This is a genomic window from Rhizobium vallis (assembly GCF_003985155.1).
Taxonomy (GTDB): Bacteria; Pseudomonadota; Alphaproteobacteria; order Rhizobiales; family Rhizobiaceae; genus Rhizobium; species Rhizobium vallis.
The window spans coordinates 121,701-176,244 of sequence record NZ_ML133696.1 but is presented as its reverse complement, the minus strand read 5'-3'; the positions used below and the strand labels follow the sequence as shown (position 1 = coordinate 176,244).

61 protein-coding genes and 1 pseudogene are annotated in these 54,544 nt (G+C 61.4%); 34 read left to right on the top strand and 28 right to left on the bottom strand.

Annotated features, from left to right (window positions below; all coding sequences use genetic code 11):
- Positions 1–115: 115 nt before the first annotated feature.
- Together EFQ99_RS26775 and EFQ99_RS26770 are read left to right on the top strand one after the other, a co-directional pair.
- Positions 116–1,987, top strand: a complete 1,872-nt coding sequence (locus tag EFQ99_RS26775; RefSeq protein WP_126924230.1) for a sensor histidine kinase — start codon at positions 116–118, stop codon at positions 1,985–1,987.
- 4 nt (positions 1,988–1,991) lie between these two features.
- Positions 1,992–3,338 (top strand): sigma-54-dependent transcriptional regulator, encoded by a 1,347-nt coding sequence (locus EFQ99_RS26770; protein ID WP_126924229.1) that lies wholly within the window; start codon positions 1,992–1,994, stop codon positions 3,336–3,338.
- Between the two features lie 23 nt (positions 3,339–3,361).
- Here the strand turns inward: EFQ99_RS26770 and EFQ99_RS26765 are convergent, their stop codons facing one another.
- Entirely contained in the window at positions 3,362–3,829 is a 468-nt protein-coding gene (locus EFQ99_RS26765) for an Lrp/AsnC family transcriptional regulator (RefSeq protein WP_008530885.1), read from the bottom strand.
- 231 nt (positions 3,830–4,060) lie between these two features.
- Between EFQ99_RS26765 and trxB the strand changes: the two genes are divergently transcribed.
- Together trxB and EFQ99_RS26755 are read left to right on the top strand one after the other, a co-directional pair.
- Positions 4,061–5,035 carry a thioredoxin-disulfide reductase gene (gene trxB, locus EFQ99_RS26760; protein WP_126924228.1) on the top strand — a complete coding sequence of 325 codons (975 nt, stop codon included), beginning with the start codon at positions 4,061–4,063 and terminating at the stop codon, positions 5,033–5,035.
- A gap of 22 nt (positions 5,036–5,057) precedes the next feature.
- Positions 5,058–5,954: a LysR family transcriptional regulator VtlR gene (locus tag EFQ99_RS26755; RefSeq protein ID WP_004671024.1), complete on the top strand. Its 897-nt coding sequence runs from the start codon at positions 5,058–5,060 to the stop codon at positions 5,952–5,954.
- Between the two features lie 26 nt (positions 5,955–5,980).
- On the opposite strand, the gene EFQ99_RS26750 is transcribed toward EFQ99_RS26755, so the two are convergent.
- Positions 5,981–6,352: a hypothetical protein gene (locus tag EFQ99_RS26750; protein WP_126924227.1), complete on the bottom strand. Its 372-nt coding sequence runs from the start codon at positions 6,350–6,352 to the stop codon at positions 5,981–5,983.
- A gap of 154 nt (positions 6,353–6,506) precedes the next feature.
- Here EFQ99_RS26750 and EFQ99_RS26745 point away from each other — a divergent pair, with 154 nt between their 5' ends.
- The 4 genes from EFQ99_RS26745 to EFQ99_RS26730 all read left to right on the top strand — a co-directional run bounded on the left by EFQ99_RS26745 (position 6,507) and on the right by EFQ99_RS26730 (position 9,991).
- Positions 6,507–6,800, top strand: a complete 294-nt coding sequence (locus tag EFQ99_RS26745) for an ArsR/SmtB family transcription factor (RefSeq protein WP_126924226.1) — start codon at positions 6,507–6,509, stop codon at positions 6,798–6,800.
- 1 nt (position 6,801) lies between these two features.
- Positions 6,802–7,968, top strand: a complete 1,167-nt coding sequence (locus tag EFQ99_RS26740; protein ID WP_126924225.1) for an MFS transporter — start codon at positions 6,802–6,804, stop codon at positions 7,966–7,968.
- A gap of 25 nt (positions 7,969–7,993) precedes the next feature.
- Positions 7,994–9,118 carry an alkene reductase gene (locus tag EFQ99_RS26735; protein ID WP_126924224.1) on the top strand — a complete coding sequence of 375 codons (1,125 nt, stop codon included), beginning with the start codon at positions 7,994–7,996 and terminating at the stop codon, positions 9,116–9,118.
- A gap of 72 nt (positions 9,119–9,190) precedes the next feature.
- The gene (locus tag EFQ99_RS26730) at positions 9,191–9,991 is read left to right on the top strand and encodes an aminoglycoside phosphotransferase family protein (RefSeq protein ID WP_126924223.1); all 801 of its coding nucleotides are present in this window, start codon (positions 9,191–9,193) and stop codon (positions 9,989–9,991) included.
- Here the strand turns inward: EFQ99_RS26730 and EFQ99_RS26725 are convergent.
- On the bottom strand, positions 9,988–11,007 hold the full coding sequence (locus tag EFQ99_RS26725; protein WP_126924222.1) for an NAD-dependent epimerase/dehydratase family protein: 1,020 nt from the start codon (positions 11,005–11,007) through the stop codon (positions 9,988–9,990). The two genes, EFQ99_RS26730 and EFQ99_RS26725, sit on opposite strands and share 4 nt — an antisense overlap.
- Positions 11,008–11,098: 91 nt before the next feature.
- Between EFQ99_RS26725 and EFQ99_RS26720 the strand changes: the two genes are divergently transcribed.
- Complete coding sequence (locus tag EFQ99_RS26720; protein ID WP_126924221.1) at positions 11,099–11,995, top strand: LysR family transcriptional regulator; 897 nt, start codon at positions 11,099–11,101, stop codon at positions 11,993–11,995.
- Between the two features lie 61 nt (positions 11,996–12,056).
- A complete protein-coding gene (locus tag EFQ99_RS26715) occupies positions 12,057–12,572 on the top strand; it encodes a GrpB family protein (protein WP_126924220.1) in 516 nt (171 codons plus the stop codon).
- A gap of 106 nt (positions 12,573–12,678) precedes the next feature.
- Here EFQ99_RS26715 and EFQ99_RS26710 read toward each other — a convergent pair whose 3' ends face one another.
- The gene (locus EFQ99_RS26710) at positions 12,679–12,960 is read right to left on the bottom strand and encodes a DUF2188 domain-containing protein (protein WP_126924219.1); all 282 of its coding nucleotides are present in this window, start codon (positions 12,958–12,960) and stop codon (positions 12,679–12,681) included.
- Between the two features lie 231 nt (positions 12,961–13,191).
- On the opposite strand from EFQ99_RS26710, the gene EFQ99_RS26705 reads away from it, so the two are divergent.
- The gene (locus EFQ99_RS26705) at positions 13,192–14,289 is read left to right on the top strand and encodes a calcium:cation antiporter (RefSeq protein ID WP_126924218.1); all 1,098 of its coding nucleotides are present in this window, start codon (positions 13,192–13,194) and stop codon (positions 14,287–14,289) included.
- Between the two features lie 42 nt (positions 14,290–14,331).
- Here the strand turns inward: EFQ99_RS26705 and EFQ99_RS26700 are convergent, their stop codons facing one another.
- The 6 genes from EFQ99_RS26700 to EFQ99_RS26675 form a co-directional block, all read right to left on the bottom strand.
- The gene (locus EFQ99_RS26700; protein WP_126924217.1) at positions 14,332–15,021 is read right to left on the bottom strand and encodes a glycosyltransferase family protein; all 690 of its coding nucleotides are present in this window, start codon (positions 15,019–15,021) and stop codon (positions 14,332–14,334) included.
- 104 nt (positions 15,022–15,125) lie between these two features.
- Complete coding sequence (locus EFQ99_RS26695) at positions 15,126–15,995, bottom strand: 3-deoxy-manno-octulosonate cytidylyltransferase (RefSeq protein ID WP_126924216.1); 870 nt, start codon at positions 15,993–15,995, stop codon at positions 15,126–15,128.
- A 47-nt stretch (positions 15,996–16,042) separates the two neighbouring features.
- Positions 16,043–16,990 (bottom strand): glycosyltransferase family 8 protein, encoded by a 948-nt coding sequence (locus EFQ99_RS26690; protein WP_281024295.1) that lies wholly within the window; start codon positions 16,988–16,990, stop codon positions 16,043–16,045.
- A 139-nt stretch (positions 16,991–17,129) separates the two neighbouring features.
- Positions 17,130–17,516, bottom strand: coding sequence for a type II toxin-antitoxin system VapC family toxin (locus EFQ99_RS26685; protein ID WP_126924214.1), 387 nt, complete (start codon positions 17,514–17,516; stop codon positions 17,130–17,132).
- Positions 17,513–17,779: a type II toxin-antitoxin system Phd/YefM family antitoxin gene (locus tag EFQ99_RS26680; RefSeq protein WP_126924213.1), complete on the bottom strand. Its 267-nt coding sequence runs from the start codon at positions 17,777–17,779 to the stop codon at positions 17,513–17,515. Before EFQ99_RS26680 ends, EFQ99_RS26685 begins: the two co-directional genes overlap by 4 nt.
- Positions 17,780–17,880: 101 nt before the next feature.
- Entirely contained in the window at positions 17,881–19,083 is a 1,203-nt protein-coding gene (locus tag EFQ99_RS26675) for a pyridoxal phosphate-dependent aminotransferase (protein ID WP_126924212.1), read from the bottom strand.
- Between the two features lie 374 nt (positions 19,084–19,457).
- Between EFQ99_RS26675 and EFQ99_RS36325 the strand changes: the two genes are divergently transcribed.
- The 3 genes from EFQ99_RS36325 to EFQ99_RS26655 are packed head-to-tail and all read left to right on the top strand — an operon-like array spanning position 19,458 to position 21,890.
- Entirely contained in the window at positions 19,458–19,916 is a 459-nt protein-coding gene (locus EFQ99_RS36325; protein ID WP_425376290.1) for a hypothetical protein, read from the top strand.
- Entirely contained in the window at positions 19,916–20,689 is a 774-nt protein-coding gene (locus EFQ99_RS26660) for a class GN sortase (RefSeq protein ID WP_126924211.1), read from the top strand. The genes EFQ99_RS36325 and EFQ99_RS26660 overlap by 1 nt, the downstream gene beginning before the upstream one ends.
- A 58-nt stretch (positions 20,690–20,747) precedes the next feature.
- The gene (locus EFQ99_RS26655; protein ID WP_126924210.1) at positions 20,748–21,890 is read left to right on the top strand and encodes a PQQ-dependent sugar dehydrogenase; all 1,143 of its coding nucleotides are present in this window, start codon (positions 20,748–20,750) and stop codon (positions 21,888–21,890) included.
- 4 nt (positions 21,891–21,894) lie between these two features.
- Here EFQ99_RS26655 and EFQ99_RS26650 read toward each other — a convergent pair whose 3' ends face one another.
- Positions 21,895–22,359, bottom strand: a complete 465-nt coding sequence (locus EFQ99_RS26650; RefSeq protein ID WP_126924283.1) for a DUF3052 domain-containing protein — start codon at positions 22,357–22,359, stop codon at positions 21,895–21,897.
- 100 nt (positions 22,360–22,459) lie between these two features.
- Between EFQ99_RS26650 and EFQ99_RS26645 the strand changes: the two genes are divergently transcribed.
- The 3 genes from EFQ99_RS26645 (at position 22,460) to EFQ99_RS26635 (ending at position 24,690) form a co-directional block, all read left to right on the top strand.
- Positions 22,460–23,350: a DMT family transporter gene (locus tag EFQ99_RS26645; protein WP_126924209.1), complete on the top strand. Its 891-nt coding sequence runs from the start codon at positions 22,460–22,462 to the stop codon at positions 23,348–23,350.
- Between the two features lie 486 nt (positions 23,351–23,836).
- Positions 23,837–24,052: a cold-shock protein gene (locus EFQ99_RS26640; RefSeq protein WP_003561293.1), complete on the top strand. Its 216-nt coding sequence runs from the start codon at positions 23,837–23,839 to the stop codon at positions 24,050–24,052.
- A 146-nt stretch (positions 24,053–24,198) separates the two neighbouring features.
- A complete protein-coding gene (locus EFQ99_RS26635) occupies positions 24,199–24,690 on the top strand; it encodes a BA14K family protein (protein WP_126924208.1) in 492 nt (163 codons plus the stop codon).
- A 60-nt stretch (positions 24,691–24,750) separates the two neighbouring features.
- On the opposite strand, the gene EFQ99_RS26630 is transcribed toward EFQ99_RS26635, so the two are convergent.
- Positions 24,751–25,626, bottom strand: a complete 876-nt coding sequence (locus tag EFQ99_RS26630; protein ID WP_126924207.1) for an oxidoreductase — start codon at positions 25,624–25,626, stop codon at positions 24,751–24,753.
- 35 nt (positions 25,627–25,661) lie between these two features.
- Between EFQ99_RS26630 and EFQ99_RS26625 the strand changes: the two genes are divergently transcribed.
- Positions 25,662–26,117, top strand: a complete 456-nt coding sequence (locus EFQ99_RS26625) for a winged helix-turn-helix transcriptional regulator (protein WP_126924206.1) — start codon at positions 25,662–25,664, stop codon at positions 26,115–26,117.
- A 1-nt stretch (position 26,118) separates the two neighbouring features.
- Here EFQ99_RS26625 and EFQ99_RS26620 read toward each other — a convergent pair whose 3' ends face one another.
- The 3 genes from EFQ99_RS26620 to EFQ99_RS26610 are packed head-to-tail and all read right to left on the bottom strand — an operon-like array spanning position 26,119 to position 28,712.
- The gene (locus EFQ99_RS26620) at positions 26,119–27,495 is read right to left on the bottom strand and encodes an ATP-binding protein (protein WP_126924205.1); all 1,377 of its coding nucleotides are present in this window, start codon (positions 27,493–27,495) and stop codon (positions 26,119–26,121) included.
- Between the two features lie 23 nt (positions 27,496–27,518).
- Positions 27,519–28,220: a response regulator gene (locus EFQ99_RS26615; protein WP_126924204.1), complete on the bottom strand. Its 702-nt coding sequence runs from the start codon at positions 28,218–28,220 to the stop codon at positions 27,519–27,521.
- Positions 28,221–28,712 carry a MarR family winged helix-turn-helix transcriptional regulator gene (locus EFQ99_RS26610; protein ID WP_126924203.1) on the bottom strand — a complete coding sequence of 164 codons (492 nt, stop codon included), beginning with the start codon at positions 28,710–28,712 and terminating at the stop codon, positions 28,221–28,223. It lies immediately after the preceding gene.
- Between the two features lie 223 nt (positions 28,713–28,935).
- On the opposite strand from EFQ99_RS26610, the gene EFQ99_RS26605 reads away from it, so the two are divergent.
- The gene (locus EFQ99_RS26605) at positions 28,936–29,202 is read left to right on the top strand and encodes a hypothetical protein (protein WP_126924202.1); all 267 of its coding nucleotides are present in this window, start codon (positions 28,936–28,938) and stop codon (positions 29,200–29,202) included.
- Positions 29,178–29,312: pseudogene (locus tag EFQ99_RS35375) on the top strand (branched-chain amino acid aminotransferase); the annotation flags it as partial. The gene EFQ99_RS26605 and the pseudogene EFQ99_RS35375, both read left to right, overlap by 25 nt.
- Positions 29,313–29,461: 149 nt before the next feature.
- On the opposite strand, the gene EFQ99_RS26600 reads toward EFQ99_RS35375, so the two are convergent.
- Positions 29,462–29,731 (bottom strand): hypothetical protein, encoded by a 270-nt coding sequence (locus EFQ99_RS26600; protein WP_126924201.1) that lies wholly within the window; start codon positions 29,729–29,731, stop codon positions 29,462–29,464.
- A gap of 185 nt (positions 29,732–29,916) precedes the next feature.
- The gene (locus EFQ99_RS26595; protein ID WP_126924200.1) at positions 29,917–30,534 is read right to left on the bottom strand and encodes a DUF1236 domain-containing protein; all 618 of its coding nucleotides are present in this window, start codon (positions 30,532–30,534) and stop codon (positions 29,917–29,919) included.
- Positions 30,535–30,821: 287 nt separating this feature from the next.
- On the opposite strand from EFQ99_RS26595, the gene EFQ99_RS26590 reads away from it, so the two are divergent.
- On the top strand, positions 30,822–31,475 hold the full coding sequence (locus EFQ99_RS26590) for an MBL fold metallo-hydrolase (protein ID WP_126924199.1): 654 nt from the start codon (positions 30,822–30,824) through the stop codon (positions 31,473–31,475).
- Between the two features lie 57 nt (positions 31,476–31,532).
- Here EFQ99_RS26590 and EFQ99_RS26585 read toward each other — a convergent pair whose 3' ends face one another.
- The 4 genes from EFQ99_RS26585 to EFQ99_RS26570 all read right to left on the bottom strand — a co-directional run bounded on the left by EFQ99_RS26585 (position 31,533) and on the right by EFQ99_RS26570 (position 33,919).
- Positions 31,533–31,874, bottom strand: coding sequence for a tRNA-binding protein (locus EFQ99_RS26585; protein ID WP_126924198.1), 342 nt, complete (start codon positions 31,872–31,874; stop codon positions 31,533–31,535).
- A gap of 11 nt (positions 31,875–31,885) precedes the next feature.
- A complete protein-coding gene (proC, locus tag EFQ99_RS26580) occupies positions 31,886–32,713 on the bottom strand; it encodes a pyrroline-5-carboxylate reductase (RefSeq protein WP_126924197.1) in 828 nt (275 codons plus the stop codon).
- A 1-nt stretch (position 32,714) separates the two neighbouring features.
- Positions 32,715–33,215: a type III secretion system chaperone family protein gene (locus EFQ99_RS26575; protein ID WP_126924196.1), complete on the bottom strand. Its 501-nt coding sequence runs from the start codon at positions 33,213–33,215 to the stop codon at positions 32,715–32,717.
- 443 nt (positions 33,216–33,658) lie between these two features.
- Positions 33,659–33,919 (bottom strand): accessory factor UbiK family protein, encoded by a 261-nt coding sequence (locus tag EFQ99_RS26570; RefSeq protein ID WP_010065892.1) that lies wholly within the window; start codon positions 33,917–33,919, stop codon positions 33,659–33,661.
- Between the two features lie 201 nt (positions 33,920–34,120).
- Here EFQ99_RS26570 and lgt point away from each other — a divergent pair, with 201 nt between their 5' ends.
- The 6 genes from lgt (at position 34,121) to EFQ99_RS26540 (ending at position 40,193) form a co-directional block, all read left to right on the top strand.
- On the top strand, positions 34,121–34,969 hold the full coding sequence (gene lgt, locus EFQ99_RS26565; RefSeq protein ID WP_126924195.1) for a prolipoprotein diacylglyceryl transferase: 849 nt from the start codon (positions 34,121–34,123) through the stop codon (positions 34,967–34,969).
- An 18-nt stretch (positions 34,970–34,987) separates the two neighbouring features.
- Positions 34,988–36,088, top strand: coding sequence for a class I SAM-dependent methyltransferase (locus EFQ99_RS26560; protein WP_126924194.1), 1,101 nt, complete (start codon positions 34,988–34,990; stop codon positions 36,086–36,088).
- Between the two features lie 112 nt (positions 36,089–36,200).
- Complete coding sequence (gene pgeF, locus EFQ99_RS26555; RefSeq protein ID WP_126924193.1) at positions 36,201–36,995, top strand: peptidoglycan editing factor PgeF; 795 nt, start codon at positions 36,201–36,203, stop codon at positions 36,993–36,995.
- 5 nt (positions 36,996–37,000) lie between these two features.
- Positions 37,001–38,152, top strand: coding sequence for a M24 family metallopeptidase (locus EFQ99_RS26550; protein ID WP_126924192.1), 1,152 nt, complete (start codon positions 37,001–37,003; stop codon positions 38,150–38,152).
- A gap of 200 nt (positions 38,153–38,352) precedes the next feature.
- A complete protein-coding gene (locus EFQ99_RS26545; RefSeq protein ID WP_126924191.1) occupies positions 38,353–39,168 on the top strand; it encodes a hypothetical protein in 816 nt (271 codons plus the stop codon).
- A gap of 92 nt (positions 39,169–39,260) precedes the next feature.
- Entirely contained in the window at positions 39,261–40,193 is a 933-nt protein-coding gene (locus EFQ99_RS26540; protein ID WP_126924190.1) for a ribose-phosphate pyrophosphokinase, read from the top strand.
- A gap of 157 nt (positions 40,194–40,350) precedes the next feature.
- Here EFQ99_RS26540 and EFQ99_RS26535 read toward each other — a convergent pair whose 3' ends face one another.
- Positions 40,351–41,379 carry an aldo/keto reductase gene (locus EFQ99_RS26535; protein ID WP_126924189.1) on the bottom strand — a complete coding sequence of 343 codons (1,029 nt, stop codon included), beginning with the start codon at positions 41,377–41,379 and terminating at the stop codon, positions 40,351–40,353.
- Positions 41,380–41,496: 117 nt separating this feature from the next.
- Here EFQ99_RS26535 and EFQ99_RS26530 point away from each other — a divergent pair, with 117 nt between their 5' ends.
- Complete coding sequence (locus EFQ99_RS26530; protein WP_126924188.1) at positions 41,497–42,402, top strand: LysR family transcriptional regulator; 906 nt, start codon at positions 41,497–41,499, stop codon at positions 42,400–42,402.
- Between the two features lie 57 nt (positions 42,403–42,459).
- Here the strand turns inward: EFQ99_RS26530 and EFQ99_RS26525 are convergent, their stop codons facing one another.
- Complete coding sequence (locus EFQ99_RS26525) at positions 42,460–43,920, bottom strand: hypothetical protein (protein ID WP_126924187.1); 1,461 nt, start codon at positions 43,918–43,920, stop codon at positions 42,460–42,462.
- Positions 43,921–44,037: 117 nt separating this feature from the next.
- Positions 44,038–45,498 (bottom strand): hypothetical protein, encoded by a 1,461-nt coding sequence (locus EFQ99_RS26520; protein ID WP_126924186.1) that lies wholly within the window; start codon positions 45,496–45,498, stop codon positions 44,038–44,040.
- Positions 45,499–45,794: 296 nt separating this feature from the next.
- Between EFQ99_RS26520 and EFQ99_RS26515 the strand changes: the two genes are divergently transcribed.
- From EFQ99_RS26515 to EFQ99_RS26495, 5 genes are all read left to right on the top strand, one after another.
- Positions 45,795–46,403 (top strand): 50S ribosomal protein L25/general stress protein Ctc, encoded by a 609-nt coding sequence (locus tag EFQ99_RS26515; protein ID WP_126924185.1) that lies wholly within the window; start codon positions 45,795–45,797, stop codon positions 46,401–46,403.
- A gap of 183 nt (positions 46,404–46,586) precedes the next feature.
- Positions 46,587–48,938 (top strand): EAL domain-containing protein, encoded by a 2,352-nt coding sequence (locus EFQ99_RS26510; RefSeq protein ID WP_126924184.1) that lies wholly within the window; start codon positions 46,587–46,589, stop codon positions 48,936–48,938.
- A 24-nt stretch (positions 48,939–48,962) separates the two neighbouring features.
- Positions 48,963–49,676, top strand: coding sequence for a substrate-binding periplasmic protein (locus EFQ99_RS26505; RefSeq protein WP_126924282.1), 714 nt, complete (start codon positions 48,963–48,965; stop codon positions 49,674–49,676).
- Between the two features lie 196 nt (positions 49,677–49,872).
- On the top strand, positions 49,873–50,604 hold the full coding sequence (pth, locus tag EFQ99_RS26500; protein ID WP_126924183.1) for an aminoacyl-tRNA hydrolase: 732 nt from the start codon (positions 49,873–49,875) through the stop codon (positions 50,602–50,604).
- Positions 50,605–50,608: 4 nt separating this feature from the next.
- A complete protein-coding gene (locus EFQ99_RS26495) occupies positions 50,609–51,061 on the top strand; it encodes a GNAT family N-acetyltransferase (protein WP_126924182.1) in 453 nt (150 codons plus the stop codon).
- Positions 51,062–51,071: 10 nt separating this feature from the next.
- Here the strand turns inward: EFQ99_RS26495 and clpS are convergent, their stop codons facing one another.
- The 3 genes from clpS to EFQ99_RS26480 all read right to left on the bottom strand — a co-directional run bounded on the left by clpS (position 51,072) and on the right by EFQ99_RS26480 (position 52,133).
- Entirely contained in the window at positions 51,072–51,383 is a 312-nt protein-coding gene (gene clpS, locus EFQ99_RS26490) for an ATP-dependent Clp protease adapter ClpS (RefSeq protein WP_126924181.1), read from the bottom strand.
- Between the two features lie 94 nt (positions 51,384–51,477).
- On the bottom strand, positions 51,478–51,879 hold the full coding sequence (locus EFQ99_RS26485; RefSeq protein ID WP_245441590.1) for a type II toxin-antitoxin system VapC family toxin: 402 nt from the start codon (positions 51,877–51,879) through the stop codon (positions 51,478–51,480).
- On the bottom strand, positions 51,876–52,133 hold the full coding sequence (locus EFQ99_RS26480) for an AbrB/MazE/SpoVT family DNA-binding domain-containing protein (RefSeq protein WP_126924179.1): 258 nt from the start codon (positions 52,131–52,133) through the stop codon (positions 51,876–51,878). The genes EFQ99_RS26485 and EFQ99_RS26480 overlap by 4 nt, the downstream gene beginning before the upstream one ends.
- Positions 52,134–52,269: 136 nt before the next feature.
- Between EFQ99_RS26480 and ychF the strand changes: the two genes are divergently transcribed.
- Entirely contained in the window at positions 52,270–53,373 is a 1,104-nt protein-coding gene (ychF, locus tag EFQ99_RS26475) for a redox-regulated ATPase YchF (protein ID WP_126924178.1), read from the top strand.
- A gap of 18 nt (positions 53,374–53,391) precedes the next feature.
- Here ychF and EFQ99_RS26470 read toward each other — a convergent pair whose 3' ends face one another.
- Positions 53,392–54,465, bottom strand: coding sequence for a hypothetical protein (locus tag EFQ99_RS26470; protein ID WP_126924177.1), 1,074 nt, complete (start codon positions 54,463–54,465; stop codon positions 53,392–53,394).
- Positions 54,466–54,544: the final 79 nt, after the last annotated feature.

Sequence of the window (54,544 nt, the reverse complement as noted above, 5' to 3'; positions counted from 1 at the left end):
TTCGTGAAGCCATCATAAATAACTGATTTTGTTGATTAATAATTTCTAAGCCCGTCAACGCTTCTTTAAGAAATGCGGAAATCCGCACAAATCCATTTGCATCCAGTGCCGAAAAATGCACAAATTCCGCATGTCTTTGTCCGTGTCGTCGCTGTGGCCCGCCCTGCCCCTGCACCATCGCATCCGTCGGATGTGGTGGGCCTATGCGGTCGTCGCGCTCCTTGCCGTCACCGCAAGCCTCTGGGCAAGCGGCGAGATCGGCCGGTACCGGGCGGAGGCCGCTCTCGAGGAGCAGGCGCATATGGATGCAAGGCTTAACGCGGCCTTGCTGCGCACCGTCCTTGAAAAATACCGAGCCCTTCCCTTCGTGCTGTCACAGGACAACGCGCTCGCCGCAGCACTGGAGACAAGCGATGCCGGCGCCTTCGAGCGGCTCAGCCAGAAACTGGAAATGCTGGCGGCAGGCACGAAGGCCGCCGTCATCTATGTCATCGACAAGGACGGCATGGCCGTTTCGGCCAGCAACTGGCGCGAGCCGACCAGCTTCGTCGGCAATGACTATCGCTTCCGGGAATATTTTCAGGGCGCCGTCGCCCAAGGACAGGCCGAGCATTTCGCCCTGGGCACCGTCAGCAAGAAACCCGGTCTTTATATCTCGGAGCGGATATCCGGCAGCAACGGCCTGCTCGGTGTCGTCGTGGTCAAGGTGGAATTCGACGATGTCGAGGCGGATTGGAACGCCACAGACGCCCCCTCCTACGTCGTCGACGACCGGGGCATCGTCCTCATCACCAGCATTCCGTCGTGGCGGTTCATGACGATCGGCCGGATCGCCGGGGATCGGTTGACCGCGATCCGCGAAAGCCTGCAGTTCGGCGATGCGCCGCTTCAGCCCCTGCCGCTCGATACCGTCCGCAATCTTGGCGACAGGCTCGATGTCGTCGAGATCGTCATGCCGGGCGGCGCCGGGAAGACCAGGTTTCTCGATGTCGGCACGCCGGTTCCCGAGACGGCCTGGCATTTGCAGCATCTGGTGGCGCTCGGCCCCTCCGTCGATGCCGGAATTCGCGAAGCCCGCATGCTGGCGCTCCTCACCCTCTTGCCGCTGCTTGCCGGCGCTGCCTTCCTGCTGCGCCGGCGCCAGGCGGTCACCCTCAGGATATCAAGGGAGCAGCAGGCGCGGGAGGAGCTGGAACGGCGGGTAGTCGAGCGGACGCTCGATCTCAGCCAGGCGCGCGACCGGCTGCAGGCCGAAATCATCGGCCACAGGAGCACGGAACAGAAGCTGCAGGCGGTGCAGCAGGATCTCGTGCAGGCGAACCGCCTGGCGATCCTCGGCCAGGTGGCCGCCGGCGTCGCCCACGAGATCAACCAGCCGGTCGCAACCATCCGTGCCTATGCGGACAACGCCCGCACCTTCCTCGATCGTGGCCAAACCGCGCCCGCCGGCGAAAATCTCGAGGACATCGCGGCGCTGACGGAGCGCATCGGCGCGATCACCGAGGAACTGAAGACCTTTGCCCGCAAGGGCCGCGGCAGTGCCGAGCCGACCGGTTTAAAGGACGTCATCGAAGGGGCCGTGATGCTGCTCCGCAGCCGCTTTGCCGGGCGCATGGATACGCTCGACATCGACCTGCCGCCCGCCGACCTGCAGGTCATGGGAAACAGGATCCGCCTCGAACAGGTGCTCATCAACCTGCTTCAGAACGCGCTGGAAGCGATTGCCCCGAAGGCCGATCTCGGCCGCGTCGAAGTCAGGACCTCGGTCGATGCGGAGACGGTGACGCTGACGGTTGCCGACAACGGCCCCGGCATTTCGCCTGAAATCCGCAAAGGCCTGTTCACGCCGTTCAACACTTCGAAGGAAAAGGGTCTTGGCCTCGGGCTCGTCATCTCCAAGGATATCGTCGGCGATTACGGCGGCCGAATGGAGGTCGACAGCGACGACAAGGGAACCCGGTTCATCGTTCACCTGAGGAGGGCTTGAGATCATGGACACATTAAGCCCCGTCGCGCTGATCGACGACGACAAGGATTTGCGCCGCGCCACCGCCCAGACGCTCGAACTCGCCGGCTTTTCCGTTTCGGCCTATGACGGTGCGAAAGCCGCGCTGGCGGATCTGCCGGCGGATTTTGCCGGCCCGATCGTCACCGACATCCGTATGCCGGAAATCGACGGGCTGCAAATGTTCGCCACGCTCAAGGGCATGGATGCAGACCTGCCGGTGATATTGATGACCGGCCACGGCGATATTCCGATGGCCGTCCAGGCCATCCAGGATGGCGCCTATGATTTCATCGCCAAGCCCTTTCCGGCCGACCGGCTCGTCCAAAGCGTGCGCCGCGCCAGCGAAAAACGGCGGCTCGTCCTGGAAAATCGCATGCTGCGCAGGGCTGCCGAAAACGCGCAGGAAACCTTGCCCCTGATCGGCCAGACGCCCGTCATGGAAAACTTGAGAAACATTCTTCGCCACATCGCCGATACCGATGTGGACGTGCTTGTCGCCGGCGAAACCGGCAGCGGCAAGGAAGTCGTCGCCCAGATCCTGCATCAGTGGAGCCGCCGCCGGAAGGGCAATTTCGTGGCGCTGAACTGCGGGGCGCTCCCCGAAACCGTCATCGAAAGCGAGCTCTTCGGCCACGAGGCCGGCGCCTTTACCGGCGCCCAGAAGCGCCGCACCGGCCGCATCGAACACGCAAGCGGCGGCACGCTTTTCCTCGACGAGATCGAAAGCATGCCTCTGGCTACGCAGGTCAAGATGCTGCGTGTGCTGGAGATGCGCGAAATCACCCCGCTCGGCACCAACGAGGTGCGCCCGGTCGATCTGCGCGTCGTCGCGGCTGCCAAGATCGACCTCGGAGATCCCGATGTGCGCGGCGATTTTCGCGAGGATCTCTATTACCGGCTGAACGTCGTGACGATCTCTATTCCGCCGCTGAGAGAACGCCGCGAGGATATTCCGCTGCTGTTTTCCCATTTCGCTGCGCGCGCCGCCGAGCGCTTCCGCCGCGATGTCCCGCAGCTTTCAGAAAATGTTCGCCGCCATCTTGCCGCCCATGCGTGGCCGGGCAATGTCCGCGAGCTTTCCCATTATGCCGAACGCGTGGTGCTCGGCGTTGAAGGCGGGGGAACGGCAGCAATTCCTCAACCGGCGACGGGCGGCACGCTTCCCGAACGGCTGGAACGCTATGAGGCGGAAATCATCCGTGACGCGCTCTCGGCCAATGACGGCGACGTGCGCCGCACCATCGAAGCGCTCGGCATTCCCAGAAAGACCTTCTACGACAAGCTCCAGCGCCACGGCATCAACCGCGGCGGCTATGCCTCGCGCAAGTAGCGGCGATCAAGGCTCGAAGTCGTTTAGACTTCCACCAGGCCCAGCTTCTTCACCTGCCGGATCGTCAGCATGGTGCGCACGGTATCCACGTGCTCGTTCGCCGTCAGCACTTCGATGACGAAATCCTGGAAGCTGGTGAGGTTTTCCGCCACGCAATGCAGCAGAAAATCGCTGTCGCCCGAGACCATCCAGGCCTGGCGCACCAGCGGCCATTCGGTGGTGGCGGCGGCAAAAGACTTGAGGTTGCCTTCCGACTGGTGCTTGAGGCCGACCATGCAGAAGGCGACGAGGTCGAAGCCGAGTTTCGGGCTGTTCAGCATCGCGTGATAGCCCTCGATGACCCCGGCTTCCTCGAGCTTGCGCACTCGGCGCAGGCAGGGCGGCGCCGAGATGCCGACGCGGTCGGCGAGCTCGACGTTGGTCATGCGGCCGTCGGCCTGCAGCTCCCGGAGGATCTTTATGTCGATGACGTCGAGTTCCGTGCGCCCCACATCATGGCCTTTCTTTAATTCCCCGCGGCGAGCTTCTATATAAAGCGGCGGAATACGCAAGAAAGTTTCACTGTGATGACGGATTCTTGCACAACAGGGCGATTTGCCTTGTTGGTAATGCAAGGCTGCCCTTGAATAATAGCATTGGACGTTCATAAATGGCGCATGGACCGCGAAACGGCCGCAATCGCCACCTAGCCGCCGCTCTCCTGCCAGTCGAAAGGAAATGACATGCCTGCCCGCCACACGAAGGTGCTCATCATCGGTTCCGGACCCGCCGGCTATACCGCCGCGGTCTATGCCGCGCGCGCCATGCTGAAGCCGGTTCTGATCGCCGGTCTCGAACAGGGCGGCCAGCTGATGATTACCACCGACGTCGAGAATTATCCGGGCTTTGCCGATCCGATCCAGGGTCCCTGGCTGATGGAGCAGATGCTGCAGCAGGCAAAACATGTCGGCGCCGAGATCGTCAACGACCTCGTGACCGAAGTCGATATGAACCAGCGCCCCTTCGTCGCCCGCACCGACAGCGGCCAGGTCTGGACCGCGGATACGCTGATCATCGCCACCGGCGCCAAGGCCAAGTGGCTGGGCATCGAGAGCGAGCAGCATTTCCAGGGCTTCGGCGTTTCGGCTTGCGCCACCTGCGACGGTTTCTTCTATCGCAAGAAGGACGTGATCGTGGTCGGCGGCGGCAACAGCGCCGTCGAAGAAGCGCTCTATCTCTCCAATATCGCCAAATCGGTCACGTTGGTGCACCGCCGCGACTCCTTCCGCGCAGAGAAGATCCTGCAGGAACGCCTGTTCGCGAAGGAAAACGTCAAGGTGCTGTGGAACACCGAAGTGGCCGAAATAACCGGCGCACCGGCCAAGCCCCCGATGCCGCCATCCGTATCCGGCGCGCGTCTGCGCGACGTCAGAACCGGCACGATCACCGAGATGCCGATCGACGGCGTCTTCGTCGCCATCGGCCACGCCCCGGCGACCGAACTCTTCAAGGGCAAGCTGAAGCTGAAGGACAATGGCTATCTCTGGACGGCGCCGGATTCGACCGCGACCAGCCTGGAGGGTGTCTATGCCGCAGGCGACGTGACCGACGATACGTTCCGCCAGGCGATTACTGCCGCCGGCCTGGGGTGCATGGCGGCGCTTGAAGCCGAGCGTTATCTGACGGGCCACATGCCCGTCGCCGTGGCAGCGGAGTAAGATCGGCATGAGGGGTGGGGGAATGCCATTGGATTGGGACAAGCTGCGTATTTTTCACGCAGCTGCCGAGGCGGGTTCGTTCACGCATGCGGCGGACAAACTGCATCTGTCCCAATCCGCCATCAGCCGCCAGGTGAGCGCGCTGGAGCAGGATGTCGGCACCAAGCTCTTCCACCGCCATGCGCGCGGCCTGATTCTGACGGAACAGGGCGAGCTGCTTTACCGCACCGCCCATGACGTGCTCTTGAAGCTCGAAACCGTGAAGATGCAGCTGACGGAAACGACGGAGACGCCGTCCGGCAAGCTGCGCGTCACGACGACTGTCGGCCTCGGCCAGGGTTGGCTGACCGACAAGATCCAGGAATTCCTCCAGCTCTATCCCGATGTGCAGATCCAGTTGATCCTCGACAACGAGGAAGTGGATGTGAACATGCGCCACGCCGACTGCGCAATCCGCCTGCGCCAGCCGCAGCAGTCCGACCTCATTCAGCGCAAGCTCTTCACCGTGCACATGCACGTCTACGCCGCCCCCTCCTACATCAACCGCCATGGCGAGCCGCAGAAGATCGAGGATCTCGACAATCATCGCATCATCACGTTCGGTGAGCCGGCCCCGAGCTACCTGCTCGATGTCAACTGGCTGGAGGTCGCCGGTCGCTCGTCCGACAACAAGCGCATCCCGCACCTGCAGATCAACAGCCAGACCTCGATCAAGCGCGCCTGCCTGCTCGGAATCGGCGTCGCCTGCCTGCCGGATTACATCGTCGGCCGCGATCCCGGCCTGATTCAGCTGGCGATCAATGCCGACGTTCCCTCCTTCGACACCTATTTCTGCTATCCCGACGAAATCAAGAACGCTGCCAAACTGAAAGCCTTCCGCGATTTCATCGTCAGCAAGGCCAGAAACTGGAACTTTTAAGCCCTGATTTGTCGACGTTTTGCATACTATGCAGAAGACGCATGACTGGCATGCACAAATAAGGGTTGCCGTTTGCCCATTAAACCACCATATCGCACATAGCTGATGCACATGGTGGCTTTTCCTCCCAGTTCCACCGCATTAGCTGTTCCCCTCTGGAGGTTTTTGACCTTCACACTTATAAGGGCCCTGGTTTTCCAGCGGCCCTCTTTTTTTGCCTTGCCTCCTCGATAAATGCCGCACCGCAAAAAAATTGTGCGGCGCATAGCAGACATGCACAAAAAAGCATTGAAACCTGCACAAGGAAGCACCATATCTCTCTCAGCTGATGCATTTTGTGGTTTCTCTCCCAGTACCACCGCATTAGCTGTTCCCCTCTGGAGGTTTTTGACCTTCACAATTCAAAGGGCCCTGGTTTTCCGGTGGCCCTCTTTTTTTGCCCAAAATTTGCTCATTCAATAAAACTCGCCGCCTCACGCCTCCGTGATTTGCATATCGTTGCCTGACGATCGATATATCGATTAAACACGATTTATAGTTCGGCGAATGACGATGGACAAAGACGAGATTATCAAGGCCCTCGCCCATCCCACCCGGATGGACATTCTGAGTTGGCTGAAAAATCCCGAGGAACATTTCCCCTCGCAGGAGCATCCATTCGAAATGGGTGTCTGCGCCAGCCAGTTCGAGCGCTGCGGCCTGTCACAGTCGACGGTCTCTGCCCATTTGGGAACGCTGCACCGCGCCGGTCTCGTCACCACCAAACGCATCGGCCAGTGGATCTTCTACAAGCGCAACGAAGAAACGATCGCCGCTTTCCTGAAGCAGCTGACACAGGATCTCTAGAATGCCCCTCGCCCTTCTCGTTCTCGCCTTGAGCTCCTTTGCGATAGGCACCACCGAATTCGTCATCATGGGCCTGCTACCGGAGGTCGCCGCCGACCTCTCGGTGACGATCCCTCAGGCCGGCTGGCTGGTCACCGGTTATGCTCTGGCGGTCGCAATCGGCGCGCCGGTGATGGCCATTTCGACTGCGAAGCTGAAGCGCCGCACCGCCTTGATTGCGCTGATGGCCTTCTTCATCGCCGGCAACCTGCTTTGCGCTCTGTCAAGCGACTACTGGGTGCTGATGATTGCCCGCGTCGTCACCGCGCTCTGCCATGGCGCCTTCTTCGGCATTGGCTCGGTCGTCGCTGCCGGCCTCGTCGCAGAAGACCGCAAGGCGCGCGCCGTCGCCCTGATGTTCACCGGGCTGACGCTCGCCAATGTTCTCGGCGTGCCGCTCGGCACCGCGATCGGCCAGGCCTATGGCTGGCGCGCCACCTTTGGTGTCGTCACCGTCATCGGCATCGTCACCATAGCAGGCCTGATCGCTATCCTGCCGAAGGACAGGCAGCAGGAAAACGGCAGCATCCTGCGCGAGATCGCCGCCCTCAAGAATGGCGGCCTGTGGCTGGCGCTCTCCACCACCGTCTTCTTCGCCGCCTCGATGTTCGCCCTCTTCACCTATATCGCGCCGCTGCTGCGTGATGTCACCGGCGTTTCACCGGAGGGTGTCACCTGGACGCTGTTCCTGATCGGCCTCGGGCTGACCGTCGGCAATCTCGTCGGTGGCAAGCTTGCCGATTGGCGCCTTGGCATCACGCTTGCCGGCGTCTTCGGCGCGATTGCCGTCACCTCCCTCGCCTTCAGCTATACCAGCCGCTTCTTCATCCCGGCTGAAATCACCCTCTTCCTCTGGGCAACAGCAAGTTTTGCCGCCGTGCCGGCGCTTCAGGTCGGCGTCGTCGGTTTCGGCAAGGATGCCCCGAACCTCGTCTCGACGATCAATATCGGCGCCTTCAACACCGGCAATGCGCTCGGCGCCTGGGCAGGTGGCCTGGTCATCGACGCCGGTTTCGATCTCACCCGCGTTCCGCTCGCCGCAGCCTTGATGGCCTTGATCGGCCTCGGTGCGACGGCGCTCACCTATCTCTCCGCCAGGGGCCGAGCTGCGCTTGCCCCTGCCGAGTGATCCTCCCGCTAAAGAAAGGACTATCATGGCCAAGCTTTTCGACCCCGCCAAAGTTGGCGACATCACAGTCAAGAACCGCATCGTCATGGCGCCGCTCACCCGCAACCGCTCGCCGGGCGCGATCCCCAATGACCTCAATGTCGAATATTACCGCCAGCGCGCCACATCAGGCCTGATCATCACCGAAGCGACCCCGATTACCCATCAGGGTCAGGGTTATGCCAACGTGCCTGGCCTCTATACCAAGGAAGCGCTCGACGGCTGGAAGCGCGTGACCGATGCCGTCCACTCCGCCGGCGGCAAGATCGTCGTCCAGATGTGGCATGTCGGCCGCATCTCGCACACGACGCTGCAGCCGGACGGCGGCAAGCCGGTCTCCTCCACCAACCGCACCGCCAAGTCCAAGACCTATCTGGTCAATGCCGACGGCAGCGGCAGCTTTGCCGACACCTCCGAGCCGCGCGCGCTCGAAACCGCTGAAATCCCGGGCATCATCGAGGATTACCGCAAGGCCGCCCACGCCGCGATCGACGCCGGTTTCGACGGCGTCGAAATCCACGGCGCCAACGGCTATCTCCTCGACCAGTTCATGCGCGATGGCATCAACGACCGAACCGACCGGTATGGCGGCTCGATCGAAAACCGTGCCCGCCTGACTTTCGAAGTCGTCGATGCCGTGGTGAAGGAGATCGGCGCCGGCCGCACCGCAATCCGCATTTCGCCGGTCACGCCGTCGAACGATAGCTACGATTCCAACCCGCAGGCGACCTTCACTTACGTCGTCGAGAGGCTGGCCAAATATGACCTTGCCTATATCCACGTCGTCGAAGGCCAGACCGGCGGCGAGCGCGATTACAAGCAGGGCGATAATCCCTCCTTCGATTACGCGGCGCTGCGCCAAGCCTATGAAAAGGCTGGCGGCAAGGCCAGCTGGATGGTCAATAACGGCTATGACCGCGATCTCGCGATCGATGCCGCCGAAAGCGGCCGCGCCGATCTCGTCGCCTTTGGCAAGCCCTTTATCGCCAATCCCGATCTCGTCGAACGGCTGGCAAAGAATCTGCCGCTCAACACGCCCGACCAGTCGACCTTCTATGGCGGCACCGCCAAGGGCTACATCGACTATCCCGCCCTCGAAAAGGTCGCCTGAGCCTTTCTATCCGCATCAAGAAATCCCGCCGAGAGGTGGGATTTCTGCATTCAATATCCCTATATAGGACGCATGTTTGCTTCCTATCTCGATCGCTGGTCCCTCATCTCAGACGGCGAGCCCATCATCACCCATTCGAGCCGCCTGTTGCCGGTCCTCTGGCAGGAGAGACCCGCCATGCTGAAGGTCGCGACCGATATCGATGAACGATATGGCGCACTGCTGATGCGGTGGTGGGACGGCGACGGCGCGGCTCATGTCTACGCCCACGAGGGTGACGCTGTATTGTTGGAAAGGGCAACCGGGAAACGCTCGCTGCTTGCCATGGCGATGGACGGCGAAGATGACGAGGCGAGCCGCATTCTCTGCCGCACCGCAGCCCGGCTGCATGCACCGCGCGAAAAGCCGCTTCCCGATCCCGTACCCCTCAGCCGCTGGTTCCGCGATCTCGAACCGGCCGCCGGCAAACATGGCGGCACGCTTGCCGATTGCTCCGCAATTGCCAACGCCCTCCTTGCCGATCCGCGCGACCTCGCCGTCCTCCACGGCGATATCCACCACGAGAATGTCCTCGATTTCGAGACGCGCGGCTGGCTGGCGATCGATCCGAAGCGGCTCCACGGCGAGCGCGGCTTCGATTTCGCTAACATCTTCGCCAACGAGGAACTGCCGACGATTACCGATCCCCAGCGCTTCCGCCGCCAGCTCGCCGTCGTCTCGGCCGAGGCCGGGCTCGAGCCGAAGCGGCTGCTGCAATGGATCGCCGCCTATTCCGGCCTTTCCGCTGCCTGGTTCCTCGGCGATCCCAACATCGAGCAGGCAGAGAAAGCCCTGACGGTGGCCCGGATCGCGCTGACCGAGCTTGACGCCTAACGGCCGGTCTCGACATGGCTGATCAAGGCCGCGGCCGTTTCGCGGTGCGGCTCCGGCAGGCAGCCGAGTGCCACGAGCGAGGCCCTGACCGCATCATCGATCGGCGTCTGCGGCTCCTTGCCGAGTTCGGCCGTCAACTTGTCGTTCCGCATTCTGAGCGGCACCTTCCAGAGATAGCGCATCTCTTTGATCTCCCGCATGATCGGCATAAAGGGCGCGGCGACCGGCACGATCCACCAGGGGAAGCCGGCGATCTTGGCCTTGCCGCCGGCCACACGCTTGATCGCTTCGGCCATCTGCATGCCGTCAGCATCCCAGAAGCCCTCCATATGATAGACGGCAAACGGCGGCAGTTGATCGGCCCGCGCGATCAACTGGATCATGGTTTCGGCCACATCGGGCAGATAGGCCCACTGATGACCGATGCCGCGACGCGCCGGATTCTTGATCGTGGCGACCGGCTTGCCCGGCGTGACCAGGGCCGATGAGAACCAGCTGTTTGACGTCGTGCCCGGGCCGAAGAAATCGCCGGCGCGAACAATGATGACGCCGGTGCCGGACTGCGACGCAGCCTTCAACCGCTTCTCCATCTCGACGCGGATCGCCCCCTTCTTGGTCACGGGATGCTGCGGGCTTTCCTCGGTCGGCATCGGGAGCGCGTCTGGTCCGAAATTATAAACCGTGCCGGGCAGCACGATGCGCGCACCCACGCTTCGGGCAGCCGCGACGGTATTGTCGAGCATCGGCAGCACCAGCTTTTCCCAGTCGCGATAGCCGGGCGGGTTGACGGCGTGGACGATCAGGCTGGCGCCCTCCGCCGCCTTCAGTACATCGCCTGCATTCATGGCGTCGCCCTGCACCCACTCGAACGCCGGCTGGCTTCGGGATGCCTTGGCCGCATTGCGGTTAAGCGCCCAGATATGCCAGCCGCGCTCGACAAGCTTTCGGGCGACCGCCCCGCCGATACCGCCGGTGGCACCGAGAACGAGGGCCGTCTTGTTCGTGTCGCTGCTCATGATCATCTCCTTCGATTGAATGAAGGCATGATGCCAGCTACTTCTTATAAACAAAATTGACTAAATAAGTGCGCCCGTTATACAAAAATACATGAGCGAGCTGAGCTGGGATTTCTACCGGAGTTTTCTGACCGTGCTGCAGCAAGGTTCGCTTTCGGCCGCCGCCCGCGAACTCGGATTGACCCAGCCGACCATAGGCCGCCATGTCGACGCGCTGGAAGAAGCAATTGGCGCCGAACTCTTCACCCGCTCGCCGAACGGCCTGCTGCCGACCGACACCGCACTGGCTCTGAAGCCCTATGCCGAAACGCTCGCCGCAACCACGGCAGCACTTTTGCGGACGGCATCCGGCCAGCGCGAGAGCGTGGCCGGCACCGTCAGGGTCAGCGCCAGCGAGATCGTCGGCGTCGAGATCCTGCCGCGCATCCTCGGGCCGCTGCAGGAGACCTATCCGGAACTCCAGATCGAACTCTCGGCATCCGATGCGATCGAGGACCTTCTCAATCGTGAAGCCGATATCGCCGTGCGCATGGCCGAGCCCCGGCAAGATGCACTCATCGTGCGCCGGATCGGCGATCTTCCGCTCGGCTTCCACGCCCATCGCCGCTATATCGAGCGCCACGGCTTACCGGAGACCCTTGCCGATCTTGCAAGGCACCGCCTCATCGGCTTCGACCGGCAAACGGCCTATATCCGCCTGATGATCAGCCGCTATTCCATGCCTGACATCGATTTCGCCTTTCGGTCCGACAGCAATCTCGCGCAGCTTTCCGCCATCCGCGCCGGCGTCGGCATCGGCATCTGCCAAACCGGGCTGGCACGGGAAAACCCCGATCTGATTCATATCCTGCCCGAGGTGTTCAACATTCCGCTCGGGACATGGGTGGCGATGCATGAGAGCCTGAAAACCTCGCCGCGCTGCCGCGTCACCTTCGACGCACTGGTCAAGGGTCTGCAGGACTACCACCGCTATTCCACAGGCGCCTGACGCGGAAATCGGAATCGATATCCGGCAAGAATCATGCGCTAATCCCACCCCCTGGGTGGAGATGACCATGCAAAAGCCGGTTGAACTCGTGAGCTATGATCCGCACTGGCCACAGGCCTTCCGGCACATCCGCGCCAGGCTGCTGGCCTTGCTGCCGAACGCGCTCTCCGTCGATCACATCGGCAGCACCTCCATACCGGCAATGGCTGCCAAACCGCTCATCGATATCGATATCGTCCTTCCCGGCCTCGAGTATATCGAGGATGCAACACGCGTGCTTCTCTCGCAGGACTACGAGCCCCGCGGCAACCGCTACGACGACGAGGTCTGGGCGTTCTTATCGAGAGGTTCTGTGCCGGCGGAACGGGTCTACCTCTGCCCTGCCGGCAACGGCACGCATCGAAACAGGCTGGCTTTCCGGGATTATCTCATCGCGCATCCGCAGGCGGCGGCCGATTATGCCGCGCTCAAGCGCAGGCTGGCGGTTGAATTCAGGATGGATGGCGATCGCTATACCGCGGAGAAACGTGAATTCGTCGACGCGATCGTCGCGCTGGCATTGGCGGGCAAGGGCTAGAAGCATATCGCGCAAAAGCGTGCAGCGGTGCGGACACAGGGACATGCGAAAAACCGGCGACCTGAAGCGGAGAGGCGAACCCGGAGGATCGTACCACGCTTCAGCATCAGACGCTTTGCGAGGCCCCGGCCGCACGGTCCTTCCACTGGGCGTCCACCACTTCGGTTTCCGGCCGGTCACCGCCCTCGGCATATTCCTCATGCCATTTGCCGTTCTCGTCCTGCCAGCTGATCTCGGCGGAATCGCCGCCGACCTGCTGTTCGGCCGCAACGATACGCGCAGCTTCGAGCGCCTCGGCATGGGTCGGAAATGCCTCGGAATAGACGCCTCCCAGCCTGTAGGCCCAGCCGCCATCATGCGGCACGACTTCGTAGACCACCTTGATCATGCATCCGTCTCCTCATCTCGTTGTTGCGCATTCGCACGCTTCCGGACAGTATCCGGATCATCGCGGCCGCTTGACGAGAATTCGAGGACGCCGCGATCTGCTTTCCGGCCCCGATTGCATTCAGTATTCCATTAAACGCAGAAGACTGCAAATGGGACCGGACCGAGACTTGCTTCACAAGCGAAATCAGCGACCTAGATAAAAGCCATGAATCGGCACAGGAGCTTGGGCTTGGGGATCGCGTCGCGCTTTAAAGAGGAAAAGTTTCTGATCGCCGCACTTGTCGTTGCGGTGATCGCCTATCTCCTGGAGCACGCGGTGATGGAGATGGGCCGCGGCGCGGCGCTGATTGCCGCCGCTGCCCTCGTCGGCACCATCGTGCTCGCCTCGATCCGCGTCGCCCACCATGCCGAGCTGCTCGCCGTCAAGGTCGGCGATCCCTACGGCACGATGATCCTGACCCTTTCGGCCGTCGCCGTCGAGGTCATCATCCTTGCCATCATGATGACAGGCGAAAGCTCCCCGTCGCTGGTGCGCGACACGATCTATTCGGCCCTGATGCTCGATATCAACGGCATTCTCGGCCTTGCCGCCCTGCTCGGCGGCCTCAAGCATGGCGAGCAGCCCTATAACGACAATTCGGGCAAGACCTATGGCGTGATGATCCTGACCGCCATGGGCATTTCGATGGTCGTGCCGGAATTCGTGCCCAGCGACAAATGGCACTATTATTCCGCCTTCACCATCGTCGCGATGATCGCGCTCTACGGCCTGTTCCTGCGCATGCAGGTCGGCCAGCACAGCTATTTCTTCAGCTACAGCTATCCGCGCCCTGAGCGGAAGAAGGAAAGCCACGACGACCACGGCTCCGACGAGCAGGCGGCAGTCTCGATCGCCACCATTCTCGTCGGCGTCGTCATCATCGGCGGGCTTGCGGAGTTCATGTCAGCCTTCATGACCGAGGGCCTGCGCGACAGCGGCGCCCCGATCGCGGTCACGGCCATTGTCGTCGCCGCGATCTCGGCCGCCCCCGAAATCCTGACCGCGCTGAGGGCGGCTCTCAGGAACCGCATGCAGGCGACGGTCAACATCGCCATGGGCGCCTCGCTCTCGACGGTGATCCTGACGGTGCCAGTCATGGAGGGGATCGCACTCTATACCGGCCAGCCCTTCGTCATGGCGATGACGCCGGTGCAGACCGTCATGGTGGCGATCACGTTGATTGCTGCTGCGATCAACCTCAACGACGGCGAAACCAACGCCATCGAGGGCATGACGCATTTCATCCTCTTCGCCACCTTCATCATGCTGACGGCGCTGGGGCTTTGAGGCCTCTCCTCCTCCCCGACGGGAGAAGGAGAGCAGGCAGTCTTAAGCGCGCTGCTGGACGAAGAGCATGCGTTCGCGGGCCGCGAACCACTCTTCGGCATAGTCGTCATTCTTGTATTCGTCGAAATACGGACCGCCATCGGTGAAATGGACGTTCTTGGCGTCTTCGCGGTAGTCGTATTCGTTGACGAGGTAGTTCCATGTCACCGGCAATTCGCCGATGAGGTCGTCATTTTCAAGCCACTTGAACTGATGCAGCTGCAGGCCGGTCGCCGTATTGACGAAGTCGGGCGTCAACGCCCGGCATTTGTCGTTGTTGAAGAGGATGAAGCTCGACCAGTTCTTCTTTTCATACTTGGTCTGGGTCTGGCCGAGGAACTTCGTCTCGATCTTCGGCTGGTAGTCGTGCTTGACGCACATGGCGGCGTAACGATCGTCGCGAAGAGCCCAAAGCTCGGCGATATCGGTGCGCATCAGCATGTCGCAATCCATGAAGATGCTCCAGCCCTGGTAGCCGCTCAGATAGGGCGTCAGGAAACGCGAGAAGGAGAACTCCGTCGATTGCAGCGCGTTGCGCTCGCGGGTGAAGAGCCCGCCGAGATTGGAAAGCACGATCGGCGAGAACTCGACCGGGATCGACGACTTCTCGATGATGCTCTGCGCGAGAACGTGATAGGCGACGACTTCCTTGGAATCGAATCCAACGAAAATCCGGACGGTCTGTTGTTCCATTTTCTACCTCGATGGCCCACGGTCGTGAGCGTTATAATGTGTTGAACCCATATTCGAAACAGCTTTGTTGCCCGCCCGCGCCTGGTGGCGAGGGCCTGCGACAGTCATTCCTTCGACTTTTCGAGGAAGCGCTGCTTGCGGGTTTTCGGTTTGAAGCGCCGAAAGAAGTTCTCGATCGCGCGGATGGATTTGGTAACGGACATGAGCCTGTCGATCTGGCCGTTTGCATTATCGAGCCGCTCCGATAAGACTTCGGCCGCCGTCATCGCAATCTCGATCGGCGGCACCTGTGGAAACCGTTTGGCGAGCGACGAATAGGGGCTGGCATCGACGCCGCCCATCATCGAGATCGTGCCCATCCGAGCAAAGAGACGCAGGAAGATCTGCTCGAACGTCCAATCGTGCACGTCGAAGACCTTCCACTTCTCACTCCTCTTCGCCGAAAAGCCGGCAAGCACGATCTTGCCCGGCAGTTGCAGGTCGGCGAGCCACAGCGCCAGTGCGAAGCCGCTCGTCGGGATCCTGCCTACCGGATAGAGATCGCCAAGTATTTGCGTCAGATCAAGGTGACGCGCTTTGGCGCCTTCGAAGCGACTCTCCTCGCTGAAATTTTCCTCCGTGGCGACGCGGACATTGACGATTCCGAGGAAATCGTCGCCGGTGAAGAAGCGCAGGACATCCGTTACTTCGCGCCTGTGCACGATATTGGCGCCCATCACGCCGCTGCGGGCAACCAGCACGGCGTTACCGACGAAAGGTTCGTCGAGCACCTTGTAGACCTTGTTGAAAAAGACGTAGAGCGCCGTTTCCGGCAATTCGAAACGCAACCGTTCGAAATCGACCGCCTCGCTATTTGCCACCAGCACGATATGGGAATAGCGCGACAACAGCGCCTTCCACGCCTCCGGCGTCAGGAAGTTGAAGCCTCCATCCGGGGCAGGCATGGTCTGTGTGTTGCTGGGGATTTCTTCCATATCGGCTCACATGCACTTTCCAAGGACGATGCGCTCTGCCGACCGCATTAGCTGTTGCCGAAATAGGCGCGCGTCTGGGCAAACCGCGTCCGCCCGCTGATCCGCTTTCCCAGATAGTTGAAGAACCCGCCGATACGGCGTGTCACCGACGGCTGCCTGCTGAAGGAAGCCCACGGCGTATCGCGGAGATCCTCGATGTAACGCCTGGTCATCCGGCGATGCACCCAGGGAACGGTCACCTGCCATGGCTTCCTCTTTCCGGTAAAATGAAGGATTGCCGGCCGGCTGACGAAAGGCAGGAGCCCTGTCTGCGTGTTGAAGCGCAGATCGAGCACCAGCCAATCACCATCGAAAGTGACGTTCAGCACATCCTGGTCGTTGTACTGGAAAAGATGCGACCGCTCTTCGAATGTCTCACGTGTCCTGACGAAAAGCTCCCTCGCCCGGCAGGCCGACCAATCGAACAGCAGCACGCCGGCATTGAAGTAGCGCCCGCCCTCGCGCATGCCGATCTTGCGCTGCCGTGCGCCTGATTTCTCGGGAAAGGCCATGATGTAATCGTCGACCGCGGCAAGCGCCTTTCCCTGTATATCCATTGTAAAGAGCTCGTCGAGGGGCGCCACCGCGAGCACGTCGGCATCGAGATAAAGCAGGCGCTCGACATGAGCGGGCACATGCAGATCCATGTAGAGCCGCGCCAGCGTCGCCATGGACCAGCGCCCCCGCGTCTGCCGCGCCGCATCCGGCGTCTCGTAGGGCAGCACATTGATCACCATGCCATGCACCCGCGCGAAGCTTTCGACCTCGGCGATTTCCTTCGGCTTAAGGTCGATGCCGAGAAGCAGGAACTCCACGGGAGAGCTTGCGAGGTTGCGCTTGACGGAAAGCAGGGTACAGCAGGCGGCCGGCAACATGTTGACATCCGAACATACGATAACGGCACTCTGCTGCAAAATCCGGCTCCCGAAGTGGCGACTTAAAACTTGATGCCGGATATCTAGTTGGTTTGGCGTCCGCCCGCAACCGCAGATAACCCGCCGAACCGTCGCACCTCGTCACGTTTTGAATCGGATTTCAATGACTTGCGAGGCAAAGCGGAATCGAATGCGCAGCCTGTTGAATCGGAATGTGAGATCAAAGCCGCAAGGCAAGCGGATGATCGACGAGCAGCCGGTCGACCGTTGCAAGCTGCAAGCCCTCGACCTTGCACTGGGCCAGCAGCAGGCGATCGAAGGGATCGCGCGTCTCGGGCTCCGGGTCGGCGGCAGTGATGACGTGCGGAATGTCGATGGAAAGGATCGTCAATCCTATTTCCTCAAGAGATCCAGCAATGTCTTCGAGCGGCATGCCAGGATCCAGCTTTCCCAGACGAGCTTTGATCGCCGTTTCCCAAAGACTTGCGACGCTGACGAAGCCCACGGTTTTGCTGTCGCCAAGCAGCGAGGCGATCTCGGGATATCGTTCACTGGCGTCCTTCCGGAGGATCGCAAGAACGATATGGGTATCAAGAAGAAGCCTCATGGCTCCGGCAAAGGCCTCAGGAGAAAATCCTCGGGCAGCGGGTCGTCAAAATCATCCGCGATAAAAGGCACGGGATTGGTAATACCCCGAGCACGAAGATAAGCTTGCCCGGCCTCCAGGTTCAAACCGCCGCGCTTCTGATGCGGCACGAGATCGAATACCGGCCGGCCGTTGCGTGTTACGACCACGGTCTCACCTGCCTCGACCTCGCGGGCAAGCTCGGTCAGGCGGTTCTTCGCATCACGGATCGAAACGGTCTTCATGGCCTCAAATGTAGCTACATGCAGCCACATCGTCAACGCTGCCACAAACAAAAAGGCCCGCCGTCACCGGCAGGCCCTCGATCGATCTTATGACAGTCCGCTTACTTGCAGGCGCCGCAGAAGCGCTGGATGCGGCGGCAGGCTTCTTCGAGAAGCTCTTCCGACGTTGCGTAGGAGATGCGGAAGTTCGGGCCGAGGCCGAAGGCCGAGCCGTGAACGACGGCAACACCTTCGGATTCCAGAAGTTCGGAAACGAAATCCTCGTCAGACGAGATGACCTTGCCCGACGGAGCCGTCTTGCCGATCAGGCCGGCGCAGGACGGATAGACGTAGAAGGCGCCTTCCGGCACCGGGCAGACAATGCCCTTGGCCTGGTTCAGCATGGACACGACGAGATCGCGGCGGCCTTCGAAGATCTTCTTGTTCGCCGGAATGAAGTCCTGCGTACCGTTCAGCGCTTCGACAGCCGCCCACTGGGCGATCGAGGTCGCACCCGAGGTCTGCTGCCCCTGGATCATGTCCATCGCCTTGATGAGCTGAAGCGGGCCGGCCGCATAGCCGATACGCCAGCCGGTCATCGCATAGGCCTTGGAGACGCCGTTCATCGTCAGCGTCCGGTCGTAGAGGCTGGGCTCGACCTCGACGGGGGTGACGAACTTGAAGTCGCCATAGGTCAGGTGCTCATACATGTCGTCCGTCAGCACCCAGACATGCGGATGCTTGACCAGCACGTCGGTCAGCGCCTTCAGCTCGGCATGCGTATAGGCGGCACCGGTCGGGTTGGACGGCGAGTTGAAGATGAACCACTTGGTCTTCGGCGTGATCGCCTTTTCGAGATCGGCGGGCTGGAGCTTGAAGTTATGCTCCTGGCTCGCGGAAACGAAAACCGGCGTGCCGCCGCAGAGCGCCACCATCTCGGGATAGGAGACCCAGTAGGGTGCCGGGACGACGACTTCGTCGCCGGGGTTCAGCGTCGCCATGAAGGCGTTGAACAGGATCTGCTTGCCGCCGGTGCCGACGATCGTCTGCTCCCAGGAATATTCGAGACCGTTCTCGCGCTTGAACTTGGCGGCGATCGCCTTGCGAAGCTCAGGGATACCGGAAACCGGCGTGTACTTGGTCTCGCCGCGGTTGATCGCGTCGATGGCGGCCTTCTTGATATTGTCGGGCGTATCGAAATCCGGCTCACCAGCGCCGAGACCGATGACGTCGCGTCCTCTTGCTTTCAGCTCGCGCGCTTTCTGGGAAACGGCGATGGTGGCTGAAGGCTTCACACGGGAAAGAGCATCGGCAAGGAAGGCCATGATATCGGTCCTAATGGTTGAAACGGGCAGAAAGCCGGGACCGGAGTTCTGCGGTTAGCTCTATGTCCAATGTATGACGGCATTTCAAGCGCAAAGGCGTCATGGAGACATGATTCTTATTGATCCGTCCGCCGCGCTGACCGCCGAGACGCTAGGCCCCTCCAGTCAGGCTTGTATTACCTGCCGGGACAGCCAGGCGTGGATCTTGAACCAATCTCCAATTTTACCCCTGAACTCAGCGGCATCGCCGAATTCGCTCATCGCCACGAATAAGCCGCAACAAATGCCGCGCCGCGCCGCAATTCCGTCGCGAGCGTGCCCGAGATCGAAGGCACATCATTCAGCATCCAAAATTGGTTATTGAGGGTAGGCCAATGTTTCTGGAAGATGAGTTTGCCATCGGGCGCATGCGCATGCGCCGGGTCTCGGTTTCCTTTCTTGTGGCTGTCACGGCTTTTGTCGCCTGCATCGCCGCGATGTTGGGGTTTGCTTCCGCTGCCCGCGCCGAGACGCAGCCGGCATTCACGGAGCTCGCGGCCCTTGTCCGGCCGAACGATGTCGACAGCGGCTCACTGCTCTTCCCGTCGGAAGCGCCTGGCTTCCATGTCGAGGCGCCACGGCTGAAAGAGACGACGGCCGCAGCCCCGACTGCCAAGGCTGCCACCATGATCGCCCAGAAAACCCAGACCGTGAACCTGCCGCAGACGGCGACACGCGCCGACGAGCAGATCATGCGCGGGCTTACCATTCTGCTCATGGCGCTGACGGCGGCAAGCGGGCTCGCCGTCTGGCGCCGCCGCCTCAAGGGCCTCATCGGGGCCGGAGCCAAGTAATGGTCTCTAGGCTCCCCACAAACCAGAATGACGAAGCGGCCGAATTCGAGCCGCTTCCGACCTATCTGGAACTCGCCATGGCCGCCGCCACGGCTTACGGCAAGCCCAAGACCCGAGCGAAGAAAGGTTTCTTCCTTTGGCGTCTTTCGCCGGTCGAACGAGCGATCGCCTTCGCCATCGCCGGTCTGGCCCTTTACGGCCTGGCGCTGATCGGCGACGGCTTCCTGCTGAAGGCAAAGGCGGAGCTCTCGCAGGTCCTGCTGAAACGTGCCTTCGCCGCCGAACTGCGCGGCGAAGAAACAAAGCCCTGGCCCTGGGCCGACTTCACCACGGAAGCCAAGGTGCGTGCACCGCGCTTGGGCAAGGAGGCGATCGTGCTCGCCGGTGCCTCCGGCGAAGCTCTCGGCTTCGGTCCGGCCTGGCTCGCCAACACACCGCAGCCGGGCGATGAAGGCACCTCCGTCATCGCCGCCCATCGCGACACGCATTTCCGCTGGCTGCAATATATAAGGCCGGGCGATGCGATCGAGGTCACCCGCCGCGACGGCAAAGTCTTCACCTTCAAGGCTGGCGAAGGCCGCATCGCTCCGTGGGATGCCAGCGGCATCGCCCCGTCCTCCGATGGCCGCCGCCTGGTGCTGACCACCGGCTGGCCCTTCAATGTCACCGAACCCGGACCGCTGCGCTATGTCGTCGAGGCGCAACTGGTCGACGACAAGGCAACCGGTTCCATTCAACCGGTAAACACAAAGCCGTTATTGCACGTCGAATAAGGTTGAAGCCCTTCCCTAGCCGCTCCACGTTCCGCATGGAGAAACGACGGGGAGCGACATGAAGAGAATATCTGCCTTCCATTTCGCCGCAGCGCTGATCGTGTTCGGCGCCGTAGCCGCTAATGCGGCTGATACCGTCAACACGCAGGGTCCAACCGTCCGTGTCGAAAAACTCGCCGACGGTCTCCAACACCCCTGGGCGGTCGAGGTGTTGCCGGATGGCGCCTATCTCGTCACCGAGCGGCCGGGCCGCATGCGCATCATCCGCAACGGCAAGGTCTCAGATCCGATCGGCGGCGTGCCCAAGGTGAGCGCCCTCGGCCAGGGCGGCTTGATGGACGTGGCGCTCGCCCCGGACTTCAAGACATCTCGCAAGCTCTATTTCACCGCCGCCATTGCCAGCGGCCAGGGCTCAGGCACCGAAGCCTTCAGCGCCACGCTTTCCACCGACGAAAAGAGGCTCGAGGCGGTCACGCCAGTTTTCACCATGCGGCGCTTCACTTCGGGCAATATCCAGTATGGCTCGCGCATCGCAATCGCTCCGGACGGCACGCTGTTCATCAGCGTCGGCGATCGCGGCGACCGCGACCGTTCGCAGGACTGGCAGGATGACGCCGGGTCCATCATCCACATCAATGCCGACGGCAGCATCCCGGCCGACAATCCGTTCAGGGACGGCGGCAGGGCGCTGCCGGAAATCTGGTCGAAAGGCCATCGTAATCCGCAGGGCATCACTTTCGACACCAAGGACGGCAAGCTCTATACCGTCGAACATGGCGCGCGTGGCGGCGACGAGATCAATCAGCCCGAGGCCGGCAAGAATTACGGCTGGCCGATCATCACCTACGGCCGCGACTATTCGGGCGCCGAGATCGGCGAAGGCACCGCCAAGGAAGGGCTGGAACAGCCGCTGCATTACTGGGATCCTTCGATCGCGCCCGGCGCGCTCGTCGTCTATCGCGGCGCCATGTTCCCGGAATGGGACGGAAATTTCCTCGTGGCAGCGTTGAAATTCCAGCTGCTCTCGCGCATGCAGCGTGACGAGAGCGGCGCCTTTGTCGCCGAGGAGCGCCTGTTCAAAGGCGAATACGGCCGTATCCGCGACGTCATCGTCGCGCCCGACGGCGCGCTGCTGATGGTGACCGACGAGGACGACGGCGCGCTGCTCAGAATCTCCAGAACTGAGGCCAACAACGGCTGAGACGTCAGAGCGAGCCGCGCAATTCCTTGCGGATGACGAATTTCAGCCCGGACCAGATCTCGTCGATGGCGCAGACCTTGACGTCGACCAGACCGGTCGGCAGCAGGATTTCCCGCAGCACGTCCTCTGTAATGTCGGTCGGCCTGCGTGAACTCTTTTTCGGCCAGGAGATCCAGACCATGCCGTCCGGCCTCAAGGCCTTGAAGAGCGTAGGCGCTGCCGCTTCCAGTACGGTGCGCTCAGTCGCGAACAGATGCACATAATCAAACGCCCGCCGTGGCGTTTCGGGAAGCACGTGGACGATCGAAGCAAAACCGTCGAAACCATTGATGTCTTCGATCGTTTTGGGGATGCCGAGAAGAGCGGCCACTTGGCCGCGCGCAAGGCCGAGCTTCCTGACGAGCGGCGTACCGGAATAACCTGCCGTCTTGGGCGTCGTCATATCGCTGGCCCGATCTCCGCTGCGCATGCCTTCGCCTCCATCGTCAGGCGTGAAGTCTTCGCCCTTGCCTGGAGGAAACGCAACTGCTAACCGCTCTGGCATATCTCCCTTCCCAATCGAGGACGACATGACGCGCGTTCAGGCGAACCTCCTCCTGTTGCTTGCAGCCGCCATCTGGGGCGGCGGCTTCGTCGCGCAATCGACAGCAATGAAGGCGATCGGCCCCTTCTGGTTCATCGCTTTGCGTTTTGCCGTCGCAACATTGGCTGTGCTGCCTTTCGTTTTCCTGGAAGCGCGCAAAGCGCGGGTGAAGACCAGCGCACGCCATGCAAAACTCTACGTCCTGACCGGTCTTGCCCTTTTCAGCGGCGCAGCCACGCAGCAGATCGGTCTGCAGACGACGACGGTGACGAACTCCAGCTTCATCACCGGCCTCTATGTCGTGTTCGTGCCGCTGATTGCCGTATTCTTCCTGCGCCGTGCCCCACATTGGATCATCTGGCCGGGCGCGCTGATGGCTGTCGCCGGCATCTATCTTCTGTCCGGTGGTCATCTCTCGGCATTGACATCAGGCGATCTCCTGACCGTCGTCTGCGCCGTCTTCTGGGCGATCCAGATCACCCTTGCCGGCACCACCGTCTCCGAGACCGGAAGGCCGCTCGCCCTCTCCGCCGTGCAATTCGCCGTCACCGCTGTTTGCGCGCTGGCCATTGCCGCAGCAGTCGAGCCGATCAGCCTTTCGGCGATATCGGCCGCGGCACCTGAGATACTCTATGTCGGTATCTTCTCCTCTGGCCTGGCCTTCGTGCTGCAGGTGATCGCCCAGCGTTGCACCACGCCTTCGCAGGCGGCGATCTTCCTCTCCTCCGAAGCGCTCTTCGGCGCATCGCTCGCAGCCCTCCTGCTCGGCGAAACGATGCCGGCGGCCGGTTATACAGGTTGTGCGCTAATGTTTACCGCTATGCTTGTAGTCGAGCTCGTGCCCGGATTTACCCGCCGACGCATGCCGGCCAGCTGAACACGCGTCCAAATATGGGTGAATGCCGGATTCGAAAAATTTTTTAATGGGGCGCAAAAGCGCGTTTACGTTGCATTTTTGGCAAATTCTGCTCGGAACTTACATTGCTGACGATATAAAACGTTAATCATTCCCCATTCGCGAAGGAAATTTTGCGTTTTGGCGCAAATTGGATAGCGGCGAGGGTGTGCCCGGAAGGACACGTAAAAAAACTTTTGCTTGCCAAAATCCTTTAAACGCAGCACTCTCGGCTCGTTCGGGCATTTTGCGAGCATGGGAAGTCCTTAAGTATTTGCGCGCCGGGAACGCTAATTATCCCGGTCAGCCGGTTCCGAAAAGGCAGGCGAAAGTTCTGCCTGGAGCAGGCCGAGGTAGAGGGGACCTTTTTCTCACATTTCAAGAATTGCCTGCCAACACCTCCCGCAAGGAGGCAATGCTATGATGCTGCCCGTGTGGATGGCGGGCGGAGAGAAAAGGACCTGAGGCATGGCAGAGACTGGCACTGTAAAATTCTTCAATACCGACAAAGGCTTCGGCTTCATCAAGCCGGACCGGGGCGGCGCCGATATCTTCGTTCACATTTCTGCCGTTCAGGCCTCCGGGCTGGCCGGTCTGACGGAAAATCAGAAGGTAAGCTTCGACACGGAGCCGGATCGCCGCGGCAAGGGCCCCAAGGCCGTCAATCTGCAGATTGCAGGCTGAGCCCTTACAAGGCTGTCGAATTCGAGTTGAAGCCCGGCAGCAATGCCGGGTTTTGTCGTTCAGCCTTCGTTCAGCTATAAATCTTTAGTACTAACCCCATCGAGAAAGGAACCGGCGTTCGGTTCCCGGGATTAGGACCTACACTTATGAACAGGCTCGCCAAGACCCTTCTGCTGACCGCAACCGCTGCCGCGCTCACGCTTTCCGCTATTGGCGAGGCTTCGGCCGATGACCGCTACTGGCGCCATAACAATCATCACGGCCACAACAACGATGCGTGGGTCGGCGGCGCCGTTGGCCTTGCCACCGGCCTGATCGTCGGCTCGGCCATCGCCAACGCCAACAATGGTCCTGTTTACCAAGAGCGCCGCTACGTCGACCCGGCCTACGAGCCCGATTATTACGAGCCCGCTCCGGTTTACCGCGCACCGCGCCGTGTCTATGTCGAGCAGCCGCAATATGTCGAGCAGCCCCAATATGTTGAGCAGCCGCGTTATTATGCGCCGGTCCGCCAGTCTGTGGAGCCCTGGTCGCCGCAATGGCAGCGTTACTGCTCCTACCGCTACCGCTCCTTCGATCCGCGCAGCGGCACCTATATCGGCGGTGACGGCCGCAGCCACTTCTGCAACGCCGGCTGATTACCCAACCATTCCTGATACAAAGCGCCGCTTCTCAGCGGCGCTTTTGTTTTGGCCTCGTCAACCGGCCTTTTTCTCCCAGGGCATGAGAGCGCCGCGCGTCTCTCCCGGCTCGAAATCGGTCGAGACGCTGACGGCGCGCCATTCCCGATCGGCCTTGATACGCGCCGCATCCGCTTTCTCGACATTGCCGACCGCGTCGCTGCCGAGCAGCAGCCGGAATGGCGGCTCGTCGAGACCGGCGATATGGACGACGACCGCGGCCGCTTTGGCGGGATCGCCGGGCTGGTGGCCGTCATACTCACGCTGGAAGCGCACCGTTGCCCCGACCGTTTCGGCATACTCCGCCCGCCCCCCGGCAAGCACCGTCGAGGCGCCGGCGAAATCCGTCCTGAAGCCGCCGGGCTCGATCACCGTCACCTTGATGCCGAACGGCGCGACCTCTTTCGACAGCACCTCGGAAAAACCCTCGACGCCGAATTTCGCCGCCGAATAGGCGCCGCGTCCGGCAGGCCCGATGCGCCCGCCGACGGAAGAGAACTGGATGATATGTCCCGCCCCCTGTCCGCGCATCAGCGCGATGACCGCCTTGGTCATGATGATCGTGCCGAACAGGTTGGTCTCGATCTGGGCACGGAAATCGGCAAGGCTGGTATCCTCGATCGAGCCGACATTGCCGTAGCCGGCATTGTTGACGAGCACGTCGATACGCCCGAACCTCCTGACAGCGGCATCGACCACTGCAGCCGCCGCCACCTCGTCCGTTACATCGAGCGCCAGCGCCAGCACCTGGCCGCCATAGCGCCCGGAAAGATCGGCAAGCTGGGCAGGATCGCGCGCCGTCGCCACCAGATTGTCGCCGGAGGCCAGCACCGCCTCCGCCAGCGCCCGGCCGAGACCGCGCGAACTCCCCGTAATCAACCATACCTTCGACATCGGAAACCTCTCCTTGATTGGTTCCCGGCCCATGTATGTTCTATTGTTTCCGATCGAAAGAAGGTACCGGTAAGATCTATACGCACCGCGAGGTAACTGAAGTGACCAGCGACATATTCGATTTCTGCTGCAACATGACGGATGAACAGGATGCACGGGCGCGCGCTTTGATCGAGCGGGCGGCGGCGAAATGGCCGCTGCGCATCCTGCACGTGCTTTCGGACGCCGGCGCGCCCTTGCGCTTCTCGCGTCTCTTGGAGCGCGTCGAGGGCATCAGCCAGAAAGTGCTCACCCAGACACTGCGCACCCTCGAAAGCGACGGCCTTATCATCCGCACGCTCTATCCCGAGATTCCGCCGCGCGTCGAATACGAATTGACGCCGCTCGGCCGCGATCTGCTCATGCAGGTCGTAACGCTCTGGCGCTGGATCGTCGAACGCCTGGACGATTTCGATGCACGCAAAGCCGTGAAGCTGACGGCGGCCGTTTAGATTATGCGGGAATTCGGATCGTCGCCCTCAGCCCGCCGAGCGGGCTGTCGCCGAGCATGACGTTGCCGCCGTGGCTGCGGGCGATGTCACGGGCGATCGCAAGGCCGAGCCCGGTGCCCGACGCATCGAGATTGCGCGCCGCGTCCAGCCGGAAGAAAGGCTTGAACACGTCCTCGCGGTTCTTTTCCGGAACACCCGGTCCGTCATCGTCGAAGATGACGGTCAGCCATTTGGCGCTGTGCTTGGCCTCGATGTCGAGCCTGTCGGCATATCGCCGCGCATTCGAGGCGAGGTTAGTGACGAGACGCATGAAGGCGTTCGGCCGGACCGATATGTCGTCGTCGCCTTCGATCGAATAGTTGAACGTCTTGCCGTGCAGGGCGAAATCGGATTCCAGCTTCTGGAAGATCTCGCTGAGTTTCAACTTGCCGACATCCTCTTCGACCTCGCCGCGTGCAAAGGCCATGTAGGCCTCCAGCATCGTCTGCATGTCGTTGACGTCGTCGTTCAGCCCGTGCAGGTCGGGATTGTCGCCGGCGAGCGCCAATTGCAGCTTGAAGCGGGTGAGGATGGTGCGCAGATCGTGGCTGACTCCGGAAAGCATTGCGGTGCGCTGCTCGATCTGCCGCTCGATTCGCTCGCGCATCTGGATGAAGGCAAGGCCGGCGCGCCGGATCTCGTCGGCGCCGCGCGGATAGAAATTGTCGGCCTTCTGCCCCTTGCCGAAGCTTTCGGCCGCACGCGCCAGCGTCAGGATCGGCCGGATCTGCCCGCGCAGGAAGAGGATCGAGATGCCGATCAGCACCAGCGAGGTGCCGACCATCCAGACGATGAAAATATGGGTGTTCGAGGCGTAGGTCTGGCTGCGCTTGGCCAGCACCCTGAGGATCTTGTTCTCGAGCTTGATGCGGATCTCGACGAGGTTCGAATTGCCGACCGTGTCGATCCAGAAAGGCCGATGGATCTCGTTGGTAATCTCGTCGCTAAGGATGCCGTCGAGGATCGAGAAGAACGGTTTGACGCGCGGCGGCGGCAGGTCACCGTCCGGCTCGATCGAGATCTGCAAATTGAGCTGATCGCGCGCGATACGGACGATCTCGCCATAATCCGAATTCTGCGGATAGGTCTCGACGATCTCGATGATCGCGGCGATATCGCGGGTGACAGCAAGCGACAGCCGCTCCGTCACCATCTGCCAGTGGCGCTCCATGAAGACGGCGGCGACGACCGATTGCAGGAGCACCATCGGAATGATGATGATCAGCAGCGAACGTGCGTAGAGCCCGGTGGGCAGCCGGCGACGCAGCCAGCGGACGATCCAGCGCCAACCCTGCGCAGGAGTGCGGTCTTCCCGCCGCAAACTGTCCATTGTCACCATCAGCGCCGGTCCCGATTTCGTGCTTAGTCGATGCTCAGCCTGTATCCGATGCCGCGCACGGTCTGCAGCCAGACGGGGTTGGCCGGATCGTCCTCGATCTTGCGCCTCAGCCGGTTGATCTGCACGTCGATCGTCCGCTCGCCGACTTCGGTGTCGTTGCCGATCAGCTCATGGCGGGGGATCGTGTCGCCGGCGCGCCGCGCAAATAGCAGCATGATCTCCTGCTCGCGGTCGGTAAGGCGGATCACCTCGCTTGCCCTCTTCAGCTCCTTGCGGGTGAGCGAGAACGTGTAGGGCCCGAACATGACCTGCTCGATCTTCGGCCCCTCACCGCCGGCATTGCGCCGCAGGATGTTGTTGATGCGCAGAACCAGCTCGCGCGGATCGAACGGCTTGGAGAGATAGTCGTCGGCGCCCGCCTCGAGACCTTCGATACGGCTGCCCGATTCCGCCAGCGCCGTCAGCATGATGATCGGCACGTTCTTGATGGCGCGAAGCCCGCGGGTGACCTCGATGCCGGATTCGCCGGGCATCATCACGTCCATGATGATGAGGTCGAAATCGAGACCGGCAAGCTTGCGCTGCGCCTCGGCGCCGTCGGCAGCGACGGTGACGCGGAAGCCGTTCTCGGCGAGATAACGATTGAGCAGGGCGCGGATGCGCGAGTCGTCGTCGACCACCAGCAGATGCGCCGCATCGTCGGAAATTCCAGTCTTGACCGCCATTCAATCCGCCTTCTGTCTGTCCCGCATGCCCCTGAGGAAAGCCTTTATGCCCTCTCGCGCCCCCGCAGAAGCACCGTCGAATGCCCGCTCTATGCGGCGCGATTGCGGCTCTGCAAGGGCAAGCGCCAGCTCGCGCCCCGATTTCGTCGGATAGAGCTTGCGCTGCCGCCGGTCCTCGGGGCCGGCCACCTGGCGAATATAGCCTGAATCGATCAGCTGTTTCAGCACCCTTGCGAGGCTCTGCTTGGTGATCTTCAAAGTATCGAGAAGATCGGCCACCGTCATGCCCGGATTGCGGTTGACGAAATGCACGACGCGGTGATGCGCCCGGCCGAAGCCGCTCTTTTCGAGGATGGCGTCAGGATCGGAAACGAAGTCGCGATAGGCGAAAAAGAACAGTTCGATGATCTCGAAATCGATGATGTCGGTATCTTCCATCGGCGTGGCCAGCGGCTCTTGGCTGCCTGCTTTCGCTCCGGTCTGTGGTGACACTCGGCATTTCCTTTCTCTTTCCGCGCATTGCGGGAAAGCTTCGCGAAGATATGTCAGTTTTACTGATATAAATTTGCGTCGCTATTAGCTCCCCTACTCTGCGGGAGCCCGCACGGACTGTATTTCCCCAGAGCGCCGCGCGTCTTTTCAGACGCAAAGGACGCTGTAGCACTATGAATTGCTGCATAACTTCATTCTCAAATCGATTCCGATTTGAGGAATTATGCAGGAAAAACTAAGGCCCGTCCGGAACTCCGACGCAATACGCGATTTCCCCTTGCGTCTGTGGATAAAACGTAATGGGGACAACAATCAACAGGCATGGCGCGCGGGCGCCGAGATCCTCGGCTTCAAAGTGCCCTGTTGCGTCGAGGAGCTCGACGCCGCGACCGTCGAACTCCTGAAGCGCCCGGGTGTCAGGAATGCCTATATCAGGCCGATCGCCTGGCGCGGCAGCGAGATGATGAGTGTTTCGGCGCGGCGGAAGTGACGCCGGTTTCCGAAATCGGCCGCTATCGCTTCACGCCGTCGACGATCTCCGAAACGCTGATGAACGACTATATGAGGGAAGTCTATCCGGCGGCGGTCGCCGCCGAATAAGACTTTCACGAAATCGGTCCGGCTGCTCCATAACTCCTTAAATCCGAATCGATTTGAGGATAAAATTATGAAGCAATTCAAAACACTACAGCCTCCGTCGCGCGTCTGAAGAGACGCGCGGCGCTGTAGGTGAACGCCCGTCGGACCCTTTATCTATGCGCCCGCGCCATGACCACGCCGGCGAGCGTCGAGAGAATGCCGCCGCCGATAAGTCCGCCGATGCCGTCGGCGATCAAGCCGGTCATAGCCGCTTCGCCGCCGACCATGCTGAGCAGCATGCCGCCGGCCACGCCACCGATCGCGCCTGCGATCGTGCGGGCGACGATATTCAGCGCCTGCTGCTTCAAGGCGGCGCTTGCGGCGTTGCCGCCGATGGCGCCTGCTATCAATTGGATGACGAGCGGAAGTAGCGCTTCCATGATTTTCCTCCTGTGGCGATCTCCCCGATCGCCGATCCATGCCGAACCTTCGGCATATTAGCATTTTATCATATTTCAGAGGAAAATGTTAAGAAAAATCAACCGATGCGGGATTAAGGCAGGTAGAAGTGGCCCGGAACGAGGCGGTTTGACGTCCGCCTCGCCCTCAGTTTCGGCCAATCACGTCATTGATAGACGTAGACGATCCGGCGCGTACCGGGATCGACCAGCACCGGCCGGTCATTGATCCTCGTGTAGCGGTACTCGTAGTCGGGAATCGTCTGGAAGGTGACGTCGGCAGGCACTTCCGCGCCAACGACGACTTCGCCGCCGAGCCGCACCGTGTCAGCCGGGTTGGTCTCGATATAGGTGCGGACCGTCTCCGGCGGAGTGATCGTTTCGACCGACCCGACGGGGCCGAGCAATTCGTCGCCCGGCGCCGGCTGAGGCTCGGCCGGAACGACGCTTGCGGTCGACTCATAGGTTACGACGGGAACGCCGATCTCGGCACGGTTCTCCTGGACGATCACCTGGCTGCCGCCACGATCGACCTGCAGATAATCGGCATAGACCCAGCCGCGCATGCCGTTGACGTCGACGCGGCACCAGCGGCTGCCTTCGATGCAGCCGTCGAGCACCGCGGTAGAGCCACGCGTGGCAAGACCGACGGCCGGATATTGCGGGCCGGGGCCGGAGCGGATGTTGAGATCATTGACGGTTGTCGCCACCATCTCCGCCTGCGCAAGACCACCGCTCGCCAGGAGCACGGCTCCAGCCAACAGGATGTTTCTCTTCAAGGTCATGTGAGCGTCTCCTTGGTTTCGATGGCCGGACAACGCGCGGCGTTCCACGATGTTCCCGTGCGTTGCTCGTCGGGAAACGGCGCCCATGAGATTTAGTGCACAAACAATTGAAGAAGCTGGATAAAACGCGATTTTTCCAACCCATAGCGATGGCGGAAAGATTCATAAATTCTTGTTTCAGCCCGTCTTTTGGCCGTGAAACACACCCGAGAGGCAGAAGATTCCGGCTGCCCTCGCCGCCGTTTCGGACTATATGCTGGGCATCAGAGACACCAAGCGAGGCACCTATGGGCATGCTCCAGGCCGGCATTATTCCGGTCACACCCTTCCAGCAGAACTGCACGGTCTTCTTCGATCCCGATACCCAGGAAGGTGTTGTCGTCGATCCCGGCGGCGACGTGCCGCTCATCCTTCAGGCGATCGAGAAAAGCGGCCTCACAATCAAGGAAATCTGGCTGACGCACGGCCATCTCGACCATGCCGGCGGCGCCCTAGAACTGAAGGAAGCCTTGGGCGTCCAGGTGGTCGGCCCACATCAGGACGATCTGCCGCTGCTGCAGCGGATCGAGACCCAGGCCGAAAAATACGGCATATCGGGATTGCGCAACGTCCTGCCCGACCGCTGGCTGAAGGACGGCGACAAGGTCTCCTTCGGCGCTCACGAGTTCGAAGTCTATCACACGCCAGGCCATGCGCCCGGTCACGTCATCTACTTCAATCGCGCGCAGAATTTCGCCCATCTCGGCGACGTGCTCTTCAACGGCTCGATCGGCCGCACCGACCTGCCGGGCGGCAATCACCAGCAACTGCTCGATTCGATCCGTGACAAGGTGCTGCCGCTCGGCGACGACGTCGGCTTCATCTGCGGCCACGGCCCCGGCAGCCGCATCGGCGACGAGCGGCGCAGCAATCCGTTTCTGCAGGAAATCAAGCCTCGGTAGGCACTCGACGCGGGCACATCAGAGAAAAACGCCTGACAAGACGGTGTGAGCGCTGGCTCACATCATCTTCTTGCCGTTCGGCACCGGCTGTTCAACCGCCGCAAGCACGATCGCGCCGTTCTCGTCCTCGAAGCCTAGCGTCAGCACTTCCGAGCGGACCGGCCCGATCTGGCGTGGTGGGAAGTTGACGACGGCGAGCACCTGCCGGCCGACCAGGCTTTCCAGCGTGTAATTCACGGTGATCTGCGCTGAGGATTTCTTGAGGCCGATCTCAGGGCCGAAATCGATGACCAGCTTGAACGCCGGTTTGCGCGCTTCCGGAAAGGGGCTCGCCTCGACGATCGTGCCGACACGAATGTCGACGCGCTCGAAATCGGCGTAGGTGATCTCTCCGCTCATATGACTCCCCGTCAGCCGGCCAGTTCTTCGGCCCGCTTGCGCGCGGCGGCAAGTGCTGCGTCGAACAGCGGCTGCATGCCATCCTCGGCCATCAGCACGGCGAGCGCTGCCGCCGTCGTGCCGCCGGGAGAGGTCACATTCTGTCGCAGACGCGAAGCTTCGTCGGGGGACTGGTGCAAGAGTTCACCAGCCCCCGCGACAGTTTCCCGCGCAAGACGCATGGCAAGGTCCGCCTGCAGACCGAGTTTACGGCCTGCTTCTGCCATGCATTCGACGAGATAAAACACATAGGCAGGACCACTGCCCGAAAGCGCCGTCACGGCATCGATATCGGACTCAGCAGGCACCCATTCCACAGGGCCTGAGACCCGCAGAAGAGCATCGACACGCTCGCGCTGCTGAGCGCTGACCGCGGAATTGGCAAAGGCGCCGGTGACGCCGCGTCCGACCATGGCCGGTGTGTTCGGCATGGCGCGCACCATGGCGGCTTTGCCGAGATGTTTTTCGAGGAACCCAAGGGTCTTGCCGGCCGCGACGGAGACGACGACCGTATCCGGCCCGACGGCGCTCTTCACATCAGGCAACACCGTCTCCATTACCTGCGGCTTGACCGCGAGGAACAGGACGGCTGCCTTCAAGTCCGCCGGAAGAACGGTGAGATGGGTCGCTCCCGCTTCGCCGATCGTCGCCAGCATCGCCTGCGACGGACCGGGATCGACGACGATGACGGCGGAACCCGGAACACCGCTCTTCAGCCAGCCGGTGAGCATCGCCCCGCCCATGTTTCCGGCGCCGATCAGAACGACGGGATGTTTCGCAGAGAAAGCCTTTGCCGGCATCTTATGCCTCGCCGACCGTTTCGAAGAGCACGGCTTCCATCGCCTTCGTCGCGTCCATGCCGGACCAGACGACGAACTGGAATGCCTGGAAATAGGCCTCGCAGGTATCGAGCGCGCTGGAAAGCAGCACCTCCACCTGGCGGTTTGTGGGCTCAGCGCCGCCGGCAAGCAGCAGCGACTGGCGGAAGATGACGACATCTTCCTGACGCCAGAGGTCGAAATGCCCCATCAGCACCTGCCCGTTGATCGCCGAGAGCAGCTTGACCACCTCGTTGACCCGGATGTCGGGAACCTTGATGTCGAAGGCGCAGCCGAGATGCAGCGCCTCGAATTCCTCCATCCAGGAGAAGGAGACATGATAGTCCGCCCAACGGCCTTCGACCGTCATCGCGATCTCGTCCTCGCCGGATCGTTCGAACGACCAGTCGTTGTTGGAGGCAACGTACTCGATCATATCGACCGGGTTCGACTGACGCTCGACTTCCAATTCCATCAGGCTCATGCAGCACCTTCTTGACCGGAACGAATGCGACCTAACTTGGGATACAAACACAAGAAAGACACACGCAAATACCGGAACCACCACTCGGATGATCGTTGAACCGCTGCCAGACTTTAACGCAGATAACCTGCCCGGAGCTTACCAAGTCGCTTCGAATCATCATTTAAAATCAGTGTATAGCGCCCCTTGCCCCCTGCCAGCCCCCAGAAGGGAAAATAGGGCCAGCCACTGTGGAAAGGCTCTTCGAAATTCAATTCAGAAGGGAGAATAAGCGACTCTGCGAATTGGCTTTTTTGGCAGTGTCCACAGGTGGAAAAACTCACCTGAATTTTTTATGAAAGATGCGGCATGTGGCAATAAGGCCATGCCGCATCTTGCGCCGTATCGGGACTTTCGGACATGTCCCGCAAATACGAGCAGCGGTTTTACGATCGCGACGTGTTTTAGCGGCCTTCGCCGGCAAGTTTCGCCTCGAGTGCCGCGATGCGGGCGGCAAGCGCCTCGTTTTCGTCACGCGCCTTGATCGCCATCTCGCGCACGGCTTCGAACTCCTCGCGCTTGACGATGTCCATGCTGTTCAGCCAGCGCTCGGCCTGGGCGTTGAAGGCGGTCTCGATCTCCTTGCGGACGCCCTGGGCGGCACCGGCCGCATCGGTCATCAGCTTGGCGAATTCGTCCATGATGCGGTTCGTTCCGGTCGTCATGGCGTTTTTCTCCCTTGGCATGAGGTGAATTCAGCCCTTTGGGGCCTCGAGAATTGAGGTAGGGCTTCGCCACCCGCGATGCAAGCGCTTTGCGCGGGATAAGACCGTGTGGGCGACCGCGAAAGAGCGATCACGAACAATGGACTTGACCGTCCGGGATCGCGGCGGCATGTTCCGCGCAACAAAACAGGTGGGAAAACCTTGCCGACAGCAGCCAATCTCCTTGCCATCATGCCTTTTCCGGATATCGATCCGATCGCCTTTTCGATCGGTCCGCTGGCGATTCACTGGTACGGTCTGGCTTATGTCGCCGGCATCCTGCTCGGCTGGGCCTATGCGCGCCGCATCGCCGCCAATGACAGTCTTTGGCCCGGCAATGCCTCGCCGATATCGCGCACACAGCTCGACGATTTCATCGTCTGGGCGGCCCTCGGCGTCGTCCTCGGCGGCCGCCTCGGCTATATTTTCTTCTATGATCTCTCCGCCGTCCTGCACAATCCCATCCGCGCGGTCGAGATCTGGAACGGCGGCATGTCCTTCCATGGCGGCCTGACCGGCACGACGATCGCCATGATCATCTTTGCCCGCCGCAATGCCATTCCGATCTGGAGCCTGTTCGATATCGTCGCAACAGTCGTTCCCGTCGGCCTGTTCTTCGGCCGTATCGCCAATTTCATCAATGGCGAGCTCTGGGGCCGATTGACCGACGTGCCCTGGGCCGTGGTCTTTCCGACCGGCGGCCCCTTCGCCCGCCATCCGAGCCAGCTTTACGAGGCCGGCCTCGAAGGCATCGTTCTGCTCCTGGTGCTGGCCGCTTTCGTCTATGGCATGCGCGCGCTGAAAAGCCCCGGCTTTGTCACTGGCGTCTTCGTCTGCGGCTATGCGCTGTCGCGCATCTTCGTCGAATTCTTCCGCGAGCCCGATGCCCAGCTCGGCTACCTCCTCGGCACAAACTGGCTGACCATGGGCATGGTGCTTTCTTCTCCGATGATCCTGCTCGGCCTGTGGGCGATGCTGAGGGCTCGCCGTCAGGCTGCGCTGCAGCTCTGAAACGGCAGGACGCGCGACATGACCACCGCTTTAGGCGAAAAGATCAAGGCAATCATCCAGGCCAACGGCCCGATCAGCGTCACCGATTATTTCTCGCTCTGCCTCGCCGATCCCGAACACGGCTATTACCGCACCCGCGAGCCATTCGGCCGCTCTGGCGATTTCGTCACCGCGCCTGAGGTCAGCCAGATCTTCGGCGAGATGATCGGCGTCTTCTTCGTCCATGCCTGGCAGCGCCACGGCACGCCGGCGGGCGTGCGCCTCGTCGAGATCGGCCCCGGCCGCGGCACGATGATGGCTGATATGCTGCGCGTCATCGCCCGCATCGCCCCGCCGCTGTTCGATACCATGACCGTGCATTTGGTCGAAACCAGCGAGCGCCTGCGCGATGTCCAGAACCAGGCGCTCGAGGATTACGGCGACAAGATCGCCTGGCACAACGGTTTCGATGACGTGCCATCGGGCTTCACGCTGATCGCCGCCAACGAGCTGTTCGACGCGATCCCGATCCGCCAGTTCGTCCGCACGCAAACCGGTTTCCGCGAGCGCATGGTCGGGCTCGATGCCAATGGCGAGCTTACCTTCGCCGCCGGCGTCGCCGGCCTCGATCCCGCGCTTCTCCCGGAACCGGTGCAGAATCTTCCGCTCGGCACGCTCTTCGAGATTTCGCCGGCCCGCCAGGCGGTGATGATGGCGATCTGCGATCGGTTGCGCGCCTTCGGCGGCACGGCGCTCGCCATCGATTACGGCCATCTCGTCACCGGCTTCGGCGATACGCTGCAGGCCGTGCGCATGCATGAATTCGACCCGCCGCTTGCCCATCCCGGCGAAGCCGACCTGACGAGCCATGTCGACTTCCAGCAGCTCGCGGAAACTGCGCTGTCGGCCGGCATCCATCTGAACGGCGCCCTGCATCAGGGCGACTTCCTGACCGGTCTCGGCATCCTCGAACGCGCGGCCGCCCTCGGCCGTGACCGCGAGCCGCAGACCCAGCAGGTCATCCAGACCGCGGTCGACAGGCTCGCCGGCGCCGGTGAAGGCCGGATGGGCGAACTGTTCAAGGTCATGGCCGTCTCCCATCCCCCCATCGATCTCATGCCCTTTCGTCCGGTGGATTGACATGGCGCACGCGCCTGAGCCAACATCCCGCGCGAAACGGCAACTTGAAGCGCGCCGCCCGGGCGATGCCCTTGGGAACATGACAACCCCTTCGAAAACTCGGGAATCGCAGATGCAGCACGTGGCCTCTCCAGCACCGATCGAAAGCGCACTGCTGAACGAAGTGGCGGACGGCGCCATCCGCCATGGTTATTTCACCCGGGCCGGCGGCGTTTCCAAAGGCATCTATCGCGGCCTCAATGTCGGCCTCAGCTCCAGCGACGAGCGTGAAAACGTCATCGAAAACCGCCGCCGAGTCGCCGCCTGGTTCGGCCTGCCGCTCGAGCGGCTGGCAACCGTGCATCAGGTCCACTCGCCTGATGTCGTGACGGTCGGCGCCGATTACGACGGCGCCCGCCCGGATGCGGATGCGTTGGTGACGGCAGTACCCGGCATTGCGCTCGGCGTGCTCGCCGCCGATTGCGGCCCGATCCTTTTTGCCGATCCCAATAACCGCGTCATCGGCGCTGCCCATGCCGGCTGGAAGGGCGCACTGACCGGCGTCATCGAAAATACCGTCGCCGCCATGGAAGCCCTGGGTGCTGACCGCGGCAGCATCATTGCCTGCCTCGGCCCCTCGATCAGCCAGGCAAGCTATGAGGTCGGCCCGGAATTCGTCGATCGTTTCCTTGCCGAAAGCCCGGATCACGAGCGCTTCTTCGTGCCTTCCGCAACATCAGGCCACGCCATGTTCGATCTGCCGGCGCTGACCGTCGAGCGTCTGACCCGGGCCGGCGTGCGCGCCGAGAGCCTCGGTCTCTGCACCTATCCGGACAGCGAACGTTTCTTTTCCTACCGCAGGACGACACATCTGAAGGAGCCGGACTACGGCCGTCAGATTTCAGCGATATCAATCAGGGAGAATTGAGCAGAATGGCACTGCACTTCGAAAAGGCCGAGTTCGCAAGCCGGCTTGCGCGCCTCACCGAAAAGATGAAGGAAGAAAAACTCGACGCCCTGCTGCTCTTCGCTCAGGAAAGCATGTACTGGCTGACAGGCTACGACACCTTCGGCTATTGCTTCTTCCAGACGCTGATCGTCAAGAGCGACGGCACCATGTCGCTGCTCACCCGCTCGGCCGATCTTCGCCAGGCCAAGCACACCTCGATCCTCGAGGACATCAACGTCTGGGTCGACAGGGTCAATGCCGATCCGACCCTCGACCTGAAGAATCTCCTGGTCGAGATGGACCTGCTCGGCACCCGCATCGGCGTCGAATATGATACGCACGGCATGACCGGCCGCGTCGCCCGCCTGCTCGACGCGCAGTTGGCCACCTTCGGCCAGATCGTCGACGCCTCCTATCTCGTCAGCCGCCTGCGCCTCGTCAAGAGCCCGACGGAGGTCGCCTATGTCGAGCGCGCCGCCGTTCTCGCCGACGATGCGCTCGATGCCGCGATCCGGCTGACCAAGCCCGGCGCCGACGAGGCCGATATCCTCGCCGCCATGCAGGGCGCGATCTTTTCCGGCGGCGGCGACTATCCCGCCAACGAAATGATCATCGGCTCCAGCGCCGACGCCCTGCTCTGCCGCTATAAGGCCGGCCGCCGCAAGCTCGACGCCAACGATCAGCTGACGCTCGAATGGGCCGGCACTTACGCGCATTACCATGCCGCCATGATGCGCACGATCGTCATCGGTGAACCGATGCAGCGCCACCGCGAGCTTTACAACGCCTGCCGCGAGACGATCGAGGCGATCGAGACCGTGCTGAAGCCCGGCCATACTTTCGGCGACGTCTTCGACATGCACGCCCGGATCATGGACGAGCGCGGCCTTGCCCGCCACCGGCTGAATGCCTGCGGCTATTCGCTCGGCGCCCGCTTCTCTCCTTCCTGGATGGAGCATCAGATGTTCCATGTCGGCAACCCGCAGCCGATCGAGCCGAACATGTCGCTGTTCGTGCACATGATCATCGCCGATTCCGATACGGGCACGGCAATGACGCTCGGCCAGACCTATCTGACGACGCCGGATGCGCCGCGCGCCCTTTCGCGCCACTCGCTCGATTTCATCGGCCTGTAAGCATGTCGCGCAAAAGCGTGCAGCGGTTTTGCGATCACGACATGCGAAGATTGAAGGTCCTGCAGCGTCCTTTGCGCGTCTGGAAAGACGCGGTGCTGTAGAGCCGGGATTGACCGGTGAGAATCCGGAATTGACAGGAGACTATCCCCGCCCGCATAAATTCGGGCGGGGCTGACGATGGTGGGAAGGACGGACAAGGGATGACGCGAGCTGCGATTGTGCCCACGCTCCTGGTCGTCATAGCTCTGCTGACCGCCTGCAATACGACCGATGCGCTGACGCCGCAGGTCGATATCGGCGATTCCTCGGATGCTAGGCCGTCGAGCCCGGTGACGCAGAGCGAGGCCGAGCGCCTGGCGGGCACGCGCCAGCAGGTCTTCGCCGGAAGCCCGCAGCAGGGCGGCTACCACCCGGCCTATGACCAATCGCAACGGGCCTATCGGCCGGGCTCCGGCGCCCCTCCGACGACGATGCAGGCACAAGCCGACGCCCTGTCGAGGAACGGCTCCTCGCCCGCTGCCTCCACCCCGATCGAGGGACAGTCGCTGCCGCCGCCGGCCGCTGGCGGCGAGGCCGCTACGCAGCAGCCGGCCGAAGTGCAGCAGCCGCAACAGACCGCCGCCGTCAACGCCGGCCCCTCCTCCGCTCGCGGCAATACCGTGCGCTTCCTGCCGATCATCGGCGCGCCGGTGCAGGCGGTGACGCCGCTCTCGCGCCAGCTCGGCGCCGAGGCGCGCGCGCACGGCCTCTCCATCAAGAGTTCGAACGACGCGAGCAGCGACTACATCCTCAAAGGCTATCTCTCCGCCTTCAGCGACGACGGCAAGGTCACCGTGGTCTATGTCTGGGATATTCTCGACAATGGCGGCGCCCGCCTGCACCGCATCCAGGGGCAGGAAAGCGTGCCGACGGCCGCGGCCGATCCCTGGGCAGGGGTGCCGGCTTCGGTGATGCAGCAGATCGGCGTAAAGACCATCGCGGAATTCTCGTCCTGGCGGCAGACTCGGGGCGGTTAGTCACAAACTTATCGCAAATTCGAAATTGCCCTTGCATTCACGGGGAAGCTGACTAATAAGCGCGGCTATCAGCGCATAACAGGCGGACCAAAATGAAGGTTTTCGCAGGCAATTCGAACCGGCAACTCGCCGAAGCGATCTGCAACTATCTCAATGTTCCCTTGGGGAGAGCCAGTGTCCGGAGGTTTGCCGATCAGGAAATCTTCGTGGAAATCCAGGAGAATGTGCGCGGTGAGGACGTCTTCCTCGTACAGCCGACCGCCTTTCCCGCCAACGACCACCTGATGGAATTGCTGATCATGATCGACGCGATGCGTCGTTCGTCAGCCCGCCGCATCACCGCCGTCCTCCCCTATTTCGGTTATGCCCGTCAGGACCGCCGCGCCTCCGGCCGTACGCCGATCTCCGCCAAGCTGGTGGCAAACCTCATTACCGAAGCCGGCGCCGACCGCGTGATGACGCTCGATCTCCATGCCGGGCAGATCCAGGGCTTCTTCGACATACCCACAGACAACCTCTTTGCTATGCCGGTGCTGACGCGCGACATCAAGAGCCACTACGACCTCAGCAACGTCGTGGTCGTCTCGCCTGACGTCGGCGGCGTGGTGCGCGCCCGCGCGCTTGCCAAGCGGCTGGACTGTCTACTGGCCATCGTCGACAAGCGTCGCGATCGGCCAGGTGAATCCGAAGTCATGAACATCATCGGCGACATTGCCGGCAAGGACTGCCTGCTGATCGACGATATCGTCGATTCCGGCGGCACGCTCTGCAACGCTGCCGACGCGATGCTCGCCAAGGGTGCCTCCAGCGTCACCGCCTACATCACCCATGGCGTTCTCTCGGGCGGTGCGGTCACCCGCGTCACTTCCTCGAAGCTTCGCGAACTCGTCATCACCGACTCGATCCAGCCGACGACGGCCGTGCTCTCGGCGCCCAATATCCGCATCGTGACGACGGCGCCGCTGATCGGCGAAGCCATCAGCCGTACGGCCCAGGAAGAGTCCGTCTCCAGCCTTTTCGACTAGAGCAATTCCAGGAAAAGTGCGAAGCGGTTTTCCGTCCGGAATTGCGCAAAAGCAAAAGGTTAGAACGGTTCAGCGCTTCCGTTAAAAGCTGAACCGCTCTAACGGGCCAGCTCCGCCGCGTGAATTGCCACGGCGGAGAGATTGCTTTGCTCCCCGCTCAGCGGCCGAGAGCCGTCTTCTGCTGCTGATCGACGAGATTGTCGATGAACCAGTTCGGATAGACCGGCGCAGGCTCGGTCGCCGCATCGAGCGCTGCAAGTTCGCCTTCATCGAGCACCAGTTCCGCTGCGCCGAGATTGTCGGCCAATTGGTGCGGTTTCGAAGCACCGAGCAGCACACTGGAAACCGTCTTCTTCGCCAGCAGCCAGGCGATTGCCACCTGGGCTACGCTCGCCCCGTGCGCGGCGGCGATCACCCGCATCCGCTCGACCAGCGCAAACCCCCGTTCCTTGTCGAAGGGCAGGATATCGAAGCCGGAATATCGGTTCTCGGGATCGCCGAGCGTTTCGCGCGTGTATTTGCCGGAGAGAAAACCGGAGGCGAGCGGGCTCCAGACCGTCAGCCCGAGGCCATAGCGCTGCATCATCGGAAGAACGTCGCGCTCGACGTCGCGGCCGAGCAGCGAATAATGCATCTGCCCATGCGTGAAGGGTGCCAGCCCGTTCGCCTTCTGGATTTCAAGCGCTGCCGCCACCTTCCAGGCCGACCAGTTGGAGAAGCCGATATAACGGACCTTGCCGGAGCGCACGACCGCGTCGAGTGCCGACAGTGTCTCCTCCAGCGGCGTGAACGGGTCTTCCTTGTGGACGATGTAGACGTCGATCCAGTCCGTTGCGAGCCGTTTCAGACTTTCTTCGACCGACCAAAGGATATGGCGGCGAGAGAGCCCGGCCTGACCGAGCGGTGTGCCGGTACGAAAACCGACCTTGGTGGCGATCACCACTTCGCTGCGCCGCGCCTTCAGCACCTGTCCGAGGATCGCTTCCGACTGGCCGGAGGCATAAGCGTCCGCCGTATCGAAGAAGTTGACGCCGGCGTCGAGCGCCTGCCCGACGAGCGCGTCGGCGACATCGGCCTCGGTCTTGTAGATCGAGCCCATGCTGCGGTCGCCCGACGTGAAAGTCATCGCGCCGAAGGCAAGCCTGGAAACGGCAAGGCCGGTTTGTCCGAGAGTCGTATATTGCATGTCATCCTCCATCCGTTGGATTGTTGTGATCGGATGGAGGGACAATGCCTGAAAGCATTATTGCGAAAAATCCTCTGGGTGGATAAGCCTTATGAAGCTCAACTTCATAATTGACCAATGGCGCCCGATCCCTTTACCGGACTGACCGAATTCCTGGCCGTCGCCGATGCCCGGAGCTTTACCGCCGCCGCCGCATCGCTCGGCGTCACGCCGACGGCCGTCAGCCAGACGATCCGCGCGCTTGAGAAGAGGCTCGGCGTCCCGCTTTTCGTCCGCACCACGCGGCGCGTCGCGCTCACCGAAGCGGGGGCGGCCCTTTTCCAGCGGGTTCGTCCCGCCGCAACAGACATTGCCGATGCCTTCGACATGCTGGAGGGCTTCCGCGACCGCCCGCTCGGGCATCTCAGACTCACCGTGCCGCGCATGGCCGTACCGTTGATCGTCACGCCGCTGCTGCCGCGATTTCGCCAGGCCTATCCCGATATATCGGTCGAGATTTCGGTCGACGATGCGGCGATCGACATTACCGAGCGCGGCTTCGACGCCGGCATCCGCATCGGTGAAGCGATCGAAAAGGACATGATCGCCATGCGGCTGACATCGGATATCACTTGGACGGTCGTCGGCTCACCCGGCTATTTCCAGCGGCATGGCCGGCCGGCGACGCCGGAAGATCTCACTCGCCATCAGGCGATCCGCTATCGCTACCCGACATCGGGCGTCATCTATCGCTGGGAATTCGAGCGTGCCGGACGCGATTTCTCCGTCGATGCGCCTGGCAGCCTGATGGTCAATGATTTCCTGCTGTTGCTCGAACTCGCCGAAGCCGGGCTCGGCCTTGCCTACCTGCCTGACATAGCCGTCGGCGAGGCGGTGGCGGCAGGGCGGCTCGAGCGGGTGCTTCAGGCATTTCTGCCGACCTCGCCCGGCCTGTTTGCCTATTTCCCCGCCCGCTCACAGGCGCAGCCCAAGCTGCGCGCCTTTCTCGACATGGCGTCGACGCTGTTGCGCCGCAAAGGGTGATACCTCAGCGGCGCATCTCTTCTTCGAGCGGCGGACCCGCTCGATCGTCCGACTGGATTACGGCTGGTCCGCTGCCTTGACCACCTGTCCGTTGACGGCGATCGAACCATCGCGGCTGATGCTGATGTCCCAGCGCGAACGACCGTCCGGATCGGTCTTGGCGAAGCCCTTCACCATCATGATGCCGAAGGAGACCTGGTTGAGATCGGGATCCGTCTTGGCAAGTTCCCGAACCGCGGCGATCGTCTTGTCGAGATCGCGGGCCAGGATCGTCGCCTCCATCGAATAATCCTTCTCGGTATCGACCCTCCCCTCGATCTTGCCCGTCATGTCGATGTCATAGACATCGGACTTGGCGCTGATCTTCGGAAACTCGACGGCGAGCCGGCCATCACGGAAGAGCTTCTTTGCCATCTCTTCGCCGCTCTTTTGCGCGGCCTTGTCGTTGAAATCCATGGCCATGAATGCGTCGCCGAAGCCTGCGAAATCCAGATTCGGAACAGCGACCTGCAGATCGAAGCTGGCCGGCATGAAGGCCGAATAGCTTGCCGGCACCAACGGCGTGTCGACACTGATCTCCTGCGCAGTCATGCCGAAGCCGAAACGCATGGCGTCGCTCGGCCCGTCCATGGCGACGTTGTAGCCGAATGCCTTGGCGCCGCCCTTGCCCACGTCGGTGCTGACGGTCAGATTGTTGACCCCGATGGTCTCGCTGAACGAGGCAAGAAGCGGGAAGGCATCCTTGAGTATTCCCTTGATCTTGTCGCTGTTTTCGGGGCTCAGCTCCTTCTCGTCGACGTGGTCGAGAACGAAGAAGATCATATCGCGGATCTGCTTGGCCGGCAGGCCTTTCACCTCGGCCGCGAAATCGAGAGAATCGGCGCGGAATTCAACGGGCGGCATTTGCAAGCCGGAAACCTGCTCGACGAAACCAGACATCGAGCCGGTGCCTGCGAAATCGATACGCCCGTTGCCGCCGGCGCTGTCCGTCGACGTCAGCTTTTGCTCCATGCTGGCAAAGCTGGCATGGACTTCCTCGGTTTCGGACTTGCTGCTGACCTTGATGTCCTTGGCGGCGAAGGTGCCGGAGCGCAGATAGCTGATCGCCGGATCGAAGACACCGTTGTAAGCAAGCGAGGCAATGGAATAGGTGAAGTCCGCCGGCTTCTGGTCCGGGCCTTTCATATGACCGGAGACGTTGAGGCTGTTGTCGCCCTCGATATTCCAGAGCCCGCTGTCTAGCGGCGTGGCGAACATGGAGAACGGCGTCAGCCCGTTGATGGCGAATTTCGCCGGATCGGCTTTGCCAAGCAGCTTTGCCAGATCGTAAATGATCTCGTAGCGCGCGCCCGCCGGATTGACGGTGATCAGGCCGCTCTTCGCCAGATCCTTGGGAAGCAACTTCGTCAGAGTGTCCTTGACGGCATTGGCGCCGTCCTGGTTGATTTCGGCGCTCTGGGCCGTGGTGACAAGGCAAAGTGCCAGCAAGCTCGTTGCCGTGACAAGTTTAAGACGCATAGTCCGATTTCTCCTCAGCCGCTCTTTTGATTGCGGCCATCCAAAGATGTGAAGCGCGGCGCTGTCAAGCCAAGTGGCGACAGGCAATGGCGATTTTGCCGCGCGGGCGAGCAAGGATTACGGCTGATCCGCTCCCTTCATCACCTGGTCATTGACGACGATCGAACCGTCGCGGTCGATGCTGATATCCCAGCGCGAGCGGCCGTCCGGATCGGTCTTGGCAAAGCCCTTGACCATCATCATGCCGAATGAGACCTGGCTGAGATCAGGATCGGACTTGGCAAGACCCTGCACCGCAGCAATCGTCTTGTCGAGGTCGCGTGCGAGGACCGTCGCCTCCATCGAATAGTCTTTCTCGCTTTCGAGCCGCCCATTGATTCTGCCGCTGATATCGAGGTCGTAGACCTCGGATTTGACGCGGATCTTCGGAACGTCGATAACGAACTCGCCGTTGAGAAAGAGCTTCCGTATCATCATTCCCTCGAAGCCTTCCGGCGCGGGCTGGTCGAAATCCATCGCCAGGAAGGCGTCGCCGAGGGCAGCGAAATTCATGCGGGGAACGGTAAGCTGCGCATCGAGGCTGGTTGGCACGAAAGCCGAGTAGCTTGCCGGCACCAGTGGGCTGTCGACGCGGATCTCTTGCGCATTGATGCCGAAACCGACGCGCATCGCGTCCGTCGCTCCGTCCACGACAATGTTGTAGCCGAACGCTTTGGCGCTGCCCGACCCCGCCTGGCTTGTCACGGTCAGGTTTTTGGCGCCGATCGTCTCGTTGAGCGAACCTAAAAACGGCAGGCTTTGGGCAACCACCTCTTTCAGCCTGGCATTGGTTTCACGACTATAGCCTGCCTCATCCGCGTGTTCGTTGACGAGGACGTACATGTCGATGAGCTTCGACATCGCCACGTCGCCCACCTGGATGTCCATATCGAGGGAATCGGCGCGAATCTCGACCGGCGGCATTTGAGGATTGGATACCCGCTCGAAAAAATCGGCCGACGAGCCGCTGCCGGCAATGTCGATGCGCCCATTGCCGGCAGCGCTGTCGGTCACGTTTGTGCTATAGTTGGTGTCGCCGAAGCTGAAGCTGGTTTCCTGGCCGCTGAACTTGCTCGAGAGGCTGGTCTTCTTGGCGGTGTATTTGATCGACCGCAGAGAGTTGATCGCCGGATCGAAGACGCCGCCATAGGCCAGCGATCCGACGGAAAGGGAGAACTCCCCCGGTTTCCGGTCGGGGCCTATGAAATTGACGGACATATCGAGGTTGTCGCTACCCTCAATGTTCCAGAGTCCGGTTTCGAGCGGCGTAGCAAACGTCGAGAGTGACGTCGATCCACTGATCACGGTTGTCGCCGGATCGGCCCCGACAAACAGCTTCGCCAGATCGTAGATGATTTCATAGCGCGCACCGGCCGGATTGACTGTGACCAGGCCGCTCTTCGCATGCTCCTTCGAAAGCAACTTCGTCAGATTGTCCCTGACCGCATTGGCGCCATCCTGGCTGATCTCGACGGCTTCAGCCGTGGTGAAAAGACCAAGTGCCAGCAAGCACGTTGCCGTGATAAGTTTGAAACGCATATTCCGCATGTTCCCCAGCCGGTTGACAGCGGCCATCCAAAGATGGGAAGCGCGTCCGTGTCAATTTGCGCTTTGTGGAAATAACAATCTTGCCGCTCATCCGGCGGCTGATTTCGCGGCATGTGCGCGCCGCAATCCGCAACTTGCGTTTCCGAGCGACTTATAATATAGGCCACCGGTCCGCGTAGACACCCTTGGAGGCAACGCGGATGAGGATGGGGAAACCCGCCTCCGGTTCGATGGCACAAGGCTTTTGCCCGCCGCCGAACTCTCCAATAACCTCGAAAGGAATAGCCATGAGCCACGAAACTTACGAGCTCAAGGCCGAGGCGCGCGAACGGGTTGGTAAGGGGTCCGCCCGTGAACTTCGCCGCAACGGTTTGATTCCCGCTGTCATCTATGGTGACAAGCAGGCCCCAATTTCTATCGCTCTCAACACCAATGAGGTGACGAAGCGCATTCATGCCGGTGGTTTCATGACCACCGTGGCGACGATCGAAGTCGACGGCAAGAAGCACAAGGTTCTGCCGAAGGATTACCAGCTCGATCCGGTCCGCGACTTCACGCTGCATGTCGATTTCCTGCGCGTCTCCGGCAACACCCAGGTGACCGTCGAAATCCCGGTTCACTTCATCAACGAAGAGAAGTGCCCGGGCATCAAGGTCGGCGGCGTGCTGAACATCGTTCGCCACGAAGTCGAAGTTCACTGCCCGGCCGATGCGATCCCTGAATTCTTCAACGTTGACCTCAACGGCAAGAAGATCGGCGACAGCATCCATATTTCGGAAGTCACCCTGCCGAAGGGCGTCACACCGGTCATCGACCGCGACTTCACCATCGCGACCATCATTGCCCCGGCTGGCGGCATTGACGAGACCGCTGCGGAAGGCGAAGCCGAAGCCTGATCGCTTCGACAATTTGTAAAGCATATGGCCCGCTTTCCCCTGGAAAGCGGGCTTTTTCGTTGCCCGGAAAGGTTGCGGTTTTAGCAACATTTAACAAATTTATGGAAGCATGCTCCGTCAGCTGCGAGAAGCCCGCCCAACGCACGACAGCAAATAAGGCCGGCCGGGGGAGTAGACGGAAATATGAGCAATTCCGTTGAGAACAGATTTTTTGCAATAGTATGCGGAGCCCTGCTCGTTTTCGTGGCTCCCCTCTTTGTTCTCTTTCTCTTCCTCTCCTCCGAACGGGCCGACAAAGAAATACGCGATCATATCTCCGTTCTTCTTGTCGCCAATGCCCAGGCGCTGGCCAAACCCCTCTGGGATCTCGACGAGGACAGCGTCACCCAGATCAGCGCGACGGTCGTTTCCCAGGGCGCTATCGTCAAGGTCGAGGTGCGCGACCAGTCGGGCCAGCTCGATATCAGCCAATCCACCATTCCGCGCTCGTTCGACGGCAAGCTGGTGCAGGTGTCGCGCGCCATCATCTACAACACGGTCGACGGTCCGAAGAACCTCGGCAGCATCAGCGTCTATTACCCGGCACTCGGCCTGTTTTCGGGCCTGAAACAGGAAGAGGTCGTCTTCATCTCGATCTTCATCTTCGCGGTGCTGACGGTCTTCGGCACGGCGCTGATCGGCAACCGCATCTTCGTCATCCAGCCGCTGATGCGGCTGGCGGCCGCGATCGAGGCGACGCGCCAGCTCGGCTCTCGCCATCATGTCGACTGGCAGTCGAACGACGAGATGGGCCGCCTTGCCCACAGCTTCAACGAGATGCAGACCAAGCTCGAAAGCGAGGAGAAGGAGCTGAAGGTCGCCCATCGCCGCGCCACCGATATCTACAACCTGACCCCAGCCATGCTCTTCTCGCTCGACGAGGAAGACCGCATCACCGCTGTCAGCGATTACTGGCTCTTCGCCACTGGCTATCATCGCGCCGCCGTCATCGGCCGCAACTTCGCCAACCTCGTCACTTCAAACAGCCGCGACAGGTTCGTCAGGCGCCGCGAAGCGGAAAACGGCACGGCCGTCACCGTCAAGTTCATCTGTAAGGACGGCCGCGTCATGGACGTCCTCATCATGGAATCGGAAGCGGCAGCCGACGCCCAGGACCGCCTCTCACTGTCCGTTATGACCGATGTAACCGAGCTCAAGGCCTCCGAGGACCGCAACCACCGTCAGGCAATCACAGACCACCTGACCGGGCTTCTCAACCGCCAGGGCTTCGAAGCCGTCCTCGACAACAAGATTGCCGCCGCCGACGCAGCCGGCCAGGAACTCGCCTGCCTGTTCGTCGATCTCGACCGCTTCAAGTGGATCAATGACAATATGGGCCATGCCGCCGGCGATACGGCGCTGATCGAGCTCGTCGAGCGCCTGAAGACGCATCTTGCTCCCTCCGACGAGGCCGCCCGCCTCGGCGGTGACGAATTCGCCATCCTGCTGCCGGCCAAGGACGCCGAGAAGCGCGCCAGCATGATGTGCGAGCAGATCGCCTCGATCTTCGAAACACCCTTCGGTCCCGACATGCATCTCAGCGCTTCGGTCGGCATCGCCATCTATCCCAGGCATGCCGCGACCGCAGCCGAACTGCTGCAGAAATCCGACATGGCGATGTATGCCAAGAAACGCGACGGCAAGAACGGCGCGCAACTCTTCGACAACGTCATGCTCGACCGCGCCCGCAGCCGCGCCGAGATCGAGGCCAATATCGAAGCCGGCCTCGTCGACAACTGGTTCGAGGCTTTCCTGCAGCCGATCGTCAACCTGAATGGCCGCAGCATTGCCGGCTTCGAGGCGCTGATGCGCCTCAACCACCCGCAGAAGGGCCTGATGCCGCCGGCTGAAATCATCAACGTCGCCGAGGAGACGGCAAAGATCGTCCGCGTCGGCAACGTCATCATGGAAAAGGCGGTCGCCAACCTCGCGAAGATTTCCCGCATATCGGGCATGCAGGATACCTATCTCGCCATCAACTTCTCGCCGCTGCAGTTCGAAGCCACCCTGCCGACCCGCCTTGCCGCCATCGTCGGCCGCCACGGCATCCGCCCCGAGCGCATCGTCGTCGAGATCACCGAAGCCGTGCTGATGCACGACAACCCGCAGATCCGCATGATCGTCACCGAGCTTCGCCGTTTCGGCTGCCGGATTGCGCTCGACGATTTCGGCACCGGCTATTCGTCGCTGAGCTACCTCAACCGCTTTCCGGTCGATATCATCAAGATCGACCAGTCCTTTACCCGCGCGATCAATGACGGCGACGACGATGTGCGCCAGAAGAGCCGCATGCTGATCGAGGGCATTACCACGCTTTCCCACAAGATGAACTGCACCGTTATTGCCGAGGGGATCGAGACCGAAGAAGAGTGCCGCACGCTCCACCAGATGGGGCTTGACTACGGCCAGGGCTACCTCTTCCATCGCCCGCAGCATGCAGCCAAGCTTATCGAGGAATTGATGGCGCCGCAGCCCAACGTCGCACGCGCCTCGTGAACGAAGAACGAAGGAGATGATATGATGAAAAAGCTCCTGCTTCTCGCATGCCTGGCGCTGCCTTGCGCCGCCCATGCGCAGACGGTGGCCTTCACCACCGAGGATTATGCCCCCTTCAACTATCGCGAAGGCAAGGTAATCAAGGGCGCGACCGTTGAGCAGGTCCAAAAGGTGATGGCGGCGATCGGTGTCGATTACACACTCGAGGTCATGCCCTGGGCGCGCGCCTATGGCCTTGCCCGCACCGCGCCGATGACCTGCGTCTTCGCGACCGCCCACAACAGCGCGCGAGACCCCTTGTTCAAATGGATCGAGCCGCTGCTCATCGACCGCAATATCCTGATCACCCGCAAGGGCTCGGGCATCGCCGCCGCCAATCTCGACGAGGCGAAGAAATACACGATCGGCACCCAGCGCGAGGATTATACCGAGACGATCCTGAAGGAGAAGGGCTTTACCAAGCTCGACATCGCCAGCGACTTCAACGCCACGCTGCGCAAGCTCTTGAGCGGGCGCATCGACATGATGCCGATCTCCGAGCTCTATTTCGAAAAGCTGAAGGCCGACCAGCCAGTGGAGATGGTGACCGTGCTGTCCGCCCAGCCGATGGGCATCGCCTGTGAGAAGAGCTTTCCGGACGATCTGCGCGCCAAGATGCAGGCTGCCCTCGACAAGCTGATCGCCGATGGTGACCAGAAGCAGATCTACCTGAAATACGGCATGAACCTGTCGGAGTGACGCCGCCCGGCAGGCCATTGCCCTTTCCGCTTGACTTTGCTTTCGTTTCCGGGTGGTGAACGTCGGGAAAACCCTAAAGCGCGTCACGATCTTTCGGATTCGCCGGCCACGCTTTAGGTCTTAGGTTTTCCGTATGTCGTGATCGAAAACCGCTGCACAATTTTGCGCGACATGCTCAAGCGAGGAAAGACAGGCCATGCTGATCATCGCGGGTCTCGGCAATCCCGGCGGCAAATACGCCGGCAATCGCCACAATATCGGCTTCATGGCCGTCGATGCCATTCATCGGCGCCACAGCTTCTCGCCCTGGTCGAAGAAGTTCCGGGCCGAGATTGCCGAGGGCGAGATTGCCGGCGAGAAGGTGCTGCTGATCAAGCCGCAGACCTTCATGAACCTCTCCGGCGAGTCCGTCGGCGAAGCCATGCGCTTCTACAAGCTCCAGCCCGCCGACCTGGTCGCCATCTACGACGAACTTGATCTGCCCCCGGGCAAGGCGCGGCTGAAGACCGGCGGCGGCCATGGCGGCCACAACGGCATCAAGTCGTTGGACGCCCATTGCGGCAAAGAATACCGGCGTCTGCGTCTCGGCATCGGCCATCCCGGCGTCAAGGAAATGGTGCAGAACCATGTGCTCGGCGATTTCGCCAAGGCCGACAGGGTCTGGCTGGAGCCGCTTCTCGACACTCTGGCCGACAATGCCGACATGCTGGTGCGAAACGAGGATTCGCAGCTGATGAACAAGATCGCTGTAGCGCTCGGCGGCAAGGCCGAGGAAGAGAAGCCGCGGAAGGAAGCCAAGGACAGCGACAAGAAGCCGGCCGGCCAGTCGCACATCCGCCAGGCCCGCAACAGCAATCAGCCGAAACTGCCGACGACCGGTCCGATGGCCGAGATGCTGAAGAAGATGTTCGGCGGCAAGGGAGACTGAGCCGGTGCCGGATCAGGATTTCACTATCCGTCCCGCCGCATCAGGCGATCTCCCCGGGCTGACCGTCCTCTACCACCATCTGAACCCGACCGATCCCATTCTCGACGGGGCGATGGCCGAGGAACGTTTCTCCGCCATCCTCGCCCAGCCGGGCATGACCATATTCATCGGCTTTGCAGGCGGTCTCGCCACCGCCACGGTCACGTTGATCACCGTGCCGAACCTGACGCGGGGCGGCTCCTCCTATGCACTCGTCGAAAACGTCGTCACCCATGCCGATCACCGTCGGCGCGGTTACGCCGGCGCCATCATCGGTCATGCGGTGGAACAGGCCTGGAAAGCGGGCTGTTACAAGGTGATGCTGCTGACCGGCTCCAAGAACCCGGCGACGCTACGCTTCTATGAGAATTGCGGCTTCGTGCAGGACAAGACCGGCTATCAGATCCGCCGGTCCTGAGCGATAGGACCTATTCCTCTGGCTCGGTGGTGAACATCAGCGGGAAGCCCATCTCCTTGGCAAGGTCGATGCCCTCCTTGGCCTTGGTCTCGGCAATATCCCTGACGCAGACCACGACCACGCAGGAACCGAGCTTATGCGCGGTCATCATCACCCGGTAGCCGGTCTCCTCGCTCATGCGGAAGACGACCTTCAGGATCACGATGACGAACTCGCGCGGCGTATAATCGTCGTTGACGAGGATGACCTTGTAGAGCTTCGGCTTATCCAGCTTCGGCTTCACCTTGATCTTCGGTTTCAGGGCAACGTCATTGTCACTCATCGGAAGATCCACCCGTTGATGACATGAAAAGGCGGAAAGAAACATCCGCTAACAATATATTGCACCGTAAGCACGGCAGTTCAATGACGGAGTGTTATTCCACGGAAAGCAGGAGACAATTCTGGCCAGCTTTTTGAAGAATGGCGGCGGCTTTCCTGTCGAATGTCGCAAAGCTTTCTCCGCCAAGCCTTTCCCCTTCGAACGCAATGATGCCATCCGCGAAATCGCCACCAGCCTCCAAGAATAAAAGACCGCTTGTGACAGCGGCACGATCCAGTGTGACCGTCTCTGCCTCCCCGAGATATGTTATCGCCTGCTTCAATTCAGCTGCATCGAATTTATAGAGTCGGCGGAGAACCCAGACCAATTCGCAAAGCGTCTGGTTCGGCACGACGATACTGTAGGACCGAAGGAACTCTTCAGCCTTCGGACTCTCCAGAGGATGGTCGCGCGTAAACATCCGCACGAGAATGTTTGTATCGACGACGACCTTCAAACCTTGCCCTCGCCCGCCCATCCAGCCTCGATCGCCTCATTTATCTCGTCGATGGAATAGGCTCTATCGGCCTTGTGAGCGAACATGCCGAAGAGACGATCGATAGGTACCATCGGCTTCATCGCGTGAATATTTCCGTTGCCTCTCGGTAGGAGATCGATCTCGATCTCATCACCGGGTGCTACCCCGAGATGGTCGAGAACCTCTTTCTTGAGGGTCACCTGACCTTTCGCCGTAACTTTGAGCCTGACCATTGCACTACTCCTGCTCCATTGAAAGTAAGGCAATTCTGCCTTACTTTCAATGCGCTTTAATTTCAAGGACCCTTGACCGGGAGAAGGTGTTCCCCCATAGGCAGGGGCAAAGTTTTCATGAATACGGACATCAGCCATGGGCTTCAAATGCGGCATCGTCGGCCTGCCGAACGTCGGCAAATCGACCCTCTTCAACGCGCTCACCAAGACGGCGGCGGCACAGGCGGCGAACTATCCCTTCTGCACCATCGAGCCGAACACCGGCGAAGTCGCCGTGCCCGACCCGCGCATGCGCAAGCTTGCCGACATCGCCAAGTCCAAGGAGCTGATCCCGACCCGCATCTCCTTCGTCGACATCGCCGGCCTGGTGCGCGGCGCCTCGAAGGGTGAAGGCCTCGGCAACCAGTTCCTCGCCAACATCCGCGAAGTCGATGCCATCGTGCATGTGCTACGCTGCTTCGAAGACAGCGACATCACCCATGTCGAGGGCCGCATCAATCCTGTGGCCGACGCCGAGACGATCGAGACCGAGTTAATGCTCGCCGACCTCGAAAGCCTGGAGCGCCGCACCGAGCAGACGCGCAAACGCGCCACCAGCAAGGACAAGGATTCGATGGCGATGCTGCCGATCATGGAAGCCTCGCTAAAGCTGCTGAACGAAGGCAAGCCGGTGCGCACGCTGCTGTCGACGCTCGACGCCGAGGAGATCGCCATCCTCAAGGGGCTCAACCTTCTGACCTCGCATCCGGTGCTCTACGTCTGCAACGTCGCCGAAGGTGATGCCTCGACCGGCAATGAATTCACCGAAGCCGTCGCCGTCATGGCGAGGGAACAGGGTGCCGAAACCGTCGTCATCTCGGCGGCGATCGAGGCTGAAGTTGCCCAGCTTCCCGAGGAGGAAGCCAAGGAATTTCTCTCCGCTCTCGACCTCGATGAGGCGGGCCTCGACCGGCTGATCCGCGCCGGCTACAAGCTGCTCCACCTCATCACCTATTTCACCGTCGGCCCGAAGGAAACGCGCGCCTGGACGATCGAGCGCGGCACCAAGGCGCCGCAGGCGGCCGGCGTCATCCATTCGGATTTCGAACGCGGCTTCATCCGCGCCAACACCATCGCCTATGACGATTACATCAAGTACAACGGCGAAGTCGGCGCGAAAGACGCCGGCAAGGCGCGTGACGAAGGCAAGGAATATGTCGTCCAGGACGGCGACGTCATTCACTTCCGTTTCAATACCTGATCGGATTTAGCTGCCGCCTCAACCGGGCGGCAGCCTGTTTGCGATTGCCGGCGGCAGTGCCCTGAGCACCAGTCTCCGAAGCGGCATCCACCCTGTTCCGATGACGAGCACGATGGCCCCGACGACGATCAGCGTCGTCGAGACGTAGGTGTCAACAGTCGCACTTCCGTGCCGGAAGACGCTGAAGATCGCAACCCCGAGCGACAGCAGCCCCGAGGTCACGAAGGCGCGGCGGTCGATGACGAGGCCGATCAGCATCAGCGCCGCCACGGTCGCGACGACCACGGGCGTCCGGGCAGACATGTTCCCCAACTCGAAGATATGGCCGCCTTCTCCGAAGGACAGCAGGGAAACGGTGCTGTAAAGCAGCGCCGGCGCAGCACCCAGATGCAGCCAGAAAGCGATATCCGATCGCGTCGTCCGGCGCAGCCGGTCGCCGAGATCGAAATAGAGCGCCGTCGCAAAGAGGCCGAGCGCGCAGACCAGGGCGATCGCAGCCAGCAGGGCAAGATGATCGACGAAAAATGCGGGATTGCCGCTTAGCCATTGCACCAGGCGCAAAAGCAGAGTGAGTACCAAGGCCAGCGTCGACATGATGGCGAGCGCCAGCGACAAGGGCACGCGATAGCGGGCATAGTAGACGCCAAGAAGGATCGGGAAGCCGGCGACGAACTGCGTCAGCTCAGCCCCGATCTGGGAAGTCCACGGCGTGAAGACGCGGGACATCAGCAAAAATGTCCAGCAGAACAGCGCGATCGTCAGGCTGACGGCCGGCAAGGCAAGCCGCTGGCGGCGCACCAGGATTTCCGAAAGCACGATGATGGCTACAGGCACCGCGTAAAGCGGCGCAAGGCCCCAGAGGCCGACGAGCGCTACGACGATGCCGATGGTAATCAGCACGTCGTGGAACCCGCGCACGAAACGCGGCGTCTCCGTATCCGACCAGGCCGGCCCCTCGGCCGCCAGTGCCGGCTGCACCGCCGCGACAGCCACGCCGCGCTCGGTGAGGAACGGCAGAAGCCGTCCGCCCACCTCCGGCGAAATCAGCCCCTCGCGCGCCGCCTCGTCAAGTATCGACCTCAGTTCAGTCATGCCGGTTTATCTCCCCGGAATCGTTGAGCCCGCGCGGATGCTATTGTAAGCACTAGAGCATGTCGCGCAAAACTGTGCA

Bases quoted from the DNA above. Each gene is read 5' to 3' on its own strand.
- EFQ99_RS26775 (WP_126924230.1), top strand. From the start codon at position 116: ATGCACAAATTCCGCATGTCTTTGTCCGTGTCGTCGCTGTGGCCCGCC.
- EFQ99_RS26770 (WP_126924229.1), top strand. From the start codon at position 1,992: ATGGACACATTAAGCCCCGTCGCGCTGATCGACGACGACAAGGATTTG.
- trxB (WP_126924228.1), top strand. From the start codon at position 4,061: ATGCCTGCCCGCCACACGAAGGTGCTCATCATCGGTTCCGGACCCGCC.
- EFQ99_RS26755 (WP_004671024.1), top strand. From the start codon at position 5,058: ATGCCATTGGATTGGGACAAGCTGCGTATTTTTCACGCAGCTGCCGAG.
- EFQ99_RS26745 (WP_126924226.1), top strand. From the start codon at position 6,507: ATGGACAAAGACGAGATTATCAAGGCCCTCGCCCATCCCACCCGGATG.
- EFQ99_RS26740 (WP_126924225.1), top strand. From the start codon at position 6,802: ATGCCCCTCGCCCTTCTCGTTCTCGCCTTGAGCTCCTTTGCGATAGGC.
- EFQ99_RS26735 (WP_126924224.1), top strand. From the start codon at position 7,994: ATGGCCAAGCTTTTCGACCCCGCCAAAGTTGGCGACATCACAGTCAAG.
- EFQ99_RS26730 (WP_126924223.1), top strand. From the start codon at position 9,191: ATGTTTGCTTCCTATCTCGATCGCTGGTCCCTCATCTCAGACGGCGAG.
- EFQ99_RS26725 (WP_126924222.1), bottom strand. From the start codon at position 11,007: ATGAGCAGCGACACGAACAAGACGGCCCTCGTTCTCGGTGCCACCGGC.
- EFQ99_RS26720 (WP_126924221.1), top strand. From the start codon at position 11,099: ATGAGCGAGCTGAGCTGGGATTTCTACCGGAGTTTTCTGACCGTGCTG.
- EFQ99_RS26715 (WP_126924220.1), top strand. From the start codon at position 12,057: ATGACCATGCAAAAGCCGGTTGAACTCGTGAGCTATGATCCGCACTGG.
- EFQ99_RS26710 (WP_126924219.1), bottom strand. From the start codon at position 12,960: ATGATCAAGGTGGTCTACGAAGTCGTGCCGCATGATGGCGGCTGGGCC.
- EFQ99_RS26700 (WP_126924217.1), bottom strand. From the start codon at position 15,021: ATGGAACAACAGACCGTCCGGATTTTCGTTGGATTCGATTCCAAGGAA.
- EFQ99_RS26695 (WP_126924216.1), bottom strand. From the start codon at position 15,995: ATGGAAGAAATCCCCAGCAACACACAGACCATGCCTGCCCCGGATGGA.
- EFQ99_RS26685 (WP_126924214.1), bottom strand. From the start codon at position 17,516: ATGAGGCTTCTTCTTGATACCCATATCGTTCTTGCGATCCTCCGGAAG.
- EFQ99_RS26680 (WP_126924213.1), bottom strand. From the start codon at position 17,779: ATGAAGACCGTTTCGATCCGTGATGCGAAGAACCGCCTGACCGAGCTT.
- EFQ99_RS26675 (WP_126924212.1), bottom strand. From the start codon at position 19,083: ATGGCCTTCCTTGCCGATGCTCTTTCCCGTGTGAAGCCTTCAGCCACC.
- EFQ99_RS36325 (WP_425376290.1), top strand. From the start codon at position 19,458: ATGTTTCTGGAAGATGAGTTTGCCATCGGGCGCATGCGCATGCGCCGG.
- EFQ99_RS26660 (WP_126924211.1), top strand. From the start codon at position 19,916: ATGGTCTCTAGGCTCCCCACAAACCAGAATGACGAAGCGGCCGAATTC.
- EFQ99_RS26655 (WP_126924210.1), top strand. From the start codon at position 20,748: ATGAAGAGAATATCTGCCTTCCATTTCGCCGCAGCGCTGATCGTGTTC.
- EFQ99_RS26650 (WP_126924283.1), bottom strand. From the start codon at position 22,359: ATGCGCAGCGGAGATCGGGCCAGCGATATGACGACGCCCAAGACGGCA.
- EFQ99_RS26645 (WP_126924209.1), top strand. From the start codon at position 22,460: ATGACGCGCGTTCAGGCGAACCTCCTCCTGTTGCTTGCAGCCGCCATC.
- EFQ99_RS26640 (WP_003561293.1), top strand. From the start codon at position 23,837: ATGGCAGAGACTGGCACTGTAAAATTCTTCAATACCGACAAAGGCTTC.
- EFQ99_RS26635 (WP_126924208.1), top strand. From the start codon at position 24,199: ATGAACAGGCTCGCCAAGACCCTTCTGCTGACCGCAACCGCTGCCGCG.
- EFQ99_RS26630 (WP_126924207.1), bottom strand. From the start codon at position 25,626: ATGTCGAAGGTATGGTTGATTACGGGGAGTTCGCGCGGTCTCGGCCGG.
- EFQ99_RS26625 (WP_126924206.1), top strand. From the start codon at position 25,662: ATGTTCTATTGTTTCCGATCGAAAGAAGGTACCGGTAAGATCTATACG.
- EFQ99_RS26620 (WP_126924205.1), bottom strand. From the start codon at position 27,495: ATGGTGACAATGGACAGTTTGCGGCGGGAAGACCGCACTCCTGCGCAG.
- EFQ99_RS26615 (WP_126924204.1), bottom strand. From the start codon at position 28,220: ATGGCGGTCAAGACTGGAATTTCCGACGATGCGGCGCATCTGCTGGTG.
- EFQ99_RS26605 (WP_126924202.1), top strand. From the start codon at position 28,936: ATGCAGGAAAAACTAAGGCCCGTCCGGAACTCCGACGCAATACGCGAT.
- EFQ99_RS26600 (WP_126924201.1), bottom strand. From the start codon at position 29,731: ATGGAAGCGCTACTTCCGCTCGTCATCCAATTGATAGCAGGCGCCATC.
- EFQ99_RS26595 (WP_126924200.1), bottom strand. From the start codon at position 30,534: ATGACCTTGAAGAGAAACATCCTGTTGGCTGGAGCCGTGCTCCTGGCG.
- EFQ99_RS26590 (WP_126924199.1), top strand. From the start codon at position 30,822: ATGGGCATGCTCCAGGCCGGCATTATTCCGGTCACACCCTTCCAGCAG.
- EFQ99_RS26585 (WP_126924198.1), bottom strand. From the start codon at position 31,874: ATGAGCGGAGAGATCACCTACGCCGATTTCGAGCGCGTCGACATTCGT.
- proC (WP_126924197.1), bottom strand. From the start codon at position 32,713: ATGCCGGCAAAGGCTTTCTCTGCGAAACATCCCGTCGTTCTGATCGGC.
- EFQ99_RS26575 (WP_126924196.1), bottom strand. From the start codon at position 33,215: ATGAGCCTGATGGAATTGGAAGTCGAGCGTCAGTCGAACCCGGTCGAT.
- EFQ99_RS26570 (WP_010065892.1), bottom strand. From the start codon at position 33,919: ATGACGACCGGAACGAACCGCATCATGGACGAATTCGCCAAGCTGATG.
- EFQ99_RS26560 (WP_126924194.1), top strand. From the start codon at position 34,988: ATGACCACCGCTTTAGGCGAAAAGATCAAGGCAATCATCCAGGCCAAC.
- pgeF (WP_126924193.1), top strand. From the start codon at position 36,201: ATGCAGCACGTGGCCTCTCCAGCACCGATCGAAAGCGCACTGCTGAAC.
- EFQ99_RS26550 (WP_126924192.1), top strand. From the start codon at position 37,001: ATGGCACTGCACTTCGAAAAGGCCGAGTTCGCAAGCCGGCTTGCGCGC.
- EFQ99_RS26545 (WP_126924191.1), top strand. From the start codon at position 38,353: ATGACGCGAGCTGCGATTGTGCCCACGCTCCTGGTCGTCATAGCTCTG.
- EFQ99_RS26540 (WP_126924190.1), top strand. From the start codon at position 39,261: ATGAAGGTTTTCGCAGGCAATTCGAACCGGCAACTCGCCGAAGCGATC.
- EFQ99_RS26535 (WP_126924189.1), bottom strand. From the start codon at position 41,379: ATGCAATATACGACTCTCGGACAAACCGGCCTTGCCGTTTCCAGGCTT.
- EFQ99_RS26530 (WP_126924188.1), top strand. From the start codon at position 41,497: ATGGCGCCCGATCCCTTTACCGGACTGACCGAATTCCTGGCCGTCGCC.
- EFQ99_RS26525 (WP_126924187.1), bottom strand. From the start codon at position 43,920: ATGCGTCTTAAACTTGTCACGGCAACGAGCTTGCTGGCACTTTGCCTT.
- EFQ99_RS26520 (WP_126924186.1), bottom strand. From the start codon at position 45,498: ATGCGTTTCAAACTTATCACGGCAACGTGCTTGCTGGCACTTGGTCTT.
- EFQ99_RS26515 (WP_126924185.1), top strand. From the start codon at position 45,795: ATGAGCCACGAAACTTACGAGCTCAAGGCCGAGGCGCGCGAACGGGTT.
- EFQ99_RS26510 (WP_126924184.1), top strand. From the start codon at position 46,587: ATGAGCAATTCCGTTGAGAACAGATTTTTTGCAATAGTATGCGGAGCC.
- EFQ99_RS26505 (WP_126924282.1), top strand. From the start codon at position 48,963: ATGAAAAAGCTCCTGCTTCTCGCATGCCTGGCGCTGCCTTGCGCCGCC.
- pth (WP_126924183.1), top strand. From the start codon at position 49,873: ATGCTGATCATCGCGGGTCTCGGCAATCCCGGCGGCAAATACGCCGGC.
- clpS (WP_126924181.1), bottom strand. From the start codon at position 51,383: ATGAGTGACAATGACGTTGCCCTGAAACCGAAGATCAAGGTGAAGCCG.
- EFQ99_RS26480 (WP_126924179.1), bottom strand. From the start codon at position 52,133: ATGGTCAGGCTCAAAGTTACGGCGAAAGGTCAGGTGACCCTCAAGAAA.
- ychF (WP_126924178.1), top strand. From the start codon at position 52,270: ATGGGCTTCAAATGCGGCATCGTCGGCCTGCCGAACGTCGGCAAATCG.
- EFQ99_RS26470 (WP_126924177.1), bottom strand. From the start codon at position 54,465: ATGACTGAACTGAGGTCGATACTTGACGAGGCGGCGCGCGAGGGGCTG.